We start from the raw sequence: 56,402 nt of genomic DNA on the forward strand, positions 1-56,402 counted from the left end.
CCGATGATACTACCCAACCCGGGTGGAAAAGTAGGACACCGCCGAACACAAATTAAAGCCCTTTGCCCCCCAATTCAATTGGGGGGCAAAGGCATTTGTGGGATAGCTTGAGCTAGAACAACGTCTGCGCCGTACCGTTGTGCGCCTTCTCCATGTCGAGCAGTGCCCGCTTGCGGTCCAAACCGCCGCCGTATCCGGTGAGACTGCCGTTGGATCCGATGACCCGATGGCAGGGCACGATGATGCCGATCGGGTTGTGACCATTGGCCAGACCCACCGCCCGAAAGGCTCCGGGTGTGCCGATCTGCCTTGCGATCTCGCCGTAGGTCCGAGTCTCGCCATAAGGGATCGTGAGCAGGGCAGCCCACACCCGTCGCTGGAACTCGGTGCCGATGAGATCAAGGCTCAGATCGAAATCGGTTCTCTCCCGGGCGAAATAAGCCTCCAGCTGCTCAACGGCATCGGGGAACGCCGTGTCGTCGTGTTCCCAACCGTCGCGGCTCGGCTCATAGGTCTGATCGACCATCCGCAAATGCCGCAACCGCCCGTCCTTGCCGGCCAACGTGAGTAGTCCAACCGGGCTGTCCATTTTCCGAAATTGCAACGCTTCCATCAGTTCTCCTTCGGCGGCCATTCGTTGACCGCGTGATCCAAAGCTGTCCACAAATGCTGGGTGGCATACGACCGCCACGGTCGCCATTGCATGCTGTGTTCGGTGAGCGGACGCGGCTCTGCCGGTATGCCCAACTGCTGTGCCGCGATCCGCACTCCGAGGTCACTGGAGGGAAAAGCGTCAGGGTCGCCAAGGCCGCGCATTGCGATGACCTCGGCGGTCCATGGCCCGATGCCGGGCAGTTCCAGCAGTTGCACACGCGCACGATCCCAGTCGCATCCTGCGTCGAGCACCACATCCCGCTTGGCCAGCGCCGTGATCAGCGTGATCAGCGTCCGCTGGCGGGACTTCGGAAACGCCAGGTGCGCCGGGTCGATCTCAGCGAGATCCTCGACCGAGGGGAACACATGCGTGAGGCCGCCATCTGCGTCGGCGACGGGCTGACCGTAGGCGGTCACGAGACGGGCGGCGTGGGTGCGTGCGGCCTTGACGGACACCTGCTGACCGAGCACGACCCGCAGTGCCAGCTCCTGCTCGTCGACGGTCCGCGGAATTCGCTGCCCCGGCGCCTTGGCGACCAACGCACCGAGGTCCGGATCGGCGCCGAGCGCGTCGACGACCGCCTCCGGATCCGCGTCCAAGTCGAGCAGACGCCGGCATCGTGCTATCGCCGCGGCGAGATCCCGAAAGTCGTCCAGCCTGATCTCGCACTTCACATGGTCGGGTTGTGGTGTGAGACTGACGATTCCGTTGCCATTCGCCAATCTCAGCGTCCGCCGGTAGCTGCCCGCACGCACCTCCTCGACGCCCGGAACCGCGCTCGCCGCCAGGTGGCCGAACAGGCCCTCGTATGCGAACGGCATGCGCACCGGTAGCCGCAGGGACAACGCGCCCGTCGCGCTCTCTCCGCGACCGAACCTCGAACGTGCCCGTTGTCGCAACGCCGTCGGGGTCAGGTCGCATACCGCGCGCACCGTGTCGTTGAACTGACGGATGCTGGAGAAGCCCGCCGCGAATGCGACATCACTGAACGGCAATTCGGTGGTTTCGATCAGCACACGGGCGGTCTGAGCGCGTTGCGCTCGCGCCAGCGCAAGGGGGTTCGCCCCAACCTCTGCCTGCAGCAGCCGTTCCAGCTGACGCGTGGTGTATCCGACGCGGGCAGCCAGGCCGGCGACGCCCTCACGGTCGACTGTGCCATCCGAGATGAGTCGCATCGCCCGCGCGACCACGTCGCCACGCACATTCCACTCCGGCGACCCGGGTGAGGCGTCCGGCCGGCATCGCTTGCAGGCGCGGAAGCCGGCTTTCTGTGCGGCGGCGGCGGTGGGGTAGAACCGCATGTTGCGGGCGTACGGCGGGCGCACCGGACAGCTGGGTCTGCAGTAGATCTTCGTGGTCAGCACGGCGGTGACGAACCAGCCGTCGAACCGCGCGTCCTTGGACTGGACGGCTCGGTAACAGCGATCGAAATCCTCGTGCACAAGTCAACGATTACACGTGCCCTCCGACATCACTGGCGGAAAACCGACATCGTCGTGGGGCGCCGATTTCGAGGTGCTAACGATCTCGTCAAGTGTCGGCATCTCTACTCGCATTGCCGGCGAGAACGTGCTCTGGTGGATGGAGTGATGTCGACTCCCGGGCTGACTGCCCTTCGCCTGGCCGCCGGTGCGGTGGCGTGCTCAACGCTGGCCATCATCGGATTGGGACCGGCTACCGCGGCGCCCACCGCAGATGATCAGGGCTACATCGACTCGACCGCTCGGTGCCCCTCGTCGAGTCAGGCCGTCGTCTTCGGCAGCACCGCAACGTCCCGGGTGGCCATCTGCGAGGCCGACGGCGAGTACGAATATCGCGGAGTGCGATTGAGGGACGGCGCCAAACTGATCGTCCCGGCGGCCAAGTCCACCGACGGGTACACCGCCGAAAACCATGGCATCACCTATTGGGTGACCGAAGACTCGTTGGTCGTCAGCGCGGGCAAAGAGGTGATTCGCGACGAGACGATGGTGGACTTCAACTCTCCGCAGCAGTCCGGCGTGGGCGGATCGCCGGCGCCGGCTGAGACATCAGCGCCGACAACGCCGTTGCCGCCACCGCTGCCCGCGGAGGTGGGCGGTGGCGAGAGTTGACCTGCCGACTATCCCCGTAGTGCGCCGCTGAGGTACTCGGCTCGGCATGCCCGACGGGCCACCTTGCCGCTCGTCGTGCGCGGGATCGCGCCCGCCGGTACGAATCGGACGTCTGCAATCGATAGTCCGTGGATGCGCGTGACGGCTGCGCGGATCGCCTCGGCCGCGGTATCAGGATCGGTGCCGCGGGTGCCTGACGCGCGTTCGGCGACGATGACGACGCCGGAGTCGGTGGCGAATGCCGCGACATACCCCCCGCGCACCATCGGCGACGCGGACTGCGCCGTCGCCTCGACGTCCTGCGGGTAGTGGTGGAGTCCGTCGACGCGGATCGCGTCCGCACGTCTGCCGATGACATACAGCTCGCCATCGAGGTAGACCCCGAGATCGCCTGTGCGCAACCATGTCCCGTCGGCCGGCGCACCGTCGGCGTGGCTTCGCGGCTGCAGGCGTGACCGTAACGTGGCGTCGAACGTCAGCCGCGACGCCTCGGGCTGCCCCCAGTACCGCCGAGCGGTGTTGTCTCCGTGCAACCAGATCTCGCCTACCTGACCGTCGGCCAGTTCGGTGTGGGCTTGAGGGTCGACGATGACTGCCCACTGGCTGCGCGCGATCTGGCCACACGACACCTGTGCCACCGCGTTGTCCGCATCCGCCGCGACCCGCACCGCGACACCTTCGGCCAGCCGGCCCCGGTCGAAGTACGCGGCCGTGGCTGTGGCGGATGGAGCGATGGTCGACACGAAGAGCGTTGCTTCGGCGATTCCGTACGACGGCTTGATTGCCGTGGCCGGCAACCCGAATGGCGCAAACGCATCGTTGAACGCCGTGATCGCGTCGATGCTGACCGGCTCGGAGCCGATGATCATCACCACGTTGGCGAGGTCGACGTCCTCGCCCGTCGCGGGCACGCCGCGCTGCGCCGTGTACGCGTAGGCGAAGTTCGGCGCGGCGGTGACCACTCGTCCCTCCCGGGATCCGTCCGACAACGCCCGGATCCAGCGCTGCGGGCGACGAATGAACGCGGTCGGCGACATCAGCGTTGAGTGGCCGCCGTATACCGCCGGGAACCCGATCATCGACAACCCCATGTCGTGGTACAGCGGTAACCAGCTGACGCCGTGGGTGTTTCGGTCGAGCAGATCGATGGACAGGATCATCTGCAGCAGATTCGTCCCGACCGCGCGGTGCGTGATCTCCACCCCGACCGGCGGCCGTGTGGAGCCCGAGGTGTATTGCAAGTGTGAGACGTCATCGACGTCGAGGTCGACGGGACCGAATGTCTCGGCGGCCGAGTCCGGAATGTCATCGACTGCGATGACCGGCACATCGGGCGCGAAAGCGAAGCCCGCGAGGAAATCGCGCACGGCGCGGGCCGCCGCGGTGGTCGTCAGGATCGCCGCCGGACGGGCGTCTGTCAGTGCCGTTTCGAGACGTTCGGCGTGCCCTTGGAGTTCGGGGGCGAACAACGGCACCGCGATCGTCCCCGCTTTGACTGCGGCGAAGAATGCCGCAACGTAGTCGAGGCCCTGCGGGGCCAGGATCGCCACGCGGTCGCCCCGCGACGCGAGACTCTGGACGCGCGCGCCTATCGCCTGCATCCGACGGCCCAGCTGGTTCCAGGTCAATTCCATGGCGCGTCCGTCGGCCGAGCCGGCGAAATCCAGATAGCGGTAGGCGACGGTGTCGCCGACGCTGGCGATGTTGCGATCGATCAGCGATATCAGGGTCGTACCGGGCGGCAGCACGATGCCGCCGTCGGCGTCGAGACAGTCCTCGATCCTCAACAGACCCTCGGGGGCAATCGAACCGTGCACATCCACGATTATAATTACTGTGACGCCTGGTACCACTTACATCGCGGACGATGTGACGAAAAGCGCCCTCTGATGATCAGACCGGAAGTGCGAGCCGGGTCGGTACGTCGTGGCCACGCAGAGTCACCGAATCGCCGAGCGTCCAGTGCGCGCGTTCTTCCTCGTTGACGGCTGAGACCGCATCAGAGGACGCGAGCAGGTGACCGGGTGAGTCCTTCGCCAGCTCGCAGAGCCGTGCAGCCTCGTTGACCGGCTCACCGATCACGGTGTACTCGAAGCGCTCCTTGGCGCCGACATTTCCGGCGACGGCCTCACCGGCCGCGACGCCGATGCCGGCCTCGCATTCGGGTACCTCTTCGCGGATGCGCCGCGCGATCGCCCGCGCGGCGGCGAGGCCTTCCTCCTCCGGGCTGTCGAGGTGAACCGGTGCGCCGAAGACGGCGAGGGCCGCGTCGCCCTCGAATTTGTTCACGAAACCGTGGTGGCGATCGACTTCCTCCACGATCACCGCAAAGAACCGATTGAGCAGATCGACGACTTCGGTTGCGGGCCTGCCGGTCACCAGCTGTGTCGAGCCGATGATGTCAACAAAGATCACCGCGACGTGCCGTTCTTCGCCGCCCAATTTCGGCCGTTCCTTCTCGGCCGCGGCGGCAACCTCGCGACCCACGTGTCGACCGAAAAGGTCGCGCACGCGTTCCCGCTCCTTGAGGCCTTCGACCATCGAGTTGAAACCGCGTTGCAATTCGCCGAGCTCGGTGCCGTCGAACACCACCAGATTCGTGTCCAGATCCCCCTGCTCCACCCTTTGCAGCGCGGCACGCACGACCCGCACCGGTGTCGCGATCAGCCACGACAACAGCAGCATCAGAACCCAGCCGAAGGTCAATGCCACCACCGCCAGAATGCCCACGGCGACCGCGAACTGGGTGGCGGAGAGATTCTGTAGCGACACCGCGAAGACGGCGAGCAGGAGGATGCCGAGCACGGGCACGCCCGAGCTGAGCAACCAGACGGTCATCGTGCGGCCCATCACGCCGTGTGCCAACCGACGTGGTGGACGACCGGCCTCGAGGGCCTGAGCGGCGACGGGACGCAGTGCGAACTCCGTGATCAGGTAACACCCGGTGGCGACGACGATGCCGCAGAAACTCACCGCCAAGAGGAACCGCGGAATGAACGCGGTGTCATAGATCCCGTACCAGGTGGTCAGCAGGACTGCGCCGACGCCCCACAGGAACAGCAGCATCTTCGCCACCCGCCACGGCGCAAAGAAGACGTTGCGTTGATCGGCCCGGGTCGGCGGGCGCTCTTCGATTGCCCACCGCAGCGAGTTGACGATCCGTGAGGTGATCCAGACAGTGCCGACGATCAGGGCGAAGGCCATGTATCCGGGCGCCACGGCCCACGTCAGCCATGCGGGTGCGTCACTGAAGATGCTGGGGACCGGGATGGCGACCGCGATCATCAGCAGCGCGACGCCGATGCCGAGCATGTTCGTGAGCAAGATGAAGAACGTGAGGATCAGCTGGATACGAATACGGCGGCGGAGCTGACTTTCCGAAGGCTTGCCCAGCAGCCAGGAGCCGAATTCCGGAGTATCCGGCAGTCGGCCGCTCTGGCGTGTCACCTTCTCGAGGACACGGCCCAGCCGCTGCGGAACGCTCTTGTTGGCCGTCATCGTGGCTAAAGCCTAGGTTGCCGTCCGGCCCCCTAAGGTGGTTCGGGTGCGTCTCGTCATCGCCCAGTGCACCGTCGACTACGTCGGGCGCCTGACAGCTCATCTGCCGTCGGCCCGCCGCCTGCTCCTCATCAAGGCCGACGGCTCGGTCAGTGTCCACGCCGACGATCGCGCGTACAAGCCGCTCAACTGGATGAGCCCGCCCTGCTGGCTCACCGAGGAACCCGACGGGCCCACGCCCGTATGGGTGGTCGAGAACAAGGCGGGAGAGCAGCTTCGGATCACCGTCGAGGCCATCGAGCATGACTCCAGCCACGAACTCGGTGTCGATCCGGGATTGGTGAAGGACGGTGTCGAAGCGCATCTGCAGGAGCTGCTCGCCGAACACGTCGAGCTGCTCGGTGCGGGCTATTCACTGGTGCGCCGCGAGTACATGACCGCGATCGGGCCGGTGGACTTGCTGTGTCGAGACGAGAAGGGCGGCTCGGTCGCCGTCGAGATCAAACGGCGGGGCGAGATCGACGGCGTCGAACAGCTCACCCGTTACCTCGAACTCCTCAACCGCGACACCGTGCTGGCGCCCGTCGCGGGAGTTTTCGCCGCCCAGCAGATCAAGCCCCAGGCTCGCACGCTGGCGACCGACCGTGGGATCCGTTGCGTGACTTTGGACTACGACCAGATGCGCGGCATGGACAGCGACGAGTTCCGGCTCTTCTAACCCATGCCCCGGCGCCGTCCATCGCCGCGCAAGCAACGCGCTGTACCGCCGCTACCGCAGAGCAGGCGGATCGAGACAGGGCCGGACGGATATGACTACGAAGTCCGTCCGGTTTCGGCCGCGCGGGCGACGAAGACCTACCGCTGCCCCGGATGCGACCACGAAATACGTCCTGGCACTGCGCATGTACTCGTGTGGCCGGCAGATCGCGGCGAACAGGCGTCAGAAGACCGGCGTCATTGGCATACGCCGTGCTGGACCCACCGAGGTACTCGGGGGCCTACTCGCAAGTGGTCGTGACGAACTCGGTTCCGAAGCCAGCGTCAGTGATCGGCGGCAGGCTCGACGAGCTCGATGAGGACGCCGCCGGCATCCTTGGGATGGATGAAGTTGATCCGTGAATCGGCTGTGCCGCGACGAGGCTCGTCATAGAGCAGGCGCATACCCTCGGCGCGAAGCCGCTCGCTGAGCGCGTCGATGTCGCTGGTGCGATACGCCAGCTGCTGCAGGCCGGGTCCGCGCTTGTCGAGGAACTTCGCGATGGTCGAGGTCTCGTCGAGTGGCGCCATGAGCTGAATCTGCGCGCTGCCGACGGGCGCGCCGCGCACCGAGAGCATTGCCTCGCGCACACCCTGGTCCTCGTTGATCTCTTCGTGCAGGACGATCATGCCGAGGTGGTCGTGGTACCACTTGATGGCGGCGTCGAGGTCGGGGACCGCGATGCCGACATGATCGATAGCCGTCACGAGGGCGCTGGCGAGCGCCGGACGTGCGTCTACTTGTTCAGTGGTCATCACGTAACGGTAACCTTGAGACAGATGTTTGCGGAATGTGTCATGTGCCACATCTACGAATACCCAGTTCCTGGAGGAAATAAATGACGACGTCGGTGATCGTTGCGGGAGCGCGTACGCCAATCGGCAAGCTGATGGGCTCGCTGAAGGATTTCTCGGGTAGTGACCTCGGCGCCGTCGCGATCGCCGGTGCGCTGGAAAAGGCCAACATCCCGGCGTCGGCCGTCGACTACGTCATCATGGGGCAGGTCCTGACCGCCGGTGCTGGGCAAATGCCCGCCAGACAAGCTGCGGTTGCCGCGGGCATCGGCTGGGATGTGCCCTCGCTGACCATCAACAAGATGTGCCTGTCCGGAATCGACGCGATCGCGCTGGCCGATCAATTGATTCGCGCGGGCGAGTTCGAGGTCGTGGTCGCGGGCGGCCAGGAATCGATGACGAAGGCGCCCCACCTGCTCATGGACAGTCGCGCGGGCTACAAGTACGGCGACGTCACCGTTCTCGATCACCTGGCCTACGACGGTCTGCACGACGTCTTCACCGATCAGCCGATGGGTGCGCTGACCGAACAGCGCAACGACGCCGACCAGTTCACCAGGGCCGAGCAGGACGAGTTTGCGGCACGTTCGCACCAAAAGGCCGCTGCGGCATGGAAGGACGGGGTCTTCGCCGACGAGGTCGTGCCGGTGAACATCCCGCAGCGCAAGGGTGACCCGATCGAGTTCACCGAAGACGAGGGCATCCGCGCCAACACCACCGCCGAGTCCCTGGCCGGACTCAAGCCGGCGTTCCGCAAGGACGGCACCATCACGGCTGGGTCGGCGTCGCAGATCTCCGACGGCGCGGCGGCAGTCGTCGTGATGAGCAAGGAGAAGGCCCAGGAGATGGGGCTGACCTGGCTGTGTGAGATCGGCGCTCACGGCGTGGTGGCGGGTCCCGATTCGACCCTGCAGTCGCAGCCGGCCAACGCCATCAAGAAGGCCATTGCCCGCGAGGGCATCTCGGTCGATCAGCTGGACGTCATCGAGATCAACGAGGCGTTCTCGGCGGTGGCGCTCGCGTCAATGAAGGAGTTGGGCGTCGACCCGGAGAAGGTCAATGTGAACGGCGGCGCGATCGCCGTCGGGCATCCGATCGGCATGTCCGGCGCCCGGATCACCCTGCACGCCGCCCTTGAGCTGTCACGACGCCGTGGCGAGCGAAGCGACGGGAAGAAACAGGGTTCCGGGTACGCGGTGGCGGCGCTGTGCGGCGCCGGGGGCCAGGGCGACGCTCTGGTGCTGCGGGCAGGCTGAACGCCTACGACACCGCGGCGAGCCGCGCCTACGACACCGCGTAGTAATATACGTCGGTTTCGGGCACAATGGCGGCCATGACAGGCGCTCTTGATCTTCGATCCGTTGCCGGGTGGTTCCGACTGGTTGCTCTGCTCGAGGCCGTCAGTTGGGTCGGTCTGCTGGCCGGAATGTATTTCAAGTACCTGGCCAGCTCGCCGACCGAGATCGGCGTCAAGGTGTTCGGGATGGCCCACGGACTGATTTTCGTCGCGTTCGTAGCGGCCGCATTGCTCGCCGGAATCGCATTGAAATGGTCGTTCGGGACGTGGTCGCTGGCGCTGATCGCGAGCATCGTGCCATTGGGCAGTGTGATCTTCCTCATATGGGCTGATCGGACCGGCAAAATGGGTGCCTCGATCCCGTCCGCGGCGATCATGCAACCAGGGCAGCCGGTTCCAGAATCGACGTGACAAACTTGTAGCCGTGACTCGTCCACGTCCCGTTGCGGCCTCCATGGCAGGTGCGATCGACCTTTCGGCGCTCAAGAAGCCGGCCGGTGCCGCCGCAGGTGGCGCCGCCGCCGGACCGTCAGGCGGTGTGGAGGTCACCGAGGCCAACCTCGAAGCCGAGGTCCTGGTCCGCTCCAGTCAGGTCCCTGTCGTGGTCTTGCTGTGGTCTCCGCGCAGCGACGCCAGCGTGCAGTTGGGTGACGCGCTGGCCAGTCTCGCCGCCGCCGACGGCGGAAAGTGGTCGCTCGCGACGGTCAACGTCGACGTCGTCCCGCGGGTAGCGCAGATGTTCGGCGTCCAGGCGATTCCGACCGTCGTGGCGTTGGGCGGGGGACAACCGCTCTCGAGCTTCCAGGGCATGCAGCCGCCCGAGCAGTTGCGCGGATGGATCGACTCGCTGCTCAACGCGACCGCGGGAAAACTCAGCGGCGGAGGCGCCGGAGAGGATCCCGAACAGGTCGATCCCGAACTGGCCCAGGCGCGGGCGCATCTGGACGCCGGCGACTTCGACGCCGCGCGCGCTGCGTATCAGGCGATCCTCGACGCGAGGCCGAACGACTCGGAGGCCAAAGGTGCGGTGCGTCAGATCTCGTTCCTGCAGCGGGCATCGGCACATCGTCCCGATGCGGTGGCTGCGGCCGACGCCGCACCCGATGACATCGACGCCGTCTTCGCCGCGGCCGACGTGGAAATTCTGCAGCAGAACATCGCGGCCGCGTTCGACCGGCTGATCGCGTTGTTCAAACGCAAGACCGACGACGACCGCACCACGGTGCGGACGCGGCTGGTCGAGCTGTTCGACCTTTTCGATCCGGCCGATCCCGAGGTGATCGCGGGCCGACGCAAACTGGCCAACGCGTTGTACTGAGTCGGCCGTTCGCGCGAAAGGCTAGGCCGGGGCCACGGGTTCGAACCACAGGGCGGCCAGCGGCGGCAGCACCATGACCGCTGATGCCGGACGGCCGTGCCACGGCTCGTCGGTCGCCTCGACCGCACCGTAGTTGCCGATGCCCGAACCGTTGTAGATGTCGGCGTCGGAGTTGAGCACCTCCCGCCACGTGCCTGCGTGCGGCAGGCCGAGCCGGTACCGGGCGTGTTCGGACCCGGAGAAGTTGAACACGCATGCCAGCATCGAACCGTCGTCCCCGAACCGCATGAAGCTGAGCACGTTGTTGGCCGAGTCGTTGGCGTCTATCCACGAGTAGCCCTCGGGCTTGCTGTCCTGCGACCACAGCGCCCGACTGCCGCGGTAGACGCCGTTCATATCGTGGACGAACCGCTGTACGCCGGTGGAGAAGCTGTTCTCGTCGAGCTGATACCAGTCGACGCCCCGCTCCTCGGACCATTCGGCACGCTGCCCGAACTCCTGGCCCATGAACAGCAATTGCTTTCCGGGGTGGGCCCATTGGTAGGCCAGCAGGCCGCGCAACCCGGCGGCCTTGGTGTGGTCGTCGCCCGGCATGCGGCCCCACAACGTGCCCTTGCCATGGACCACTTCGTCGTGGCTGATGGGCAACACGAAGTTCTCGCTGAACGCGTACAGCATCGAGAACGTGATCTCGTGGTGGTGGTAGCTGCGATGGATGGGGTCGCGTTTGATGAACTCCAGGGTGTCGTTCATCCAGCCCATGTTCCACTTCATCGAGAAACCAAGGCCGCCAAGGTTCGTCGGCCGCGTCACACCCGGCCAGGACGTAGATTCCTCGGCGACGGTGACGATGCCTGGCGCGAGCTTGTGCACCGTGGCGTTCATCTCTTGCAGGAACTGCACCGCTTCGAGGTTCTCGCGGCCGCCGTAGATGTTCGGTGTCCAGCCGTCTGCTGGTCGTGAGTAGTCCAGATAGAGCATCGATGCGACCGCATCCACGCGCAGCCCGTCGATGTGGTACTCCTGCAGCCAGTACAGCGCGTTGGCGACCAAGAAGTTGCGGACCTCAGGGCGGCCGAAGTCGAAAACATAAGTGCCCCAGTCGAGTTGTTCGCCGCGTCGTGGGTCGGAGTGTTCGTATAGGGCGGTGCCGTCGAAGCGGCCCAGCGCCCACGCGTCCTTCGGGAAGTGCGCAGGAACCCAGTCCATGATCACGCCGATACCGGCCTGATGGAGGGTGTCCACCACATGGCGGAACTCGTCGGGGGTTCCCAGTCGCGATGTCGGCGCGTAGTACGACGTCACCTGATAGCCCCACGAGCCGCCGAACGGATGCTCGGCGACCGGCATCAACTCGACATGTGTGAACCCGTTGGAGACTACGTATTCGGTGAGCTCGGTGGCCAATTCGCGGTAGCTCAGCCCCGGCCGCCAGGACATCAGATGCACTTCGAGCGTGCTCATCGGTTCGAAAACCGGATTCTGGCTGGCCCGCTGGGTCATCCAGTCCTGGTCCTTCCAGGTGTATTCGCTCCTCGTGACTTTCGACGCCGTCTGCGGCGGAACCTCGGTGGCGAATGCCATCGGGTCGGCGCGGTCACTGATCGAGCCGTCGGCGCCGTGCACCCTGAACTTGTACAGTCCGCCGATCTCGAATCCGGGCCAGAACAGCTCCCACACACCCGTCGAGCCGAGCACGCGCAGCTGTGCTTCGTTGCCGTCCCAATGGTTGAACTCGCCGATCAGGCTGACGCCCTTGGCATTCGGCGCCCACACCGCGAAGGAGACACCATCGACGACGCCGTCGGGTGTGGTGAAACTGCGGGGATGGGCGCCCAGGATCTCCCAAAGCCGCTCATGGCGACCCTCGGCGAACAGGTGTAGGTCGATTTCGCCGAGGGTCGGCAGGAACCGGTATGCATCGGCGGTGGTGTGCACTTCGTCGCCCGAGCCGTAGCTGACCTCGAGTCGGTAGTCCGACAGGTTGGTCATCGGCAGGGCTACCGCGAACAGGCCGCCCTCGACGTGCTCGAACGGATACCGCTCGCCACCCACGAGGGCCACCACCTCAACGGCATGCGGCCGGTAGGCGCGTAACACCGTGTGATCGCCGTCGTACTCATGTGCGCCCAGAATCGAATGGGGGTCGTGGTGTTCGCCTGCTAACAGGCGGTTCAGATCAGCCGTGTGCGGCCGCAGGTGCGGGCTCGTACGGTGGTTGGTCTGCGTCATTTCGTCACTCCCTACGCAGCAGATTGAGTCGTTGTTCGGCCGGCACCTGGGGCATGTTCAGCACGTGCGACACGGCGTTGGCCGGATCGAGGCGCACGTAATTGGCCTGCCCCCATTGAAATTCGTTGCCGGTGATTTCGTCGCGTACCCAGAAGCGATCGTAGGGTTCCATCCCCAACGCAACCATATCGAGCCAGAGCGTCGCCTCTTCGGGGCCGAACGGGTTGAGCGTCACCACCACCAGCACTTGATCGCCCGTCACTGGATCGAACTTGCTGTAGGCCAACAACGCGTCGTTGTCGACGTGGTGGAACTTGATGGTGCGCAGTTGGTGCAGCGCGGGATGTACGCGGCGGATCTCGTTGAGTCGCGTCAAGAAAGGCTCGAGTGATTCACCGTCTGCCAGGGCGGCTTCGAAATCGCGGGGCCTCAACTCGTACTTCTCGGAGTTGAGGTACTCCTCGCTGCCTTCGCGGACCGGCCGGTGCTCGTACAGCTCGTAGCCCGAGTACACGCCCCAGGTCGAGCTCATCGTTGCGGCCAGTACCGCGCGGATCGCGAACATGCCGGGTCCGCCGTGCTGCAGGCTCTCGTGCAGGATATCCGGCGTGTTCACAAACAGATTGGGGCGCGCGTAGTCGGCGTGCTCCGCGATCTGCTCTCCGAACTCGGTGAGCTCCCACTTCGCCGTGCGCCATGTGAAGTATGTGTACGACTGCGTGTAGCCGAGTTTGGCCAGACCGTAGAGGCGCGCAGGCCGGGTGAAGGCCTCGGCGAGAAACAGCACGTCGGGATCTTCGCTCTTGACCCGGCCGATCAGCCACGCCCAGAAATCGGGTGGTTTGGTGTGCGGGTTGTCCACGCGAAACACCTTGATTCCGTGCGACACCCAGAACCGGACCACCCGCAGTACCTCTTCGTAGATTCCCGCGGGGTCGTTGTCGAAGTTGATCGGGTAAATGTCCTGGTACTTCTTGGGCGGGTTCTCGGCGTAGGCGATGGTGCCGTCGGGCAATACCGTGAACCATTCCGGGTGGTCTTTCGCCCACGGGTGATCGGGTGCGCACTGGAGGGCCAGGTCGAGGGCGACCTCCATGCCGTGATCGCGTGTGGCGGAAACGAACTCGTCGAAGTCTTCGATCGTGCCCAGCTTGGGATGGACCGCGTCATGGCCGCCCTTGTCGCTGCCGATTGCCCACGGCGAGCCCACGTCGCCGGGAGCAGCGGTAACCGAATTGTTGCGGCCCTTGCGATGGACCTTGCCGATCGGGTGAATCGGCGGAAGGTAAACCACGTCGAAGCCCATTGCCGCGATGCGGGGAAGCGCCTTGGTCGCCGTCGCGAACGTTCCGTGAACGGGCTTGCCCTTCTTGTCCCACCCGCCGGTCGATCGCGGGAAGAACTCGTACCAGGAACTGAACCGGGCCAGCGGACGATCCACCCACACGCCGTATGACTCTCCGCGCGTGACCAATTCGCGCAGCGGATACTCGCCGAGCAACTCGGTCACCTGGTCGGCCAGCGCCGCGCCTGCCCTGGTGAACGGGTCACCGGGCTTACGCAACAGCTCCGCCGCCTCGATGATCGGGTCCCGCAGCTTGCGCGGAATGCCCGTGGCAGCCCGTTCGAGCAGCCGCGCCCCCATCAGCAGGTCGTTGGACAGTTCCTCTTCGCCCTGACCCGCGTCCAGCTTCGCGATGACGGCCTTGCGCCACGTCGAGATCGGATCGCTCCACGCCTCCACCCGGAAGGTCCACAGCCCGACGCTGTCGGGGGCGAACTGGCCGTGGAAGACATCCGGCGTGGTGCCCAAAGCCATCGGCAGGTGATGCCGGGTGATGCGCGCGCGCGGATTGACGACCGTCTCGATGGGTACCGGCTCGGCGGCAATGGGGTTCGCACCGGCCGGTCCCTTGACGAGCTGTGGATAGTCCGAACCGTGACAGCGGACGACAAGAGTCGCCGCGACGGCGTCATGGCCTTCTCGCCATACTGTCGCGCGAACCGGCACGATCTCGCCGACGACCGCCTTCGCAGGGAAACGGCCACCGGATACGACGGGGGCGACGTCATCGATCTCGATCCGACCGACCACTTCCTACCACTCCTTCACGCTGCGTTAACCGAGCTCATCAATCGCCTCGTTGCGCCTATACCCACGGTAGTGCGCTGCCCAACCAGGCGGAGGTGAAGCGGTATGGATACCAGCCTGCAGGACGGCGAAACATCAGTAATGTTGAGTCGCGTGATGGCCCGATGAAAGCTCTGAGAAGGTTCACCGTCCGCGCCCATCTGCCTGATCGCATGGAGGCGCTCGAACGGCTTTCGATCAACCTGAGGTGGTCATGGGACAGGCCGACCCAGGACTTGTTCGCGACGATCGATCCAGAGCTCTGGCAGCAGGTCGGATGCGATCCGGTCGCGTTGCTGGGACAGGTCAGTCCCAAGCGGCTAGACGAGCTCGCCGCCGACGAATCGTTTGTCCGTCGGCTCGATGAGCTGGTCGCCGAACTCGACGATTACCTGTCGCGGCCGCTCTGGTACCAGGAGCAACTCGAGCACGGTGCACAGCTGCCCAACGGCATCGCGTACTTCTCGATGGAGTTCGGCGTCGCCGAGGTGCTGCCCAACTACTCCGGTGGTCTGGGCATTCTGGCGGGCGACCACCTGAAATCCGCCTCCGACCTCGGTCTGCCGCTGATCGCGGTCGGACTGCTCTACCGGTCGGGTTACTTCCGGCAGTCGTTGACCGCCGATGGCTGGCAGCACGAAAGTTACCCGTCGCTGGATCCGCAGGGGTTGCCGCTGCGCCTGCTCACCGATACCGATGACAACCCAGTGCTGATCGAACTCGCGATGCCCGAGGGCAACGAGCTGCGTGCCCGCGTCTGGATCGCCCAGGTCGGCCGAATTCCGTTGTTGCTGTTGGATTCTGACATTCCGGAGAACGACCACGATCTGCGCGGCGTGACCGACCGGCTCTACGGCGGTGACCAGGAGCACCGGATAAAGCAAGAGATCCTCGCCGGCATCGGCGGTGTCCGCGCGATCCGGGCTTTCACCGAGGTCGAGGGGCTGGCTTCGCCCGAAGTGTTCCACATGAACGAGGGCCACGCCGGGTTCCTTGGTGTCGAGCGCGTCCGTGAGCTGATCGACGCCGGACTGGATTTCGACACCGCCCTGACCGTGGTGCGCTCGTCGACGGTGTTCACCACGCACACGCCCGTCCCCGCTGGAATCGACCGCTTTCCGGTGGAGATGGTCAAAAGGTACTTCGGCAGCCCAGCCGATGAGCGCTCGCGCGAAGAGCACGGTTCGAGCGGCCCGTCCTCTGAATCTTCGCGGTTGCTGCCCGGAGTCTCGCTGGACCGCATCATCTGGTTCGGGGCCGAGGACGACCCGTCGAAGTTCAACATGGCGCACATGGGTCTGCGACTGGCCCAGCGGGCCAACGGCGTCTCCCTGCTGCACGGCAAAGTCAGCCGCGGCATGTTCAACGAGTTGTGGCCCGGTTTCGACCCGGATGAGGTGCCGATCGGCTCGATCACCAACGGCGTGCACGCCCCGACCTGGGCGGCCCCCGAATGGCTTGAGTTGGGCCGCGAACTCATCGGCAACGATGACCTCGGCATGCTGCGCGAGCCCGAGGTGTGGGGTCGGCTGAACGAGGTCGATCCAGGTCACATGTGGTGGATCCGCTCGCAGCTGCGCGCCAAGCTGGTCGAGGACGTTCGTGCACGGCTGCGGCGGTCCTGGCTGGAGCGCGGCGCGTCGGAGGCCGAACTGCGCTGGATCGCAACGGCTTTCGATCCAAATGTGTTGACCATCGGGTTCGCTCGACGCGTCCCGACTTACAAGCGGTTGACGTTGATGCTGCGCGATCCAGAACGGCTGGAGAAGCTGCTGCTCGACAAGGATCGGCCGCTCCAGCTGATCGTCGCTGGCAAGTCGCATCCGGCCGACGACGGCGGAAAAGCGTTGATACAGCAGGTGGTGAAGTTCGCCGACAGGCCAGAAGTCCGACACCGGATCGCGTTCCTGCCCGACTACGACATGTCGATGGCGCGCCAATTATATTGGGGCTGCGACGTATGGCTGAACAATCCGCTGCGGCCGCTGGAAGCGTGCGGTACCTCGGGCATGAAGAGCGCACTCAACGGCGGACTGAACCTGTCGATTCGCGATGGCTGGTGGGATGAGTGGTATGACGGCGAAAACGGTTGGGAGATACCGACTGCCGACGGCCTGGCCGACGAAGGGCGGCGCGACGATCTCGAGGCGGCGGCTCTGTACGACCTGATGGAGAAGTCCGTCGCCCCCAAGTTCTACGACCGCAACGAAGCGGGCGTCCCCGAGCGGTGGGTGGAGATGGTGCGCCACACGTTGATCGCGCTTGGGCCGAAGGTGCTGGCGTCGCGGATGGTGCGTGACTACACCGAGAAGTACTACGCACCAGCCGCCCAATCGCTGCGCAAGACCGTCGAGGCCGGAGCTGACGGTGAACCGTTCGGTGCGGCAAGGGAATTGGCAGCCTACCGGGAACGTGTCGCAGAGGCGTGGCCGAAGATCCAGATCACCGACGTCGACAGCTACGGGCTGCCGGACACTCCGGTGCTCGGTTCCGAGCTGACGCTGACGGCCACGGTCGATCTGGCGGATCTGACACCAGACGAGGTGTCCGTGCAGGCGGTACTGGGTCGCGTCGACGCCGGGGACACGCTGGTGGGGCCGGTGACCGTGCCTATGCAGCACACCGGCACCGCCGACGGCGGCAACGAGATCTTCACGACGACAACACCGCTGCCGGTCGCGGGGCCAGTGGGTTACACCGTGCGCGTGCTGCCTCACCACCCGCTGTTGGCCGGGGACAACGAGCTCGGACTCGTCACGCTCGCGTGACGACCCGAAGACGAGCGCGAGTCGAGGCATGACGTCGGCCCTCACGGTCGCGATCGACGGCGGGCCGTATGCGTTGGCTGCCGGTGCCGACGGCGCGGTATGGGTGACGCTGGTTCACAGCGGGGCGATCGCACGCGTGTCGTCGCGCGGTGACGTCGAGGTCTTTCCTGTCGCGCCCGCCAGTCGTCCGTCGATCATCACCGCGGGACCAGACGGTGCGTTGTGGTTCACCCGCAACGGCGACGACCGCATCGGGCGCATCAGCACGGCGGGAGAGCTGACCGAGTTCGAGCTGGGTGAGAACAGTGCACCGTACGGGATCACCGTCGGACCCGACCGCGGACTGTGGTTCACGACGATGACGACGGGCGAGGTCCGCCGAATCTCGGTCGACGGCGAGCTGTCTGACCCCCATCCCGTCGGAGGCGCGCCTTCGATGATCGTCACCGGGCCCGACAACGCGCTGTGGTTCACCCTCAACCGACGCAACGCTGTCGGCCGGCTGGCACTGTCGGGTGAGCTGACCGTGCGTGAATTACCCACTGCCGCAGCCGGTCCGGTCGGTATCGCGAAGACGCACGACGACGCGATCTGGTTCACCGAAATCCTCGCAGAGCGGTTGGGCCGGATTCCGATGGACGAGGCGATCCAGGAGATCGACCTGCCCGGTAAACCGCACGCCGTGGTCGCTGATCCGGCCGACGGGGTGTGGGTGAGCCTGTGGGGTTCCAGCCAGCTGGCCCGCGTGAGCGCCGACGGCGAGATCGTCACGATCGAGCTCCCGCCGGGTAGCGAACCGCACGGCCTGGCGATCGATCCCGAAGGCGCGCTATGGGTCGCGCTGGAAAGCGGCTTCGTGGTGCGCATGCCTTTTTAGGGACTGCCGCTTGCACGCGGATCGAACGATCTCGCCGACACCTGCTCGACGCCCGTCGTTGTCGGGTTAGGGTCCGAGGTCAGTGCGTTATCAACTGCGACGCCTGGGAAAGGGCTCGGCTGTGACGGTTGGGGAGGTGCTGCGACGCAGCATCACGGTATCTGCCATCGGTGGATTGCTGAGTGCGTCGCACGGAATCGCCGCTGCCCAGCCCCAGCCCGGGCCGCAGCCCGTTGTGGTCGACACGGTGGCGGCCCCGCCGGAAGGCGTGCCGCCACCCCCACCCGTCGACGAGGGACGCGTCGAGTCGACCCCGCCCGCGGTGACCGAAGCGCCCGACGGATGGACGCTCACACTGTCGGCCAAGGACGAAACCCAAGCGCCCATCCCGCCGCTGACGACGGCGTTGTCGTCGCGTGAGTACGTCGTCGGCGGAACCTTCATGGGCGAATTGAGAGGTCCAGAGGAGGAAGAGCCTCCCGGCGGAACCTTGGAGGTCGGGTACGAGATCGGGTGCGGCATCGACATGAGCACGTCAAACGGTGTTTCGCTGACCGGCACGATGGGCTTGAACCCGTCGATCGGGCTGATAGGCATCGACGTCATCTCTCCGGGGATCGACGGCGTCCTGCCCGGGCTGGGAGGAAACCTCGGCGCCGGTGTCACAGTCGGACTCAAGCCCGGCCTGATCAACATCATCCCGGTGACGAAGAAGGATTACACGGGTGCCGACCCATGGGTGATGGTCAGCAAGTTCCGCGTCAAGATCGACGGTTGCGTCGGTGAGTCGTTCATCCGCTCGTATGCGTTCCTCACCAGGTCGACTGCGCAGTCTGAAGCGGTGCTGGCCTGGTACGGCGTGACGAAGAAGATCTAGTCGAACCGCTTGAAGCAGCGCTCCTGATCGCCGAGCACGCCGACGCGGAATGCATCGATCCGTGAGAAGCCCGACGGCACCGATTCGCCGTTGACATCGCTGGCAGCCAAGCCGTTGGTGAGTATCCCCGACACCGCCTCGTCCACGTCACCGGCGGTCAGAACGATGGTGTTCCCGTCGGGAGTGCTGCTGTCCTTCGAGAGTTTGGCGGTCGCGACACCGGTCAGGCATGCGGTGCGCAACGCGGCCTCGGCGTTGTCCAGCGCCACGCCGCCGTGCTCATGCTGGATCGCCTGCATGTACCGCGACATCAGAACCGAATACGCGGCGTTATCACCCTTCGCGTGGGTGACCTCCTCGTCGACCTCGCCTGGAGAACCCATCTCCGCGAGCGCGGGCAGATCGACGGCGATCGTGTTGGTCGCCGGGCAGAACGACACCGGCGGGCTCGGCCGCGCGTCAGGGCAATCGGCGGGTTCGAGGCTGAGCTCCGGCGGGTTCTTCGGACTGAAGACGGTGTTCATCGCGGCGATGACGTCCTGCACCGACTTTTCGGTGATCGCCAGCTCACCCGTGTGATCTTCGGGGAGTAACACGGGCAGGTCGCCGCGGCGCTGTTCGATCTCCCGCATGTCGATCGATGCGCAGGCGGCGGCGCCGTCGGTGAACCCGAGCTGGAATGCCGATACGCGTTCGAAGGCCGAACCGTGTTCGTCGTAGCCGACCATAGGGTCGTCCTCGCTCAACACGGGATCCCGCGACGCGATGACCGCGGCCAGCACATTGTTCAGACCGTCGCCGGTCGACACTGTGAAACGCGACGAATTGCCCTCGGCCACCCATCGCAGGTAGGCCCCCTCGAAGCAGTCCGCCTGTTGTTCGCTCACCAGGACCGGGGTGTCGTCGTCGACCAAACCGGCCTGGTCTTGAATGGCATGGCCGTATTCGTGTCCGAACACGTCGAGCGCGCTGACGTCGCCGAACTCCTCTGCGAGCGCGGGCAGGAATTCGCCACGGTCCCACCCGATGTTCTTGTCGGGGAAGCAGTAACCGGCATTGATGACGCCGAATGTGCTGTCACCGCAGAACTCAGTGTCGTCGAAACCATCGGCGTCCCAGGAGATCAATTCCCTGACCGGTCGAAACTCACCGCCGAAAGACTCGCTGTACGCGCGTTGCCAGTATTCCTCGATGTCGCTGATCGCCTGTCGGGCCAGTTGATCGACAGCGCCGTCGTCCGTGCCCTCGACGTCGCGCGTGGGCTCTGGAGCACTCGACCGCAAGCCGCTGGGCCCATCGGTGGCAGGCATACCCGCGACGCTGAACGGGTCGTCGAAGACCGAGACGGCGTTGCCCTGCAGCGTCGTGCTGCACGACGTGACGAACAGCGCAGAGGACACCGCGATCACGGCGACCGCCAACTGTCGGGGCATCGACGCCGCCTTTCGAGGGTCGGCCGGCGGCCCGGGCGGCCCGCACGGGGAATTAGCCGACACGATAGTGAAAGGAATCAGCCCGCGCGTAAGCGTTCGAGCGCCTCGCGGACCCTGACCGAGTCGGTGGTCGCCCAGAACGGCGGCAGCGACGCCCGCAGAAACCCGCTGTACCGCGCGGTGGCCATCCGCGAGTCCAGTACCGCGACGACGCCCCGATCGTCGACGCGCCGCAGGAGTCGTCCGGCGCCCTGAGCCAGCAACAGCGCCGCGTGGCTGGCGGCGACGGCCATGAATCCGTTGCCGCCGCGGGAAGCGATCGCGCGCTGGCGTGCCGTCAGCAGCGGATCGTCGGGCCGGGGGAACGGGATGCGGTCGATGAGCACCAGCGACAGTGACGGCCCGGGAACATCGACGCCCTGCCAGAGCGAGAGGGTCCCGAACAGCGACGTCTCCGCGTCCTCGGCGAAGCGTTTCACCAGCGCCGACGTGGTGTCGTCACCTTGACACAGGACGGGGGTGTCGAGACGGTCCCGCATGATCTCAGCGGCGGCCTTTGCGGCGCGCATCGACGAGAACAGGCCGAGTGTGCGGCCGCCCGCGGCGGTGACGAGCCCGGCGATCTCGTCGAGCTGTTCGGCCGATCCGGTGCCGTCGCGCCCCGGCGGTGGGAGATGTGCGGCGACGTAGAGGATGCCCGACTTCTCATGCTGGAACGGCGATCCCACGTCGATGCCGCGCCACCGGACCTTGTCGTCGTCACCGGCCAGCCCCCACGCCGACGCCATGGCATCGAACCTGCCGCCGATGGTCAGCGTGGCGGAGGTGAGGACGGCCGTGGTCTGCTCGAACAGCCGGGTGCGCAACAGACCTGACACCGACAGCGGAGCGACGCGCAGGACCACTCGCGTGTTGCCGCGGTTCTCCTCCCGATCGAGCCACACGACGTCGGTGCGGTCCGGAATGGCCGGCACGAAGGAGTCCAGGATGCGCGACGCGGTGTCTCCCATATCGGTCAGCGCGGTGACCGCCTCGGCGCGCGCGGAGGCGGCTCTCGGGTCGCTCGGACTGGTGTCGATCGCCGACCGAACCCGGTGGGCGATGTCGCGCAGCGCGGTGAGGTAGGTCGCCATTTCGTCGTCGAGCGTGTCGATCCGTCCCGGTGTGGCGTCGTGGATGACCGATGACAGCGTGGCGGTGGCGGCCTCCAGCCGTTGCGCCAGTTCCTGATCGACCAGCCGACTCGAACGTCGATGCGCGACCGCCATCGACGTCGCCGAGAGTTCGCCGGTGGCCACGCCGGTGACGCGGTCGACGAGTTCGTGTGCTTCGTCGACCACGAGCAGGTGGTGTTCGGGAAGCACGGCCGCATCCGATACGGCGTCGATGGCCAGCAGTGCGTGATTGGTGACGACGACATCGGCGTGGCCGGCCTTGTCGCGGGCTTTCTCCGCGAAGCAGTCGGTGCCGAACGGACACCGCGACACCCCGATGCATTCTCGGGCCGACACGCTGACCTGCGACCACGACCGGTCAGGCACCCCGGGTGTCAGCTCGTCGCGATCGCCTGTCTCGGTGTCCGACGACCATGCGACGAGCCGCTGCACATCGCGGCCGAGGGCTGACGCCGCCACCGGCTCGAACAGCTCCTCCTGCGGCTGCTCATCCGGTTCGCTCGTCGATCCGTTGTGAATCTTGTTGAGACACAGGTAATTTCCCCTGCCCTTCAGCAGTGCGAACTCGGGGGTGCGGGGCAGTGCGTCGGTCAACGATTCGGCGAGTCGGGGGAGATCACGGTCGACGAGCTGGCGCTGCAGCGCGATGGTCGCCGTCGATATGACGACCGGTTCCTCGGTCTCGACTGCCCGCGCGATCGCCGGCACCAGGTACGCCAGGGACTTCCCGGTCCCCGTGCCCGCCTGGACGGCGAGGTGTTCACCGCTTTCGAAGGCATGGGCCACCGCCTCGGCCATCTCGATCTGGCCGGGGCGTTCTGCACCGCCGAGTGCGCTGACCGCCGTTGCCAGCAGTTCGGTGACGTCTCCGGTCTCGCCCGTGACTACTCCTAGGGACTCGCGGGGGAGATTATGCGGGTGGGAATGGCGGGTTCGCCACGGGAGAGTTTCAGGCCGTCCCAGGGCAAGCTCAGCAGACCTTCCTCGACACGTTCGCGCGCGGCGGCGAGATCGAATTCGGCCGTCGGTTCGCCGTTACGCATGATGTCGACCATGAGGTCGCGTCCCGACTCGCGTTGTGGTCGCCGACCGAAGGGGTACACGACCTCCTCGAGGATCGTCCCCGTGTCCTTACATGTGCGCATAGCTTGCTTGCGGCCGCCATGAGATTCCTTGTGGCTGCTCCGTTTCTCCACGGGCAGACCGTCTACCTCGACCAGCTTGTAGACCATGCTTGCGGTCGGCGCGCCCGACCCGGTCACCACCGATGTGCCGACGCCGTAGATGTCGACGGGCTCGACGCGCAGTGCGGCGATGGCGTACTCGTCCAGGTCACCGGACACCACAATGCGGGTGTTGCGGGCGCCGAGGCCGTCGAGCTGTGCCCGCACCTGCCGGGCGAGCACCCCGAGATCGCCCGAGTCGATGCGGACCGCGCCGAGGTCCTGGCCCGCCACCTCGACGGCATTCGCCACCCCCTGCGTGATGTCGTAGGTGTCGACGAGCAGCGTGGTGCCCACCCCGAGGGCTTCTACCTGGGCCTTGAACGCCGCCTTCTCCCATTCCGATGTTCTTCGCCCAAGCGGCTCATCACCGAGGCCCACTGGCCCAACGGTGTACAGCAAGGTGAACGCGTGCGCACTGGTGCCCAGTGCCGGCACACCGTAGGTGCGCTGCGCCTCCAGGTTCGACGTGCCGGTGAAACCGGCGATGTAGGCGGCGCGCGCGGCGGCGACAGCGGCAAGTTCGTGGGTTCGCCGCGAACCCATCTCGATCATCGTTCGGCCGTCGGCGGCGCTGACCATGCGGGCTGCGGCCGACGCGATCGCGGTGTCGTGGTTGAGGATCGACAACGCGAGAGTTTCCAGGACGACACACTCGCCGAACGTGCCGTGCACACTCAATACCGGGGAACCCGGGAAGTAGAGCTCACCCTCGCAGTAGCCGTCGATGTCCCCGCGGAACCGGTAGTCGGCGAGGAACGCCAGCGTCTCGCGATCGCAGGAATCCGAAAGCGCCGCCAATGCGGATTCGTCGAACGTGAACTGTGCCAAGGCTTCCACGAATCGTGCCGTTCCGGCGACCACGCCGTAGCGACGCCCTTCGGGCAGCCTGCGGGCGAACACCTCGAACGTCGTCCGGCGGTGTGCGGTCCCGTCGCGCAGGGCGGCGGCGAGCATCGTCAACTCGTACTTGTCGGTGAGTAACGCCGTAGACCCCGGGACCACACCGCAACCGTATCGGCTGGGCGGCCGCTGCCTCGACTCAAATGGTCGGGCACGCGTGTTGCGGCCCCCCGGTGCGATCAGCACGATCCGGCGGACGCATGACCCGACTGTCTCGCTATCCTTATCCACATGGTTACGCCGGCGAAGGCCCGACCGGGAACTCGCGAGGAACGGGACGTCGCCACTCTGGATGCGACGGATAGCCCGTGGGTGACCCTGGTCTGGGACGACCCGGTCAATCTGATGACATACGTGACGTACGTCTTCCAGAAGCTCTTCGGCTACAGCGAGCCGCACGCGACCAAGCTCATGATGCAGGTGCACACCGAGGGTAAGGCCGTGGTGTCGGCGGGCAGCCGGGAGTCGATGGAGGTCGACGTGTCCAAGCTGCACGCCGCGGGCTTGTGGGCGACCCTGCAGCAGGACCGCTGATCCGACTGTGCGCAAATGGAAACGGGTCGATACCGCCGACGGCCCGCGCTTCCGATCGGCCCTGGCCGCTCACGAGGTGTCGCTGCTGCAGAACCTGGCGACGTCGATGGTCGGAATGCTCGACGACCGCGAATCGTCTTCTCCCGCTGATGAACTCGAAGAGATAACCGGAATGCGGACCGGCCACTCGTCGCCTCCGCAGGATGAGACGATGAAGCGGCTGCTACCGGACTTCTTCCGACCGCAAACCGATCATCCGGCCGGCTCCGGCCCTGCCGAGAGCCTCAACAGTGCGCTGCGCAGCCTGCACGAACCGGCGATCATCGAAGCCAAACGTGAAGCAGCACAACGATTGTTGGACACGGTGCCGCAGCACGGTGGCAAGTTCGAACTCAGCGAAGATGACGCTCACGCCTGGGCGGCCGCGGTCAACGACATGCGGCTCGCACTTGGCACCATGCTCGGCGTCGCGCAGGACGGCCCTGCCGAACTGCCGCCTGAACATCCGATGGCGGGACATCTCGACGTGTATCAGTGGCTGACGGTGCTGCAGGAGTATCTGGTGCTCGGGATCATGGGCAGGTCATGACCATGGGTGCGATCACGGATGTCGCCGGAATTCGCGTCGGCCATCACCACAAAATCGATTCCGATGCGAACCTCGGTTCGGGGTGGGCCACTGGAACAACCGTCGTTCTGACACCACCGGGGACCATCGGTGCCGTCGACTGCCGCGGTGGTGCACCCGGCACCCGCGAGACCGATCTGCTCGATCCCATCAACTCGGTGCGTCACGTCGACGCCGTCGTGCTCAGTGGTGGCAGCGCGTTCGGATTGGCTGCGGCGCACGGGGTGATGGAGTGGCTGGAGGGGCAGGATCGCGGGGTGGCGATCGAGAGCGGCGTCGTACCCATCGTTCCGTCCGCAGTGATTTTTGATCTTCCGGTCGGCGGCTGGAAGTGCCGGCCGAACGCCGAGTTCGGTCGCGCCGCCGCCGAGAGCGCGGGTACCGACGTGGCCATCGGCACCGTCGGCGCTGGCGTAGGGGCACGCGTCGGGGTGCTCAAAGGTGGTGTCGGCACCGCATCGGTGACGCTCGAGTCAGGTGCGACGGTAGGAGCGATCGTGGTTGTCAACGCCGCCGGTGACGCCGTGGATCCCGCGACCGGGCTGCCGTGGCTCGCCGACCAGATCGAGGAGTTCGGTCTGGTGTCCCCGCCGGCTGATCAGATCGCGGCATACGCCGACCGCCACACCGAGCTCAGCCCGCTCAACACCACCATCGCCGTGGTCGCGACCGACGCGGTCCTCAGCAAGGCGGGGTGCCGCCGGATGGCCGTCGCCGCCCAGGACGGCCTGGCGCGCACCATCCGGCCGTGTCACACCCCACTCGATGGAGATACGGTGTTTGCGCTGGCCACCGGAGCCATCGAGGTACCGCCCGATCCGGCGACACCCGCGTCGATGTCGCCGGAGGTGCCCCTGATCACCGCGCTCGGGGCGGCCGCAGCGGACTGCCTGGCCCGCGCGGTGCTGGTGGGCGTGCTGGCAGCCGAGTCGGTCGCCGGAATACCGACGTACCGGGACATGTTGCCCGGAGCATTCGAATGAGAGGCTTTTTACCGTGCTGGTGATCCGAGCGGATCTGGTCGATGCCATGGTCGCCCACGCCCGCGCTGACCACCCCGACGAAGCGTGCGGAGTGATCGCGGGGCCGGAGGGGTCCGATCGCCCGGAGCGGTTCATCGCGATGACCAACGCGGAGCGTTCGCCGACCTTCTACCGGTTCGACTCCGGTGAGCAGCTCAAGGTGTGGCGCGCGATGGACGAGGCCGACGAGGCGCCGGTCATCATCTACCACTCGCATACCGCCACCGAGGCGTACCCGAGCCGCACCGACATCTCCTATGCGTCCGAACCGGACGCCCACTACGTCCTGGTGTCGACGCGCGACCCCGACGAGCACGAGCTGCGCAGCTACCGCATCCTCGACGGCGTCGTCACCGAGGAACCCGTCAAGATCGTCGAGCAGTACTAGAACTCTGAAAGGAGTGACCGGCGCATGTCTGTCACCGTGTCGATCCCGACCATCCTGCGCTCCCATACCGGCGGCGAGAAGCGCGTCGCCGCGGACGGCGCAACCCTGAGTGCGGTGATCAGCGATCTCGAGGCGAACTACTCGGGCATCTCCGATCGCCTGATGGACAGTGCCAACCCCGGCAAGCTGAACCGGTTCGTCAACATCTACGTCAACGACGAGGACGTGCGGTTCTCCGGAGGGCTGGACACCGCGATCTCCGACGGCGACTCGGTGACGATCTTGCCCGCCGTCGCAGGTGGCTGAGTGACCCGATACGACTCCCTGATCCAGGCGCTGGGCAACACGCCGCTGGTGGGCCTGCAACGGTTGTCGCCCCGCTGGAGCGACGAGGACGGCGCTCCGCACGTGCGGTTGTGGGCGAAGCTCGAGGACCGCAACCCCACCGGCTCGATCAAGGACCGGCCCGCGCTACGGATGATCGAGGATGCCGAGCGGCGAGGTGAATTACAGCCCGGCGCAACGATTCTCGAGCCGACGAGCGGCAACACCGGCATATCGCTCGCGATGGCCGCGCTGCTCAAGGGCTACCAGATGATCTGCGTGATGCCCGAGAACACGTCGATCGAACGACGGCAGCTGCTGGAACTCTACGGCGCGCGCATCATCTACTCCCCGGCCGAGGGCGGGTCGAACACCGCGGTCGCGCACGCGAAAGAGCTTGCGCTGCAGAATCCTTCGTGGACCATGCTGTATCAATACGGCAACGAGTCCAATGCCCTTGCGCACTACGAGGGCACCGGGCCCGAGCTGTTGGCCGACTTGCCTGAGATCACGCATTTCGTGGCGGGCCTCGGCACCACCGGCACGTTGATGGGGACCGGGCGGTACCTGCGCGAGCACAAACCGGACGTGCAGATCGTGGCGGCCGAACCTCGTTACGGCGAGGGGGTGTACGCCCTGCGCAACATCGACGAGGGCTTCATTCCCGAGTTGTACGACCCGGACGTGCTGACCACCCGCTTCGCCGTCGGCTCCTACGACGCGGTCAAACGCACCCGCGAACTGATCCAAGTGGAGGGCATCTTCGCCGGTATCTCCACTGGCGCGATCCTTCATGCCGCGCTGGGCATGGCGGCCAAGGCGCTCAAAGCGGGGGAACAGGCTGATATCGCGTTCGTCGTCTGCGACGCCGGTTGGAAGTATCTGTCGACCGGCGCGTACGCCGGTAGCCTGGATGACGCGGAGGACGCGTTGGAAGGGCAATTATGGGCATGACAGGTTCGGGATACCCGGGGCTGCCGGGGACGCCTGCGGAGCCGAGAAAGCGGCCCGCCTGGATCGTCGGCGGAGTGACGATCATCAGCTTCGTCGTGCTGCTCTGGGTCATCGAACTCTGGGACAACCTGACCAATCATCGCCTGGACAACAACGGGATTCGGCCGCTGGAGAGCGACGGCCTGTGGGGGATCATCTGGGCGCCGCTGCTGCACTCGGACTGGAATCACCTGATCGCCAACACCGTTCCGGCGCTCATCCTCGGCTTCCTGATGACGCTCGCGGGGTTGTCGCGGTTCATCTTCGCGACGGCCATCGTCTGGATTCTCGGCGGCCTCGGCACGTGGCTGCTCGGCAACATCGGCGCGCACTGCCCGTACGTCGGCGTGCGCTGCGAGACCAACCACATCGGCGCCTCGGGGCTGATCTTCGGTTGGCTGGCCTTCCTGATCGTATTCGGCTTCTTCACGCGCAAGATGTGGGAGATCGTCGTCGGCGTCGTGGTCCTGTTGGTCTACGGCAGCGTGTTGTTCGGGGTCCTACCCGGCACCCCCGGCGTTTCGTGGCAGGGCCACCTGTGCGGTGCGATCGCCGGCGTCGTCGCGGCGTACCTGCTGTCGGGGCCTGAACGCAAGGCGCGTGAACGTCGCAAGGTCACCGCGAAGAACCCGTACAACCTGACGCCGTGAGTTCTGCAACTGCGCCCGTCGGGATCTTCGACTCCGGTGTCGGCGGGCTGACGGTCGCCCGCGCGATCATCGACCAGCTACCGGACGAAGACATCATCTACGTCGGGGACACCGCCAACGGTCCCTACGGTCCGCTCACCATTCCGGAGATCCGCGGGCATGCGCTGGCGATCGGCGACGATCTGGTGTCCCGCGGTGTCAAAGCGCTTGTGATCGCGTGCAATACGGCGTCGTCGGCATGCCTGCGCGACGCCAGGGAGCGCTACGCGCCCGTGCCCGTGGTCGAGGTGATCCTGCCCGCCGTCCGTCGTGCCGTGGCCGCCACCCGCAACGGCCGCATCGGCGTCATCGGCACGGAGGCAACCATCGCGTCGGGGGCCTACCACGATGCGTTCGCGGCGGCGCGCGACACCGAGGTGATCGGGGTGGCGTGTCCCCGCTTCGTCGACTTCGTCGAGCGGGGAGTGACGAGTGGACGCCAGGTGCTCGGCCTCGCGGAGGCGTATCTCGAGCCCCTCCAACGCGCTGAGGTGGACACGCTGGTGCTGGGGTGCACGCACTACCCGATGCTCTCGGGTCTGATCCAACTCGCGATGGGCGACCACGTGACACTGGTGTCCAGCGCCGAGGAGACCGCCAAGGACTTGCTGCGCGTACTCAGCCAATCAGATTTGCTGCATCCGCATCCGGGCGACGCCGGGCCTGCGGTTCGACGTCGTTTCGAGGCGACCGGCGATCCTGAGGCGTTCACCACACTCGCGGGCCGGTTCCTGGGCCCGACAATCGACGGTGTTCGCCCTGTTCAGCACACTGTCATAGTCGAAAAATGAATTCGGTCACGCAAACCAGCGATGTTTTCGTCTTGCGGATGGTGGGCATGGCAAGCTAGTGAGCGTGCGAATCACCGTACTCGGTTGCTCCGGCAGTGTTGTCGGGCCTGATTCGCCAGCGTCCGGCTACCTGGTCACCGCTCCGGACACCCCACCGCTAGTCCTCGATTTCGGCGGCGGCGTGCTCGGTGCGCTGCAGCGGTACGCCGATCCGAACTCCGTATACGTACTCCTCTCGCATCTGCACGCCGACCATTGTCTTGACCTCCCGGGCCTGTTTGTGTGGCGGCGCTATCACCCGTCGCCTGCGCAGGAGCGCGGCGTGATGTACGGGCCGGCCAATACCTGGGCTCGGTTGGGCGCCGCGTCATCGCCCGAGGGCGGGGAGATCGATGACTTCTCCGACATCTTCGATATCCGGCACTGGGTGGACAACCGCGCGGTAGATCTCGGGACGCTCAACGTCGTGCCTCGCCTCGTCTGCCATCCCACTGAGTCATACGGTTTCCGGATCACCGACCCGACGGGTGCCACGTTGGTCTACAGCGGTGACACCGGCTACTGCGATGCGCTGATCGACCTCGCCCGTGGAGCCGACGTGTTTTTGTGCGAGGCGTCGTGGACGCATTCCCCGGAGCGGCCTCCGAGGCTGCACCTGTCGGGAACAGAGGCGGGCCGGGCCGCCGCCAACGCGGGCGTCGGTGAACTGCTGCTGACGCACATCCCGCCCTGGACGTCCCGTGAGGATGTCATCAGCGAGGCCAAGGCCGAGTTCGACGGTCCGGTGCACGCCGTCGTGTGTGGTGAGTCGTTCGAGGTCGCCAAGTCCTGAGGCCGGACTGCCGGCTCAGCCGGCGAGGCGCGTCGGGCCCACCCGATAGGGTTGGCCCGTGTCCAGACGAGAAGATGGTCGGCTTGACGACGAGCTGCGACCGGTCCGCATCACCCGCGGCTTCACCACTCACCCCGCCGGTTCGGTACTCGTGGAGTTCGGCCAGACCCGGGTCATGTGCACGGCGAGCGTCACCGAAGGTGTGCCGCGCTGGCGTAAGGGCTCGGGACAGGGCTGGCTGACCGCCGAGTACGCGATGCTGCCCGCCGCCACCCACGACCGTTCCGACCGTGAGTCGGTCAAGGGCCGCGTCGGGGGCCGCACGCAGGAGATCAGTCGGCTCGTCGGGCGGTCGCTGCGCGCGTGCATCGACCTGGGTGCGCTCGGTGAGAACACCATCGCGATCGACTGCGATGTGCTGCAGGCCGACGGCGGCACCCGCACCGCGGCGATCACCGGGGCGTACGTCGCGCTGGCCGATGCGGTGACGTACCTCGGTGCCGGGGGCAAGCTGTCGGATCCGCGGCCGTTGTCGTGTGCGATCGCGGCGGTCAGTGTCGGGGTGGTCGACGGCCGCGTCCGCGTCGACCTGCCCTACACGGAGGACTCGCGCGCCGAGGTCGACATGAACGTCGTCGCCACCGACACCGGGACGCTCGTGGAGATCCAGGGCACCGGCGAAGGCGCGACGTTCCCGCGTTCGACGCTGGACAAGATGCTGGACGCCGCGATGGCCGCCTGTGAGCAGATCTTCGTGATCCAGCGCGAGGCGCTCGAGTTGCCCTATCCCGGAGAGCTGCCTGCGTCGGCCGAGCCCGCGAAGAAAGCGTTCGGAAGCTGACGAAAGCCAGGGTTCGCGCGACTCCCTAGCGCGCTTACCGGGTTGACTACTTGCACCAGGTACGTGCTCTCGACCCGCTAGTGCCACAGGACCGCGACACCCCCGGCCCGGATGGGGCCGAGGGTGTCTCGATCACCTATTACTTGGAGTTGGCGGCGGCCTTCTGGCGCGTCTCCTGTGCCTTGGCCTCGGCGCGAGCCGTTTCGGCTTCGGCCTCAGCCCGAGCTGCGTCGAGCTGATGTGAGGCCTTCTCGACCTGGGCGCGACCCTCTTCCTGAAGACTGCTCTGGTTCAAGATCAGCCCGATGACCTGCTTGGTGAAGCCGATCGCACCGGAAACGATTCCGCGGACTGCCTCGATGGGACCGCTGTTGTTCTCTGCCATTGTTTCCCCTCCGCTCATTGACGACCGACCGTGTTGTCGGTGTCGTAACGCACTAGCGGTACCCCTTGCGCTAGCTGTTGCAAGCAGACTGTTAGCAGTGTCACAACCAGTGACCGTCTACCGTTGACCGGTGCCCGAAGTGCTTGTTGCGAGCCGTAATCAGAAGAAGCTGGCGGAGCTGCACCGCGTCCTCGACGCCGCGGGGGTTTCGGGTTTGACGCTGCTGTCGCTGGAGGATGTCGACCCGTTCGACGAAGCGCCGGAGACGGGCGCGACGTTCGAGGAGAACGCGTTGGCCAAGGCGCGCGACGCATATCGCGCGACGGGGTTGGCATCGGTGGCCGACGATTCGGGACTCGAGGTGGCGGCGCTGAACGGAATGCCGGGTGTGCTGTCCGCGCGGTGGTCGGGCGTGGCCGGCGATGCCGCCGATAAGGATCGAGCCAATACCGCGCTGTTGTTGGCGCAATTGGGGGATGTGCCGGACGGGCGGCGCGGGGCCGCATTCGTATCGGCGTGTGCATTGGTTTCTCGTGCAGGGGAAACCGTGGTGCGCGGTGAGTGGCCGGGCAGCATTGTGCGGGAACCGCGCGGTGACGGCGGATTCGGCTACGACCCGGTGTTCCTGCCGTCGGGATCGGATCGCACGGCAGCGGAGCTCAGTCCCGCCGAGAAGGATGCGGCGTCGCACCGCGGTCGGGCCTTGGCGCTGTTGGTGCCGGCGCTGCGGGAGTTGGCCGGCTAGGCGCACGCAAATTTTGTATAGCCAGCCTAATCGGTAGCATCCCGGTGATGCGCCGCCTCACTACGCCGGGTTTCGGCGACGTCGGGCGCACTCGTCATCCCGCCGTCGTGGTCGCTGTGCTGGCGACAACCGGGACCTGCATGTCGTTGATGCAGACGTTGGTGATCCCGCTGATTCCCGAGCTGCCGAAGCTGCTCAACACCAAGGCGTCCACTGCGTCGTGGGTGATCACGGCGACGCTGCTCGTCGCGGCCGTGGCGACACCGGTGGTCGGCAGGCTCGGCGACATGTACGGCCCCAAACGCCTGCTGATCGCCTGCGCGATCCTGATGACCGTCGGCTCTCTGATCGCGGCGTCGACGAGCGCGTGGGTGCCGGTGGTCATCGGCCGCGCGCTGCAGGGCTTCGGTGTGCCCATCATCCCGCTCGGAATCAGCGTGTTGCGGACGTGCGTACCCGCCCACCGCGTCGGCACCGCAATGGGATTGATGAGCGCATCGCTCGGCGTGGGTGGGGCACTCGGATTGCCATTGGCGGCGATCATCGCCGATCGCTTCGACTGGCACGCGGTGTTCTGGTTCGCGGCGATGTTGGGCGCGATGTCCGGAGTTCTGTTCGCGGTGCTGGTACCCCGAATTCCGGCGGCGGCGTCGTCCGACCGACTCGATCCGCTCGGCGCGCTCGGCCTTGCGGCCGGTCTGGTGACGCTGTTGCTCGGAATATCCAAGGGCGGCAGTTGGGGCTGGGGAAGCGCCACCACGCTCGCAATGTTCGCCGCATCGATGGTCATCTTCGCGATGTTCGGGTGGTGGCAACTGCGCATCGACTCGCCCATGGTCGACCTGCGGACGACGATCAAGCGGCCGGTGCTGATGACGAATGTCGCTTCGGTGGCGGTCGGTTTCGCGATGTTCGCACTCGCGCTGATCGGCCCACAGGTCCTCGAGTTGCCCGTCGCCACCGGCTACGGGTTGGGGCTCTCGATGGTCGAAGCGGGGCTGTGGTTGGCGCCGGGCGGCCTGGCCATGATGGTGGCCTCGCCGGTCGCGTCCAGGATCGCCGCCGCCCGAGGGCCGAGGTTCACGCTGACGCTCGGCTGCGCGATCATCGCCGGTTCGTACCTGGCGGGGTTGGTGTTGCTCGGCGCTGCATGGCAGCTGTGCCTGTTCAACGTTCTCGTCAGTGTCGGCGTGGGGTTCGCCTACTCGTCGTTGCCCGCACTCATCAACGCCGCGGTGCCGATGTCGGAGACGGCCGCAGCGAATGGCATCAATGCGCTGGCGCGCGCGCTGGGAACGTCGATCTCGAGCGCCGTGGTCGGTGCGGTCTTGACGGGATTAACGATTTCCATTGCGGGTCAGGAGTTTCCGTCGTTGACGGCGTTTCGCATCGGTCTGCTGATCGCAGCGGGTATGGCGATACTCGCGGGCGTCCTCGCGGCGATGATTCCGCTGACCGATGCCGATCAGGATCGCGTGCCGGCAGCAGTGGGCGCATCGACGAGATAGCCGTCGATGAAGTCGTGCAGTGCGGGCGCGAGCGCCTCGACGCCGGAGTCGTTGAGCTTGGCGAGCAGGATGATTCCCTGGTACTGCGCCAGCAGTGCGTGCGCAAGCCGATCCGGGTCGGTGCCCTCGCGTAGTACGCCCGCATCGGCCGCATCGTGGCACGCCCGGGCGAGGTGGCGCTCCATTGCGCCAAGCACCTCGGCGAGGTGCTTTCTCAGGTCGTCGTCGGTGGTCGATAGTTCGGCGGCGAAGTTCCCGAACGGGCAGCCGACCGCCCGCCCGAACTGAGCTTCCAGGGCGCTCTGAATCGTGCCGATCGCGTCGGGGATCGCGTGCAATCGTTGCGCCGGCGTCGCGGCGGGGGTGCCTTTCAAACGTCGCGCGAAGACCTCGGCGTGCAGGTCGATGACTGCTTTGGCGAGTTCGGACTTCGATGGGAAGTAGTGATAGAAGCTGCCTTTTCGCACATCGGCGGCCTGGCACAGTTCGTCGACCCCGACAGCTTGGTAGCTGCGTTCGAGAAACAGCCGTGCGGCTGTCGTGACGATGCGCCCACGGGCGTCCGAGGTTCGGGGCATGGGCCGATTCTACATAGTTGACCGGTCGGTCAACTCGGGTCTACGTTGTCTCCATGACTGAGGTCTTCCGAACGCCGGACGAACGCTTTGAGAATCTGCCGGGCTACGACTTCGCGCCCAACTACGTCGATGTCGACGGCCTGCGCATGCACTACGTCGACGAGGGTCCGCGCGGCGGCAGGCCGATTGTCTGCTTTCACGGGGAGCCGAGCTGGGCGTACCTCTATCGCAAGATGGTCGGTCCTCTCGTGGAGGCCGGCCACCGGGTCGTCGTGCCGGACTACGCGGGGTTCGGACGTTCGGACAAGCCGACCGACCGGGAGTGGTACACCTACGACCGGCATACCGAGCTGGCGTCGCGCGTGCTCGCGGGTCTGGATCTGAGCGACGCCATCGTGGTGGTGCAGGACTGGGGTGGCGCGATCGGACTGCGGTGGGCCGTGGAGAACGCCGATCGTGTTGGTGCGCTGGCGATCTTCAACACCGGTTTGTTCACGGGGCGGGTATCCAAGGGGTTCATGGCGTGGCGCGACTTTGCCGAGAAGAACCCGGACCTGCCGGTCGGCTTCGTGATCCAGGGCGCGACGGCCACGGAGCTTCCCGAGGATGTCGTCGCTGCTTACGATGCACCGTTCCCGACAGTTGAGTCGAAGGCCGGCGCGGCGCAGTTCCCGCTATTGGTGCCGCTTACCGAAGATGCGCCTGGAGCACTGGTGATGAGTGCGGTCGCCGACGAGCTGTCGCGGTGGCAGAAGCCGGCGTTGGTCGCGTTCTCCGATCAGGATCCGATCTTCCCGTATCCGAAAGCGGGGCAAGCATTTTGCGATCTGATTCCCGGCGCTACCGAGCAGGTGAGGATCGACGGCGCGTCGCACTTCCTGCAGGAGGATCGTGGTGAGCGACTGGCCGAAGAGGTGCTCAAGCACCTGACGTGACGGCTAGAGGCCGTGCTTCTGCTTGATCTCTCTGGTTTGAATCTGCTCGACGATGATGCCGACCAGGGGGATGGTGCCCGCCAGCAGAATGCCGATGGTCTTGGCGATCGGCCAGCGCACCTTCACCGCAAGGTTGGCGGTGAAGAGCAGGTATACGAAGTACACCCAGCCGTGCACGACCGCGATCCAGTTCAGGCCCTCCACGCCGAAGCCGTACTTCATCACCATCTCGTAGCAGAGCGCGATCAGCCAGATGCCGGTGATCCAGGCCGTGACGCGGTAGCCCATCAGCGCCTTGCGGATGCTTTCAACGGGGGTGCCGGTGGTCTCCGTCATGTCGTCGGTCGTTCCTTGTCTTCCTTGGCGAGTTCGGCGAGGTACGCGTTGTACTCGCTCAACACGGGGTCGTCGTCGTCGGCGGGTTGGGTCGCGGCGGTAGGTCGTTGGGGCAGCAGGCCCGCGGGTATCTCGGTGATCTCATCGTGCCGCGTCGGCTCCGGCGGCGCTTCCTCGTAGCGCACGAATTTGTAGTACGCGTAGACGACGAAGCCGGCGAACATCGGCCACTGCAGGGCGTAACCGAGGTTGACGAAGGTGCCTGATGCGGACTCGAAGCGGGTCCACTGCCACCAGGCCAGGGCCAGGCAACCGGTGGCGCCAAGCACCGCCAACGCGATGAGCGCCGGCCTCCTACGCCGCGTAGTGGACACCTTCCAACGGTACCGCGCGGGTCTTCGGGCCGATGAACTCGTCCAACCGAGCGGTATCGGCCTTTCGGTAGATCGACACGATGTACTTGGTCGACCGCGTCCAGTGAATGCCGAGCTTGTCGAGTGCGGCGGTGAACAGGCCGATGATGTCTTCGGAGCGGTTCGAGAAGTGGTAGCGGACGCTGCGGACCCCGCGGTCGTTGGCGACGACGCGGCAGCCATCGCTATGGATGAGTCCGAGGACGAACTCTTCAGTGGCTTGGTCGACGAGCGCCTGCTGCCAGGGTTCGAGGGCGATGCGCCGATTGTGTTTGACTCCCGGACCGTGCTGAGGAAGTAGGCACGGCCAGTAGTTGGAGAAGAGGGAGACGTCTACGCACCCGACGCGTTTCACGATCCCCGCCCGTTGGCCCGGCATCAGCAACTCGATCGCCTGACAGCAGCGTTCGATGATCGCTGGGTATTTCTGATCGAGTGTGATCCGTGGACGCCACACGCGAGTCGCCCTCGAGATCGAGCCGTCACCCAGATACATGGCGAGCACATAGCAGTAAGCGGCAACCGGAAGCGCGGAGAAGTCATGGAACATGCCGCAAGGCGGCCCGTCGGCCAGCCTCCGCCAAACCTGCGGTCTACGTCGCCAATCCCGCACGGTCGTGCGCGGAATGCCGAGTTGACGCGCAATTGCACAGTCGTTCACACCTGCAGCAATGAGGCGTTGCGCAGCGTTGAATTCCTCGGCAGATCGCATGACCTGCCCCTTTCGTCGGACCTGCCATCAAGCTAGGCCCGACGTCTGACAAGTCCGCCGAGGCGGGTTGGATACGATCGGCACATCGCGGGCGTGATGTAACTGGCAGGCATGCGGGCTTTAGGTGCCCGTGCTCGAGAGAGCGTGTGGGTTCGAGTCCCACCGCCCGCACTCTTTCTCAGATCTCCGGTTTCCGATGCACCCACGGCTTCGCCTGCTCGAGCTGACTCGCGACACGGATCAGGACATCTTCGCGCCCATACGCCGCGACCAGCTGCACGCCGACCGGCAGCCCCTCGTCCGTCCACTCGAGCGGGAGGCTGATCGCCGGCTGGCCGCTCGTGTTGAACGGGGGAGTGAACGGTACGAACTCGCCCGCGCGCCGCATCGGTGCCATCGGGTTGTCGGGATCGTTGACGATCGTGCCGAGCTTCAGCGGCAGTTCGGCGAGCGTCGGCGTGAGCAGCAGATCCCAGCCCTCGTGCCACCACGACTGCATCGCGCGGCGGAACTGGGAGACACCAGCGAGCGCGAGCGCGTAATCGATTGCGCCGAAGTGTTTCGCGAAATCGGCCTGGGCCAGATTCATCGGCTCCAACTCGTGGTCTGCGAGCGGACGGCCGAGCTGTCCTTCGAACCGCAGCCGCGACATGCCCATGTTCGTGCTCCACATCGCGCCGAACTTCGAGCCGAGCGTCTCGTCCTCCAATGCCTTCGGCCACGCCGGCTCGACATGGTGACCCAGCGATTCGAGCAGCCGACCGACGGCCTGCGTCGCGGCGGTGACTTCGACATCGACCCTCCCGCCCTGCGCGTGGTGATCGAGGATGCCGATCCGCAGCCGACCCGGATCTGTGCCAACCTCCTCGACGTACGGGCGCGCGGGCGCCGGCGCGATCACGGTGTCGCCGACACCCGGGCCGCGGGTCGCGTCGAGCAGGGCGGCGGTGTCGCGCACGGTGCGGCTGACGCAGTGTTCGACTGCAAGTCCGCTCTCGTCACGGACCGGTCCGAGCGTGATGCGACCCTGGCTCGGCTTGAGCCCGACCAGTCCGCAGCACGCCGCGGGAATGCGAATCGACCCGCCGCCATCGCTGGCATGCGCGAACGGCACCATTCCCGACGCAACCGCCGCGGCGGCACCGCCGCTCGATCCGCCGGGCGTACGCGTCGTGTCCCACGGGTTGTGCGTCGCGCCCCACGCCACCGGCTCGGTGGTCGGCACGCTGCCCAGCTCCGGACTGTTCGTGCGGCCCGCGATGACCAAGCCCGCCGCGCGGTAGCGACTGACGAGCGTCGTGTCCGCGTCGGCGATGACGTGTGCCTCTTTCAACGCGACGTTGCCGTTGCTGATCCGTTGTCCGGCGTAGTCGGCGAACAGGTCCTTGATGAGGAACGGCACGCCCCGGAACGGACCGTCGGGGAGATCGCCGGCGGCGACCTCTCGGGCGTGATCGAACCAGCGGATCACGACCGCGTTGAGCTCGGGGTCGATGCGTTCGATGCGCTTGATCGCCGCTTCCAACAGCTCGCTCGGCGACACCTCTCCGGATGCGACGAGCGCCGCCTGATCGGTCGCATCCATCCAACGGGTCTGGTCGGCAAGCGAAGTCATGACTGCCTGTCTAGCACCAACAAGAATCGGCTGCGGGAATAACGTGACATGTCACGTGTTGTCGTGAAGTGAGAGACGATGGCAACTCCGCCACCTCGACACCAGGGAGATCAACATGGCTCAGCTCGCAGGCAAGACGGCGCTCGTTACGGGCGGGAGCTCAGGCATCGGCCTCGCCACGGCGAAGAGGTTCGCCGCCGAGGGCGCGCACGTTTTCATCACCGGCCGCAGTCAGCGCACCCTCGACGAGGCGGTAGCGGCGATCGGCGATGAGGCAACCGGAATCCGCAGCGACGTATCGAATCTCGATGACCTGGACAGCGTCGTCGACGCCATCTCTTCGCGCGGGCGTGGTCTGGATGTGGTGTTCGCCAACGCCGGCGGCGGAGGGCTCGCGGCGCTGGCCGACGTGACGGTCGAGCAGTTCACCAACACCTTCAACATCAATGTCGGCGGCATCGTGTTCACGGTGCAGAAGGTGCTGCCCCTGCTCAACACAGGCGCGTCGATCGTGTTGACCGGATCGACCGCGGCCTCCGGCGGGAATCCCGGCATGAGCGTCTACGCCGCGTCCAAGGCGGCCATCCGATCATTGGGACGTACCTGGGCGGCGGAGCTCGCCGACAAGGGTTTGCGGGTGAACACCGTCATACCGGGCCCCGTGGAGACGCCGGGACTGACTGGGCTGGCTCCGAGCGGCCAGGAGCAGGCACTGCTGGACGCGGAGGCATCGCGAGTGCCGATGGGCCGCGTAGGTCGGCCTGAAGAGATCGCGGCCGCGGTGTTGTTCCTTGCCTCTGACGAGAGCAGCTTCATGACCGGAACCGAGGTGTTCGTCGACGGTGGTGAGAGGCAGGTCTAACGCCGCGCGCGGACGTCGATGTCGGGGCGGGGCAGCGTCCCGTGGCGCAGGATGGATTCGTAGACCGCCGACAGGACGTCGGCGAGCGCCTTCTCCTGGCCGCGCTTCAGATCGGAGAAGAACACCTGCTTGACCCAGGCGGCGTGCTTGGGTGCCGCGGCCCGAAAGGCGCGCCAGCCGCTGTCGGTGAGCACCACGTCGGTAGCTCGGCCGTCGGTTTCTGAGGGGACCCGCTCGACGTGACCGCGCATACTCGTCCGCTGCAGATAGTGCGACAGCCTGCTGCGTTCCCAGCCGATGGTGATCGCCAGGCTGGTGAGCTGTGCGCGACCGCGGGGCGCGTTGGTCAGTGCATTCATCACCGTGTAGTCGCCGAGCGACATCCCGCACTCGGCCTGCAAATGCCGGTTCATCTCGTATTCCAGCCGATGGTAGACCCGCATGTAGCTCAGCCAGGTTCGTTGTTGCGACGGGTTGAGCCCGCCGTCGTCGGTCACTGCTCAGAAGCCTCCGATAGGTGATATTTCACGTATCGTAGCCCCGAAGTTCGCTCAGGCGTGCGTCGCGAAGTACTTCTGGCCGCCTGCCGGGATCCGCCCGAATCCCGCCTTCAGTACCGGTGCCAGCACCTTGACCGGCAGCGCGAACGCGGGCTTGGGTTCAACCGCCAGTGTCCAGGTGAACAACGTCTCGCTTCCGGCGGGCTCGACGAGGTAGTGCTCGGCGAAGCGCTTGAACAGGGGCACGGCGCACTCGTAGACGTAGAACGACTTGCTGTGCCCGTCCTCCCATTGGAAGAAGCGCTCGCGCATCACCGACCCGCCGGGCGCGGTGACGTCGCGCGTGGTGCCGACTCCGAAAGGCCGTGGCGAAGTCCACGTGACGTCTTTGATCATCGGCCCCCAGGCGGCCAGTGACTCGTCGGAAACCAGTGACTCCCAGACCTTTTCAGGTGAGGCGGCAAACCGCTTCTGGTAGCGGAAGATGTGCGGTGCCGAGGTCAGGAAATCGGCGTCGGCGGGTTCGAGCGCGTGCCAGCGGGTCATGAATGACCATCCTCGCACTCAGCGAGCTAACCCGTCTTTCGTACCGGGTATCCGTTCTGCTCCGCCAGCGACCGCAGCTGCTTGAGCGCGAAGCGGCGGGCGCGGCCCGCCTCGGGGATCAGGATGCCGGCCCACACTCCCTCGGCGCCCGGCGTCGAACATGCTTCCCGAGCGCATCGCCACCGGAGGGGGCAGGCGCGGCACAGCGCCTTGGCGCCCTCGTCGGCGGTCGTCGTCCATCTATCCGGATCTTGCGTACAGGGCGCCATTGCCGAGTCATCGAGGATGGCTGGTGCCTGGGGCGCATCGACAGCGCGAAGCTGCGCGACCGCGCTCGATCGTGTCTGGACGTGCACTGCTCCGGCCTCCCCGTCTTCATCGGTCACGTAAACAATACGTTTGTATGGTAGACACAATACGTTCGTATTGTCTAATCTGGGCCTGTGAGCACGGAGACCACCTCTCGATGACTGCGGTGACAGAACGCGACCACGTCGGTGGCGACGAACTCAAGAAACTCGAGCGGATCCGCCAGGCGGCATTGAAGAGTTTCGCGACGAAGGGAGCTGCGGGGACGTCGCTGCGTTCGGTCGCCGCGGACGCCGGTGTCTCCCTCGGATTGGTGCAGCATCACTTCGAAACGAAGGCCGGTCTCATCAAGGCCGTCGACGACTATGTGATGGGCGTTGTGATCGCCGTAGTCGCCCAACCGGTGACTGCGCCGCACGCCAAGGACTCGATCGCCGACATGGGCAGCCGGGTCACCACACTTCTGCTCGAGCATCCCGACGTCGTGGACTACTTCGGTCGCGCGCTCATCGACGGCAGCCAGCTGGGCATCACGATCTGGGACACGCTCTCCGCCTTCGGTATGGCGCGCTGGACCGCGCGGAAGGAGAGCGGCGAAGCTCGCGACGACATCGACGTCACCTGGGCGGCGTTGAACTCGCTCGTCCTGGCGCTCGGCACCCTCATCGTGCGAGGGCACATCGAACGGCAGATTCCGGACGCGTTCAAATCGCCCGAGCAGGTCGACAGGTGGCAGAAATCGGTGAACGCCCTGCTGCGCGAGGGTCTTTTTCCGCATCCTCGCGACGACGAGTGAGCGTACTCAAACCTATTCGTCCGCAACCCTTTTGCGATAGCCGCTCGGCGTTTCTCCGCTGAACTGCGCGAAGGCACGCGTGAATGAGCTGAGGCTGTCGAAACCGACGGCCGACGCGGTCTCCTGAACTGACTGCCCCGGAGCGGCCAGCAGTGCCATCGCGCGCAACATCCGCGCGTGCAAGAGATATGTGCGCCATGACAAGCCGAGGGTGTCCTGGAACAGTCGCCGCAACGTACGTTCGGACACCGACACCGCGCGGCTCACCTCCTCAGCGCTCACCGAAGCAAGGTGCGCCTTCGTGTATGACATCGCCGCGGCGACAATCGGGTGCTCGGACGTCGGCAGGCTCAGTGGGGCCTCATGGTCGAGGGCCTCGGCGACCAGATCGGCCAGGGTGCGGAAGAACGCGTCTGATTGGGCGTCGCCGTCGGCACGGTCGATCTGCCACCGCAGCGCGTAGATCATCATCTCCCGGATCAACGGCGACACCGCGAGAATGCGTGCGCGATCGCCGGGGGCGGCCACCAGCGCGGGATCGAACATCACCGCAACGGTCTTCACATCTGGGTTCATGACGGCCTGATGCTCGAGGCCCGCGGGTATCCACGCCGCCTGCTGAGGGGGAAGAAGGTAATGCGCCGAATCGGTCTCGACCTCGACGACGCCGTGCAGCGCGTACTCGATCTGGTGCACCTCGTGGCTGTGCCATCCCGTGATCAGCCCGTCGCCCTCGTACAGGTAGCTGCCGCCGAGTGCCCGACCGCCCCGGCGGAGTTCAATGACGCGTCGGGCGGGGCGGTGGGAAAGATCCTGCGCGGGGCGGCGGGAAGGATCCTGCCGGGGTTTGGCCGCTGCGGACAAAACTCTGTCCGAAGTCGCAGAGCCGGTCATGGCAATAGACGGTACTAGTTGGTTATGCAGACCGACGACCTGATCCTGGTGAGCATCGACGACCACGTGGTGGAACCGCCGGACATGTTCCTCAACCACGTCCCCGCCAAGTACAAGGACGAGGCACCCATCGTCGTCACCGACGAGAAGGGCGTCGATCAGTGGATGTACCAGGGCAGGCCGCAGGGTGTCAGCGGGCTCAACGCGGTGGTGTCCTGGCCGGCCGAGGAGTGGGGACGCGACCCCGCCGGCTTCGCCGAGATGCGACCAGGGGTCTACGACGTCCACGAGCGCGTCCGGGACATGAACCGCAACGGCATCCTGGCGTCGATGAACTTCCCGACCTTCACCGGTTTCTCGGCGCGGCACCTCAACATGCACCGCGAAGAAGTCACGCTGGTGATGGTGTCGGCGTACAACGACTGGCACATCGACGAGTGGGCGGGCAGCTACCCGGACCGCTTCATCCCGATCGCCGTACTGCCGACGTGGAACCCGCAGGCGATGTGCGCTGAGATCCGCCGAGTGGCCGCGAAGGGCTGCCGGGCGGTCACCATGCCGGAACTGCCGCACCTGGAAGGACTTCCGAGCTACCACGACGACGACTACTGGGGCCCGGTGTTCGCCACGCTGTCCGAAGAGAACGTGGTGATGTGCCTGCACATCGGCACCGGTTTCGGCGCGATCAGCATGGCGCCGAACGCGCCGATCGACAACTTGATCATCCTGGCCACCCAGGTGTCGGCGATGTGTGCCCAGGATCTGCTGTGGGGCCCCGCTATGCGCGGCTACCCGGATCTCAAGTTCGCGTTCTCCGAAGGCGGAATCGGTTGGATTCCTTTCTATCTCGATCGCAGTGACCGGCACTACACCAACCAGAAGTGGCTGCGGCGCGACTTCGGCGACAAGCTGCCGAGTGACGTGTTCCGCGAGCACTCACTCGCGTGTTACGTCACCGACAAGACGTCGCTGAAGCTGCGCCATGAGATCGGCATCGACAACATTGCGTGGGAGTGCGATTATCCGCATTCCGACTGCTTCTGGCCCGATGCGCCGGAGCAGGTGCTCGCCGAGCTGAACGCCGCGGGCGCTGACGACTCGGACATCAACAAGATCACGTGGCAGAACGCGTGCAACTTCTTCGGCTGGGATCCGTTCGCACTCACCCCGAGGGAGCAGGCGAGCGTCGGGGCGTTGCGCGCCAAGGCAACCGACGTCGATGTGTCGATCCGGCCCCGCAAGGAGTGGGCGCGGCTCTACGCCGAGAAACAACTCGCCAAAGCGTGATTCACACTCGCGGGGCGTGCACTTTCTGGCGCAACGGCTGAGCCGCGGTCTCCCGCGTGGTCATGATCGTGGCGAGGGTGATGATCGCCGCGGCGATGACGTAGAACGCGGGTGCGAGTTCATTTCCGGTTTCGGCAACCAACCAGGTCGCCACGTACGGTGCCGTGCCGCCGAAGATCGCGACGGACACGTTGTACCCGATGGAGTAGCCGCTGGAGCGCACCCGCGTGGCGAACAGTTCGGCACCGGCCGCCAGCGATGCCGACACGAAGACCGATTCAATCGCGGCCAGGGCAGCGTGCGCGGCGATGGCCGCGGCCAGTGATCCGGTGTTGAGCAACATGAACAACGGATAGGCGAACACCGCAAATCCGACCGCCCCCGCGATGAGCAAGGGTTTTCGGCCGATCCGGTCCGACAGCGCGCCCAATGGAGGGATGAGAATGATCGCGACAGTGCTCGCGATGATGATCGAGACGAAAGCATTGGTCTTCGTGAATTCGAGCGTCTTGGTGAAATATGTTGGCAGGTAGGTGAAGACGATGTAGAAACCGACGTTGTGGATCACCACCAGGCCGGCGATCTGCAGGATCGGACGCCAGGACGTGGTGAACGCCTCCTTCAGCGGTGAGGACGACACCTCTCCCTCGTCGCGCAGAGTTTCGAATTCCGGTGTGTCGCCGAGCCGCATCCGGATGTAGAGGCCGACCACTCCGAGTACGCCGGCGATGAGGAAGGGTATCCGCCAACCGTAGGAGTTCATCGCGCTCTCCGAGAGCAGCGTTTCGAGTCCGGTCACCGTCAGCGAACCCAGCAGGAAGCCAACGACGACCGACCAGACCAGGAACGACACGACGAATCCGCGGTGCTTGTCGGGGGCGAATTCAGCCAGATAGCATGCGCCGCTGCCGTATTCGCCACCTGCTGAGAATCCCTGCACGCAGCGCAGGAGGAGCAGCAAGAGTGGCGCGGCTACGCCGATGGACTCGTAACTCGGTACCAGGCCGATGAGAAGAGTCGAGCCCGACATCAGCAGGATGACAAGCGCGAGCACCCGTTGCCTGCCGATCCGGTCACCGAGTGGCCCGAAGAAGAACCCGCCGAGCGGTCGCATGAAGAATGCGGCGGCGAAGACGGCGAAGGTGCTCAGCAGCGCGGCCGTCTCGTCGCCGGAGGGGAAGAACTGGTCGGCGATGTAGGTCGCGAGGGTGCTGTAGATCGCAAAGTCGTACCACTCGACGGTGTTTCCGATCGCTGCGCCGCGCACCGCCTTCCGGACTTCTGCGGGGTCGGCTTCGCGCTGCCGCTTCGGCGCCTCATCGATGGTCATGACCCTCCTCGTTGTCGAAGTCGCCGTGACGACGGTCGGTGATGAACATGTGGCCCGGTGCGTGGAAGATCGCGAGCGAGGGCCGGGCCTCGATGGCGACCGCCTGCGGAGTCACGCCGCAGGCCCAGAAGACCGGCACCTCGTCCGCGCCCACCCGGACCGCGTCACCGAAGTCCGGTGTCGCGAGGTCGCTGATTCCGATCTCGGCCGGGTCGCCGATGTGCACCGGCGCGCCGTGCATGGCGGGAAAGCGGGCGGAGATCTCGACGGCACGCGGGACGGTATCGGCAGGAAACGGCCGCATGGACACCACCAGCGGCCCGTCGAAACGACCGGCAGGAGTGCACCGTCGGTCGGTGACGTACATAGGGACGTTGACGCCCTGCACCTGGTGCGCAATCGGTAACCCGGCCGCGGCCAGGGCCCATTCGAAGGTGAACGAGCACCCCAGGAGGAACGACACCAGGTCGGTGCGCCATTTACCGGCGATGTCGGTGGGTTCGTCGACGAGGTGACCGTCATGGAACACCCGGTACCGCGGCAGGTCGGTACGCAGATCGGCGTCGGCGGCGATACCGAAGGGGTGTGGTGATCCGGTGTCGGTCACCTCGAGCAGTGGGCACGGTTTCGGATTGCGCACACAAAAGCGCAGGAAGTCGAGCGCCTCGTCGGCGGGCAGGATGACCAGGTTGGCCTGTGCGAATCCCGGCGCAAGGCCGCTCGTCGGGCCGGTGTGCTCGCCGGCTCGGATGGCGGCTCGGTCAGCGGCTGCGGTGTCCGCGGCCCGCAAGGTCATGCTCGTGCATTCCCGTTTGCGACGAGGACCTAACCTGCGGGCTCCTCTCGCACCGGTACCGAGATGTCGGTCGGGATGGTCCGCCCCCGAAGCACCTCAGAGCCGCGGACGACCCAGTGCTGACGTTCGTCGTCGCTCGCTTGCGCGAGTGCGGCACCAGAGCAGAGCACCCGATCGTCGAAGTCCTTGGCGAGATCGGCGAGTCGCGCGGCCTCGTTCACGGCGTCGCCGACGACGGTGTATTCGTAACGGTTCTCGGCACCGATGTTGCCGGCGAACACCGGCCCGGCCGATATGCCGATGCCGAAATCAACCGGGAGTCTGCGTAGTTCGGCACCCAGAGAGCGGGCGGTCGCGAGTGCGGCGGAAGCGGGATCGTCGGTGCGCAACGGTGCACCGAAGACGGCGAGCACTGCGTCGCCCTGAAACTTGTTGACCAGTCCATGGTTCTCATCGACATGAGCGACGACCATCCGAAAGAACTCGTTGAGCACCGACGCGACCTCATGTGGCTCGTGAGTCGCCGCGAGCTGCGTCGAGCCGACAAGATCAATGAACAGTATGGCGGCATTGCGTTCGTCACCCGACAGCGATTCGTTGGCGTCGATCGCGCGGCGGACGACCTCTTCGCCGACGTGCCTGCCGAACAGATCGCGTAATTGTTCGCGTTCGCGTAATCCGGCGACCATCCGGTTGAATCCACTTTGCAATCGCCCTATTTCGGACCATTCGTAGACGTCGAGGGACTTGTCGAGCTTGCCCCGCTCAACCTCGGCCATGGCGTCGACGACCTGACGGAGTGGATCTGAGATCGAGATCGACACCAGGATCATGGCCCGAAGTCCGAGCACGACCGCGACGAGCGCGAGCACGAGGAGGGCCAGTTCGACGGGTGTGTTTTTCGAGATGATCCATCCGTTGGACCTCATCACCAACAGGCTCGCGATCGCGATGCCCGGTAGCGCGGTCGTGACCGCCCACATGATCAACAACCTGGCACGCACACCGGGTGCGGTGGTGGGCGTGATCTCGCTGAAATCCCTTGTGACACCGGCGAGCAGCGGGCGCAGCGTGCGGAGGGTGAACAGAAACCCGGTGCAGACAGTCGCGATCGTGCCGAAGATGATGGCAGACGCGACCACCACCTGTAGTTCCGCTGGGGCACCGAGGTTGAGCGGAATCATCACCGCAGCCCCGACGATCCATGGTGCTGCCGTGATCGCCGATTGGCGGCGCAGCATCTTCAACGCCAGCCGGCGTTCGTCGTCGGTGGGTTCGCGGATGCCGAGCCATTTCAGCGACGGTGCGACGATACGTACGGCCCCGATCGCCACAATTGCCGTACCGATCACGATCACCGCCGCCGCGGCGACGGTGATCACGGGTGTGGCCCGAGCATGGCCGGTCAATGAGATGACCAGGGCGGTGACCTCGGCGGTCGTCAGGAGATAGGCGGACGTCAACCCCGCTGCATACCGGATCAGCAGCCTGCGGGGCTTCACATGGCCGAAGGTATCAGTCGCTCGCGGGCAGCGGCTTGGCTTCTTTCAGTGACAAAGCCGTGTCGCCGACCGACAGGGTGCCCGCCCCCGCCTTGGTCACGAGGACCTCGGCGCCGGACTCGTCGACGTAGCGCTTACCCATCGCATTGCCCTCGGAGAATGCCGGATCGATTGCGGCGTCGGCGGACTTCTCGCTATCCAGCGGCACCATCGGCACCCCGCCCGCGCGCAGATCGTCGAGGCTGTCCGCGCTGCGCACGACGATCACCTGGGTGTCGCAGACTTGGCTCTGCAGTCGCGTGCCGTTCTTGATCATGTTCGGCTCCTTGCTAATTCGAGGCTGTCAGTTCTTGGACCAGTTCGCGGCGCAACACCTTGCCGGTCGCATTGGTCGGCAGTTCGTCGCGGAAGACAACGCGGTCGGGTGTACGCGATCCGCGCAGTTGCGATCGAACGTGCTCGCGCAACTCGTCGGGGTCGGGGTTCGCGCCTGCCGCCGGGACCACCACCGCGACGATGATCTGCCCCCACTGCGGATCCTCGGGCCCCACCACCGCGCAGTCATGCACCAAGGGGTGTTCCACAAGGACGTCTTCGATCTCGGCCGGCGCGATGTTCTCTCCGCCGCGGATGATCGTGTCGTCCGACCGTCCGCCGATGAAGAGGTAGCCGGCGTCGTCGAGCATGGCGACGTCCTTGGTGGGGAACCAGCCGTCGGCGTCGAGCACGGAACCGATCTCGGCGTAACGGCCCGACACCTGGTCGCCCCGGACGAACAGCTCACCGGTTTCGCCGGGCCCGACGACCTGGCCGGCTTCGTCGCGGATCTGTACCTCGATGCCGGGGACCGGCTGACCGACCGAGCCGAGTCGACGGGTGACCGTCACATCGGTCGAAGCCATGGCGTCTCGGTGATCGTCGGGAGTGAGCACCGCGATCGTCGAACTGGTCTCGGTGAGTCCGTAAGCGTTGACGAAACCGACATCGGGTAACAACCCAAGTGCTTTGCGCACCAACGGAAGTGCGACCTTCGAGCCGCCGTAAGCGAGGTTGCGCAGGCTGGGCAGCGCGACCGGCTCCGCTTCGAGGGCCGAGATGATGCGGTCGAGCATCGTCGGCACAACGGTCGCAGACGTGACCCCCTCGTCCCGCACGAGGCGCACCCACTCGGACGGGTCGAACTGCGGCAGGTACACCATCTTTCGGCCGGCATAGAGGTTCGAGAGCGCCGCGCTGACCCCCGCGATGTGGTACGGCGGTACACAGATCAACGCCGCATCATCGGGTGCGGCCCCGTCGAACTCAACCGTTCCGGTGATGTAGCTGGTCAAATTGTTGTGCGTGAGTTCAACCGCTTTGGGCCGCGACGTGGTGCCCGAGGTGAACAGCACGACGCCGACGTCTTCCGGGTCGGGAAACTCGGCGGCCGGCTCCGCAGTGCGGGCGGCGGCGATGAATTCCTCGGATCCGATGACCTGCTTACCGGCGCCTGCGACGACATCGAGGTACTCCGCGTCGGCGACGACCAGCGGCTGCGGCAGACGGTCGATCAGCTCGCGCAGGCCGTCGGCGCTCAGGCGATAGTTCAGCGGTGTGAACGTCGCCCCCGCCCGCGCAGAGGAGAACAGCAGCAGCGGGAGCATGGCACCGCCAAGGCCGACGTAGGCGACGTGCGATGTGCCGGCCGCCGCGATGACGCCCGCCCCACCGTCGGCGAGCTCGCTCAGTTCAGCTGTCGTAAGCCGCATCTCACCCGACACCAGCGCGGTGCGGTCCGGGTTGGTTGAGGCTGCCATCTCCAGCAGCAACGAGATGCTCATGATTTGTCGACGAAGATATCAAGGATGGGGTCGTCCCCACCGCCATAGCCGGACAAGTCGGTCAGGCCGGCCGATGCCAGCGCGTCGACATCGATGAAGCACTGTCCGGTGACATCGGCAGCCGGGCGGGAGAGGATCGCGACTGCCGCGTCGGCCATGATCCGCGGGTCACGCGACCTGGCCAGCATCTCCTGGAAGCCGGGCGAGTTGGCGACCGCGGCGGTGGCGATGTACGTCTCGGGCCACAGGCAGCTGAAGCCGATGCCCGTGTCGGCGTACTCCGCCGCCCAGCCCAGCGACAACAGCGTCATGCCGTACTTCGACAGCGTGTACGACGGGTGCGCGCCCAGCCAGTGCGGGTTCATGTTCAGTGGCGGAGCCAAGGTGATGACGTGCGCGTTCGGAGACTTGCGCAGGTGGGGCAGCGCGGCCTTGGTGAGCAGGAAGGTGCCCCGGACGTTGATGTCCATCATCAGGTCGAACTTCTTGGCGGCCAGGTCTTCGGTCGGTTCGGTCGCGATGGCGCTGGCGTTGTTGATGACGATGTCGACACCGCCGAAGTGTTCGACCGCCGCATCCACAGCGCGCTGCACGTCCTCTTCCTTACGGACGTCACCGACGACCGCAATGCCCTTTCCGCCCGCGGCCTCGACGTCGGCCACGGCGGTGTGGACGGTGCCTGGCAGCCTGGGATGGGGTTCGGACGTCTTCGCGAGAAGGACGCAGTTGGCGCCCAGCTTCGCTGCGCCCAGCGCGATCGCCAACCCGATGCCGCGGGAACCGCCTGACACCACGAGCGTGCGGTCGGTGAACGGTGACGGGCTCGTCATGGGCCTCCTCTGGATGCGCAGTCCCAGGATTCTACCTGGATTCTAATGGAACGGTAGTGACGTTCTCATTCTAGGCAAGTGCCATAATCGCTGTTTACTGGGCCTTCGGTCGCATTGAAGGGGGACTCGTGGGTCCCTCTCACTGCACGTTTCCAGTGTGCGGTATTGGCATTCTCATTTTTTGCAAGTACGTTATCGAGTGATGACTCCGCCATCTGACCTGCCTGTACAGACCCCCTCCGGCATCCCGCTCGAGCCCATCTACGGACCGGCCGACGTGAGTGGTGAGCCCCCCGCGCCTGGCACCTATCCGTTCACGCGCGGCAACTTCGCCAGCGGGTACCGCGGCAAGCTGTGGACGTTCCGGCAGTATTCGGGCTTCGGCACGGCCGAAGAATCCAACCGCCGCTATCGCTACCTGCTGGATCAGGGTGGCACCGGACTGTCGGTGGCGTTGGACCTGCCCACGCAGTGCGGCTACGACTCCGACGACGAGGAGTACGGCGAGGAGGTGGGCCGCGTCGGTGTCGCCGTGGACACCCTGGCCGATGCCGAGATCCTGTTCGACGGCATCCCGCTGGACAAGATCAGCACCAGCTTCACGATCAACGGCACCGCGGCGATCCTGCTGGCCTTCTACGTGGCGGCCGCGGAAAAGAAAGGGGTGCCGCGCGAGAAGCTCACCGGCACCATTCAGAATGACATCCTCAAGGAATACGCGTCGCGCGGCACCTGGATCTGGCCGCCGGAACCGTCGCTGCGGTTGATCGCCGACACGATCGAGTTCTGTGCCGCCGAGGTCCCGCGCTTCAATGCGATCTCGGTCGCAGGGGCTCACTTCCGCGACGCCGGCGCCAACGCTGTGCAGGAGATGGCGTTCACCCTCGCCGACGGCGTTACCTATTGCGACACCGTCGTCGAGCGCGGCCGGATGACCATCGACAAATTCGCCCCGCAGATCTCCTTCTTCTTCTACACCCACGGCGATTTCTTCGAGGAGATCGCGAAGTACCGGGCCGGCCGCCGCCGCTGGGCCACGATCGTGCGGGAGCGCTACGGCGCCAGCAGCGACAAGGCGTCGATGTTCCGGTTCGGCTGCGTGGCCGGCGGTGCGTCCCTGTATGCGCCGCAGGCCCAGAACAACCTCGTCCGGGTGGCCTATGAGGCGATGGCCGCGGTGCTCGGCGGGGTGCAGTCGATGTTCACCGCTGCCTGGGACGAGCCGTTCGCGTTGCCGAGCGAGGAATCCGCGACGCTGGCGTTGCGGACCCAGCAGATCCTGGCGTACGAGACCGGCGTCGCGAAGGTGGCCGACCCCCTGGGCGGGTCCTATTTCGTGGAGGCGCTGACCGATGCCACCGAGGAGAAGATCATCGAGATCATGCACGATCTCGAAGCGCACGGCGGCATGGTGCGCGCCATCGAGGACGGCTACCTACAGGGTCTGATCGCCGACGAGGCCTACAAGATTCACCAGGAGGTCGAGTCCGGGGAGCGGCCGGTGGTCGGGGTCAACAAGTTCGTCGTCGACGAGCCGCCGCCGGAGATCGCCACCTACGAACTCGATGCTGAGGGCCGCGACAAGCAGCTCAAGCGGCTGGCGAAGGTCAAGGCCGACCGGGACGACGTCGCCGTGAAGGAAGCGTTGGCCGCCTTGGCGCGCGGCGCGGAGGGCGACGACAACCTGATGCACAGGCTGATCGACTGCGCAGGAGTCTATTGCACAGTGGGGGAGATGGTGTCGACGCTGAAATCGGTGTGGGGCGAGTTCCAGCAGCCGGTGGTGTTCTAGTGTCTGATTCCTCTCCCACCCAAGCCCACCCGGCATCCGCTCCCGCACAGGGCAATCCGGCGCGCGTGCTGGTCGCCAAACCCGGCCTGGACGGCCACGACCGCGGCGCCAAGATCGTGGCGCGCACACTGCGCGATGCCGGCTTCGAGGTCATCTACACCGGGATCCGTCAGCGCATCGAGGACATCGTGTCCATCGCACTTCAGGAAGACGTTGCCCTGGTGGGCCTTTCGATCCTCTCCGGTGCGCACGTAGCACTGACTACTCGCACCGTTGACGCACTCCGTGCAGCCGACGCCGGGGACATCGCCGTGGTGGTGGGGGGCACGATCCCCGAATCCGACGTGCAAAAACTGCTCGACGCCGGCGCCGCCGCGGTGTTCCCCACCGGCACATCGCTGGACACGCTGGTGCGCGACGTCCGGGCGCTGACGGAGAAGGCGGGACGGCTATGAGGCTCGGGCGGGCGAAGCGGGGTGGGCAATGAGACTCGGCGTGATGATCGGGGCTGAGCGCGGGGACATGGCCCGCAAGGTCAAAAAGCTCCTCGAGGACATCGAGTGGGCGGAGTCCGCAGGCATGGACACCGCGTGGATGCCCCAGGTGCCCAACGACTTCGACTGTCTGACCATGGTCGCCCTGATGGGCTCGCGCACGTCCCGCATCGAACTGGGCACCGCCGTCGTACCGTTGCAGGCACAACATCCGATCGCCCTGGCGCGCCAGGCGCTTTCGGTACACGCGGGCACCGGTGGACGGCTGGCGCTCGGCGTCGGGCCGTCGCACCACTGGATCGTGCGCGACATGCTCGGCATCCCCTATGAGAAGCCGGCCGCGTATACCCGCGATTATCTCGAGGTGCTCAACGCCGCGATCGCGGGTCCCGGCGACGTGGACGTCGAGAACGACAACTTCACCGTGCACAACCCGACCGTGCTCGCCGCCGAGCCGCCGATGCCGGTGCTGGTGTCCGCGCTTGGACCGGTGATGCTGCAGATCGCGGGGGAGCACGCGGATGGCACGGTGTTGTGGATGGCCGACGAGAAGGCCATCGGCGAGCACATCGCGCCGAAGATCAACAAGGCCGCCGCGGAGGCAGGAAGGCCCGCACCGCGAATCGTCGCCGGGATTCCGGTGTGCTTGTGCGCCAACTCGGAGATCGACGCCGCCAAGGACCGCGCGAATCGGATTCTGGCCGAGGCGGAGACCTCGCCGAACTATCAGCGGCTTCTGGATCGTGGCGACGCACGCGACGTGGGCGACCTGACCGCCGCCGGTGACAGTGAACAGATTCTGCGTCGATTCAAAATGTTCGCGGATGCCGGGGTGACCGATCTGTCGGTTCGCCTGCTGCCCATCGGTGAGAACCGCGATGAGCTGATCGCCTCGAAGTACCGGACGCGTGAGGTGATCGCGGAACTCGCCAAGGCCGTGCGATGACAGGAGGCCCACCGCTGGCGGGCATCCGCATCCTGGAGGTCGGCGTCATGCTCGCCGGCCCGTACGCGACGATGCTGCTGGCTGATCTCGGCGCCGAGGTGATCAAGATCGAGCCGCCCGGCGGGGAGATCTCCCGCCAGGTCAGTGACAGCTATTTTGCAAGCCTCAACCGCAACAAGCAGAGTGTGTGCCTGGATCTGCAGTCAGACGAAGGACGCGCCCGTCTGGGTGACCTCGTCGCGAATTCGCATGCGCTGCTGGTCAATATGAAGCCGTCGGCGATCAAGCGGCTGGGCCTCACCTACGACGCGCTGCGACCGTTCAACGACCGAATCGTCTGTGTCGCGTTGACGGGGTTCGGGCTGAACGGCGGCGACGACCCAGCCTTCGACTATGTTATCCAGGCGGCGACAGGCGTGGCCGCGATGACGGGCCATCCCGACGATCCGCCGACCCTGCCGGGTTACTCGTCGGTCGACAACTCCACTGGGCTCGCCGCGGCCCTCGGCCTGCTTGCGCAGATCGTCTCGGGGCGCGGTGGACAGGTGGACGTCTCGCTGCGCGACGTGATGCTGTCCCAGTTGAACTATCGCGCCTCGGCGTACCTCAACGACGGCGCCGAGCCACAACGCTATCCGTATGGGGCGCACTCGTATTACGTTCCAGCGCAGCTATTCGAAACTGCCGACGGATACCTGGCGCTGTTCATCACGCATGACGCTTTCTGGAAGTCGTTCGCCACCGAGGCGGGAATCGAGGGCTTCACCACGATGGCCGAGCGGGCGGCGCACCGCCAGGAGGTGCTCGCCGTCGTCGCCGCCCAGCTCGCAACCGACAGCGCTCTTGGGTGGGAGGCCAGGCTGCGTCCGCTGGGCATACCGGCCGCCGCGGTGCGCACGCTGCCCGAGGCGCTGGAGGCGACCCCCGAAGTCGTGGTCACCGCAGGGGATTTCAAGTTGGTGCGCAGCCCGATCCACATCGACGGGTACCACCCCGAATACCGGCCACCCCCGCGCCTCGACGAGCACGCCGAGGCGCCGACGGCTCAGTCGTCGTAGGTGAAACAGACCGAATCCGTGTCCGGAATGGCTTGGCAGGTAAGTATGTATCCGTCTTCGACTTCATCTTCCTCGAGCGCGTCGTTGACACGCATCGTGGCCTTACCCTCGACCAATTTGCCCATGCAGGTGCCGCAGTTGCCTGCTTCGCAGGAGAATGGCGGAGAGAGCCCGGCGCGCCGCGCGCTCTCAAGGAGAGTCTCATTGGCGACCCGTCGAACCGACGCCGTTTTTCGGTCGAGCACGATCGTCACTTGCCCGTCGTCGGGTGAGCCCGGGACCGGTTCTGCCGTCATCAAGCCTCTCCTGGCACATCGGTTCTGAGAATTAGAGAATACCATTCTCTTTTAGTGATACGCTATTCTCGATTCTTGATTCACATCGTGCCGTAGCGGCGAGTGAGGACAGGCTGTGGGTGAGGCGATCGCGCTCGCTTTCGAGGAGCGTGAATACACGCTGCCCGAACTCGATGCCCTGGCCTGCGGTATGGCCACGACTCTCGAGCATCGCGGAGTACGGGCGGGTGACCGGGTCGCGGTCATGTCGTCCAACCGACCCGAGTTCGTCGTCGCACTCCGGGCCGTCTGGCTGCTGGGCGCTGCGGCCGTTCTACTCAGCCCGGCCTGGAAGCGCACCGAGGTCGAACACGCGCTCACGTTGACCAATCCCGCGCACGCCGTGGGAGACCACCCGGTGCTTGCCGAGTGCATGCCGATGCTGTCGTTGGACGAGGCGATCACGCCCGCGTCGCGACGCTTCGGTACGCCCGCACCGGAGAGCGATGCGCTGTTCGTTTTCAGCTCAGGCACCACCGGGATGCCCAAGGCGGTGCGCCATACTCGTGCTTCGTTTGCGGTCGCGGTGCAGCACTGGCGCGATGCGCTGGGCTTGTCGTCGGCGGATCGCATGCAGATCATGACGCCGCCGTCGCACATCCTGGGGCTCCTCAACATCGTGATGGCGCTCGAGACGGGCACCTGGATTCGGCTGCACCGGCGGTTCGATATCGACAGCATGTTGCGGCACATCGAGTCCGATCGGATCACCATCGAAATGGCCGTGGCGCCAATCGCTCTGGCGCTGGCCGCGCATCCCGATCTCGAGAAGTACGACTTGTCGTCACTACGGTACGTGATGTGGTGCGCCACACCGGTCACCGAAAGCATCGCCGAGGCGGTCAGCCGCCGTACCGGCGTGAGCTGGGTGACCGCCTACGGCGCGAGCGAACTGCCGGTCATCTCGTGCAACGACATCACCGGCGCGCGTCTGGATACCGTGGGCCGAGCGGTGCCGGGTGTGGACCTGCGAGTGGTGGCACTGGATTCCGGTCAGGCGGTGGCGCCGGGTGAACTCGGTGAAATCCAGGTGCGATCGGGCTCCGCGATGGCCGGGTACCTGCCGGATTCGGCTACCGCCGGGGCGTTTTCGGACGGCTGGTACCGGACCGGCGATGTCGGCCATCTCGATGCCGAAGGTTGGCTGCGAATCACCGATCGGTCCAAGGAAATGATCAAGGTTCGTGGCTTTCAGGTCGCGCCCGCCGAGATCGAGGCGGTACTGCATGGCCATGCTGCGGTGGAGGATTGCGCCGTGTTTGGGGTCCCCGACCCGGCCAATGGAGAGGCGATCGTCGCCGCGGTCAAGACGGCGGGTTCTGTCGACGCCGATGAGCTGGTCGCGCTGGTCGCCGAGCGACTCGCGTCGTACAAGCGGCCCAGTCAGGTCGTCTTCGTGGACGAGATTCCCCGGTTGCCATCAGGAAAGGTGTTGCGTCGAGTGTTGAAGGAGCGTCTGTGGACGTCCGTCTGACTAGTGAACAGCAACAGCTGCGGGACGCCGCAGCCAAGCTTGCCGATGATCTGGGGCCGGGCTCGGTCGCAGATCTCGACGACCGGGCACGGATCGCGCGCCTGGAGAAGGCGGTGGACGCCACCGGATTTCGTACCCTGCGCTCGGACGGCGCATCCGGTGTCGAGGTGGCCATCGTCGCCGAGGAGTTCGCACGCGGACTCGTTGACGTCCCCTTCCTGGGACCGGTGCTCGCCGACGACCTGAAGGCGCATGGTGTGCAGGTGCCGACGAGGTCCGACGAACAGGAATCCGTCGATCTGACGAGAAGCCTTGCCGGAGTGGTCGAATCACCCGCCGAGCTCGGCGAGCTGTCGGAAGAGGACGCCGGGCGGTGGCGCGCACTGGCGCTCACCGTCACCTGCGCCGACCTCGTGGGCGCAGCGCGTGGCGCGCACGCGCTGGCGTGCGAATACGCGAAGGTCCGCGAGCAGTATGGCGCGACGATCGGCTCTTACCAGGCCGTCGGCCACCTGCTGGCCGAAAGCCTGG

The 56,402-nt window shown here is 65.8% G+C and carries 58 protein-coding genes and 1 tRNA gene (1 of these 59 running past the window's edge); 32 read left to right on the plus strand and 27 right to left on the minus strand.

What is annotated here, in order from left to right; translation table 11 throughout:
- Positions 1-112 precede the first annotated feature (112 nt).
- Entirely contained in the window at positions 113-613 is a 501-nt protein-coding gene (locus M1248_RS00005) for a methylated-DNA--[protein]-cysteine S-methyltransferase (RefSeq protein ID WP_163730045.1), read from the minus strand.
- Positions 613-2,097 (minus strand): DNA-3-methyladenine glycosylase 2 family protein, encoded by a 1,485-nt coding sequence (locus M1248_RS00010; protein ID WP_317147174.1) that lies wholly within the window; start codon positions 2,095-2,097, stop codon positions 613-615. Before M1248_RS00010 ends, M1248_RS00005 begins: the two co-directional genes overlap by 1 nt.
- A gap of 147 nt (positions 2,098-2,244) precedes the next feature.
- On the opposite strand from M1248_RS00010, the gene M1248_RS00015 reads away from it, so the two are divergent.
- Complete coding sequence (locus M1248_RS00015) at positions 2,245-2,748, plus strand: hypothetical protein (protein ID WP_317147175.1); 504 nt, start codon at positions 2,245-2,247, stop codon at positions 2,746-2,748.
- Positions 2,749-2,756: 8 nt separating this feature from the next.
- On the opposite strand, the gene M1248_RS00020 is transcribed toward M1248_RS00015, so the two are convergent.
- Entirely contained in the window at positions 2,757-4,565 is a 1,809-nt protein-coding gene (locus tag M1248_RS00020) for a fatty acyl-AMP ligase (protein ID WP_317147176.1), read from the minus strand.
- A 76-nt stretch (positions 4,566-4,641) separates the two neighbouring features.
- Positions 4,642-6,246: an adenylate/guanylate cyclase domain-containing protein gene (locus M1248_RS00025; protein WP_163730042.1), complete on the minus strand. Its 1,605-nt coding sequence runs from the start codon at positions 6,244-6,246 to the stop codon at positions 4,642-4,644.
- A 46-nt stretch (positions 6,247-6,292) separates the two neighbouring features.
- On the opposite strand from M1248_RS00025, the gene nucS reads away from it, so the two are divergent.
- Both nucS and M1248_RS00035 read left to right on the plus strand, forming a co-directional pair.
- Positions 6,293-6,964 carry an endonuclease NucS gene (gene nucS / locus M1248_RS00030; protein WP_083125558.1) on the plus strand — a complete coding sequence of 224 codons (672 nt, stop codon included), beginning with the start codon at positions 6,293-6,295 and terminating at the stop codon, positions 6,962-6,964.
- Positions 6,965-6,967: 3 nt separating this feature from the next.
- On the plus strand, positions 6,968-7,264 hold the full coding sequence (locus M1248_RS00035) for a hypothetical protein (protein ID WP_163730041.1): 297 nt from the start codon (positions 6,968-6,970) through the stop codon (positions 7,262-7,264).
- A 23-nt stretch (positions 7,265-7,287) separates the two neighbouring features.
- Here the strand turns inward: M1248_RS00035 and mce are convergent, their stop codons facing one another.
- A complete protein-coding gene (gene mce, locus M1248_RS00040; RefSeq protein WP_410506595.1) occupies positions 7,288-7,761 on the minus strand; it encodes a methylmalonyl-CoA epimerase in 474 nt (157 codons plus the stop codon).
- Between the two features lie 80 nt (positions 7,762-7,841).
- Here mce and M1248_RS00045 point away from each other — a divergent pair, with 80 nt between their 5' ends.
- The 3 genes from M1248_RS00045 (at position 7,842) to M1248_RS00055 (ending at position 10,412) form a co-directional block, all read left to right on the plus strand.
- Complete coding sequence (locus M1248_RS00045; protein ID WP_163730039.1) at positions 7,842-9,053, plus strand: acetyl-CoA C-acetyltransferase; 1,212 nt, start codon at positions 7,842-7,844, stop codon at positions 9,051-9,053.
- Between the two features lie 68 nt (positions 9,054-9,121).
- Positions 9,122-9,505 (plus strand): DUF3817 domain-containing protein, encoded by a 384-nt coding sequence (locus M1248_RS00050; RefSeq protein ID WP_317147178.1) that lies wholly within the window; start codon positions 9,122-9,124, stop codon positions 9,503-9,505.
- A gap of 13 nt (positions 9,506-9,518) precedes the next feature.
- The gene (locus M1248_RS00055; protein WP_317147179.1) at positions 9,519-10,412 is read left to right on the plus strand and encodes a co-chaperone YbbN; all 894 of its coding nucleotides are present in this window, start codon (positions 9,519-9,521) and stop codon (positions 10,410-10,412) included.
- Positions 10,413-10,433: 21 nt separating this feature from the next.
- Here the strand turns inward: M1248_RS00055 and glgB are convergent, their stop codons facing one another.
- Both glgB and M1248_RS00065 read right to left on the minus strand, forming a co-directional pair.
- Complete coding sequence (glgB, locus tag M1248_RS00060) at positions 10,434-12,644, minus strand: 1,4-alpha-glucan branching protein GlgB (RefSeq protein WP_317147180.1); 2,211 nt, start codon at positions 12,642-12,644, stop codon at positions 10,434-10,436.
- A gap of 4 nt (positions 12,645-12,648) precedes the next feature.
- The gene (locus M1248_RS00065; RefSeq protein WP_317147181.1) at positions 12,649-14,739 is read right to left on the minus strand and encodes an alpha-1,4-glucan--maltose-1-phosphate maltosyltransferase; all 2,091 of its coding nucleotides are present in this window, start codon (positions 14,737-14,739) and stop codon (positions 12,649-12,651) included.
- 161 nt (positions 14,740-14,900) lie between these two features.
- Here M1248_RS00065 and M1248_RS00070 point away from each other — a divergent pair, with 161 nt between their 5' ends.
- The 3 genes from M1248_RS00070 to M1248_RS00080 all read left to right on the plus strand — a co-directional run bounded on the left by M1248_RS00070 (position 14,901) and on the right by M1248_RS00080 (position 19,297).
- Positions 14,901-17,543, plus strand: a complete 2,643-nt coding sequence (locus M1248_RS00070) for a glycosyltransferase family 1 protein (RefSeq protein WP_317147182.1) — start codon at positions 14,901-14,903, stop codon at positions 17,541-17,543.
- A gap of 28 nt (positions 17,544-17,571) precedes the next feature.
- Entirely contained in the window at positions 17,572-18,420 is an 849-nt protein-coding gene (locus M1248_RS00075) for a virginiamycin B lyase (protein ID WP_317147183.1), read from the plus strand.
- A gap of 121 nt (positions 18,421-18,541) precedes the next feature.
- Positions 18,542-19,297 (plus strand): MspA family porin, encoded by a 756-nt coding sequence (locus M1248_RS00080; RefSeq protein ID WP_317147184.1) that lies wholly within the window; start codon positions 18,542-18,544, stop codon positions 19,295-19,297.
- On the opposite strand, the gene M1248_RS00085 is transcribed toward M1248_RS00080, so the two are convergent.
- From M1248_RS00085 to M1248_RS00095, 3 genes are all read right to left on the minus strand, one after another.
- Positions 19,294-20,730, minus strand: coding sequence for a neutral zinc metallopeptidase (locus M1248_RS00085; protein WP_317147185.1), 1,437 nt, complete (start codon positions 20,728-20,730; stop codon positions 19,294-19,296). The genes M1248_RS00080 and M1248_RS00085 overlap by 4 nt on opposite strands.
- A gap of 77 nt (positions 20,731-20,807) precedes the next feature.
- Entirely contained in the window at positions 20,808-22,760 is a 1,953-nt protein-coding gene (locus M1248_RS00090; protein ID WP_317147448.1) for an ATP-dependent DNA helicase, read from the minus strand.
- A 35-nt stretch (positions 22,761-22,795) separates the two neighbouring features.
- On the minus strand, positions 22,796-24,085 hold the full coding sequence (locus tag M1248_RS00095) for a nicotinate phosphoribosyltransferase (protein ID WP_410506606.1): 1,290 nt from the start codon (positions 24,083-24,085) through the stop codon (positions 22,796-22,798).
- Between the two features lie 177 nt (positions 24,086-24,262).
- Between M1248_RS00095 and clpS the strand changes: the two genes are divergently transcribed.
- The 10 genes from clpS to rph are packed head-to-tail and all read left to right on the plus strand — an operon-like array spanning position 24,263 to position 31,073.
- The gene (gene clpS / locus M1248_RS00100) at positions 24,263-24,565 is read left to right on the plus strand and encodes an ATP-dependent Clp protease adapter ClpS (RefSeq protein ID WP_083125570.1); all 303 of its coding nucleotides are present in this window, start codon (positions 24,263-24,265) and stop codon (positions 24,563-24,565) included.
- 7 nt (positions 24,566-24,572) lie between these two features.
- Positions 24,573-25,154 (plus strand): DUF2017 domain-containing protein, encoded by a 582-nt coding sequence (locus tag M1248_RS00105; protein WP_317147187.1) that lies wholly within the window; start codon positions 24,573-24,575, stop codon positions 25,152-25,154.
- 2 nt (positions 25,155-25,156) lie between these two features.
- The gene (locus M1248_RS00110) at positions 25,157-26,176 is read left to right on the plus strand and encodes a P1 family peptidase (protein WP_317147188.1); all 1,020 of its coding nucleotides are present in this window, start codon (positions 25,157-25,159) and stop codon (positions 26,174-26,176) included.
- A gap of 13 nt (positions 26,177-26,189) precedes the next feature.
- Complete coding sequence (locus M1248_RS00115; protein ID WP_163730028.1) at positions 26,190-26,603, plus strand: Mov34/MPN/PAD-1 family protein; 414 nt, start codon at positions 26,190-26,192, stop codon at positions 26,601-26,603.
- A gap of 24 nt (positions 26,604-26,627) precedes the next feature.
- A complete protein-coding gene (locus M1248_RS00120) occupies positions 26,628-26,909 on the plus strand; it encodes a MoaD/ThiS family protein (protein ID WP_317147189.1) in 282 nt (93 codons plus the stop codon).
- Positions 26,910-27,881, plus strand: a complete 972-nt coding sequence (locus M1248_RS00125) for a cysteine synthase (RefSeq protein WP_317147190.1) — start codon at positions 26,910-26,912, stop codon at positions 27,879-27,881.
- Positions 27,872-28,570, plus strand: coding sequence for a rhomboid family intramembrane serine protease (locus M1248_RS00130; RefSeq protein ID WP_317147191.1), 699 nt, complete (start codon positions 27,872-27,874; stop codon positions 28,568-28,570). Before M1248_RS00125 ends, M1248_RS00130 begins: the two co-directional genes overlap by 10 nt.
- Positions 28,567-29,400 carry a glutamate racemase gene (murI, locus tag M1248_RS00135; protein ID WP_317147192.1) on the plus strand — a complete coding sequence of 278 codons (834 nt, stop codon included), beginning with the start codon at positions 28,567-28,569 and terminating at the stop codon, positions 29,398-29,400. Before M1248_RS00130 ends, murI begins: the two co-directional genes overlap by 4 nt.
- A gap of 58 nt (positions 29,401-29,458) precedes the next feature.
- Complete coding sequence (locus M1248_RS00140; RefSeq protein ID WP_317147193.1) at positions 29,459-30,232, plus strand: cyclic nucleotide-degrading phosphodiesterase; 774 nt, start codon at positions 29,459-29,461, stop codon at positions 30,230-30,232.
- A gap of 58 nt (positions 30,233-30,290) precedes the next feature.
- Positions 30,291-31,073 (plus strand): ribonuclease PH, encoded by a 783-nt coding sequence (gene rph, locus M1248_RS00145; protein ID WP_317147194.1) that lies wholly within the window; start codon positions 30,291-30,293, stop codon positions 31,071-31,073.
- Positions 31,074-31,212: 139 nt separating this feature from the next.
- On the opposite strand, the gene M1248_RS00150 is transcribed toward rph, so the two are convergent.
- A complete protein-coding gene (locus M1248_RS00150) occupies positions 31,213-31,458 on the minus strand; it encodes a CsbD family protein (protein ID WP_163730023.1) in 246 nt (81 codons plus the stop codon).
- Positions 31,459-31,588: 130 nt separating this feature from the next.
- Between M1248_RS00150 and rdgB the strand changes: the two genes are divergently transcribed.
- Positions 31,589-32,203, plus strand: coding sequence for an RdgB/HAM1 family non-canonical purine NTP pyrophosphatase (gene rdgB / locus M1248_RS00155; protein ID WP_317147195.1), 615 nt, complete (start codon positions 31,589-31,591; stop codon positions 32,201-32,203).
- Positions 32,204-32,250: 47 nt separating this feature from the next.
- Entirely contained in the window at positions 32,251-33,711 is a 1,461-nt protein-coding gene (locus M1248_RS00160; RefSeq protein WP_317147196.1) for an MFS transporter, read from the plus strand.
- On the opposite strand, the gene M1248_RS00165 is transcribed toward M1248_RS00160, so the two are convergent.
- Positions 33,669-34,289, minus strand: a complete 621-nt coding sequence (locus tag M1248_RS00165; protein WP_317147197.1) for a TetR/AcrR family transcriptional regulator — start codon at positions 34,287-34,289, stop codon at positions 33,669-33,671. The two genes, M1248_RS00160 and M1248_RS00165, sit on opposite strands and share 43 nt — an antisense overlap.
- A 53-nt stretch (positions 34,290-34,342) precedes the next feature.
- On the opposite strand from M1248_RS00165, the gene M1248_RS00170 reads away from it, so the two are divergent.
- Positions 34,343-35,224: a haloalkane dehalogenase gene (locus M1248_RS00170; RefSeq protein WP_317147198.1), complete on the plus strand. Its 882-nt coding sequence runs from the start codon at positions 34,343-34,345 to the stop codon at positions 35,222-35,224.
- 3 nt (positions 35,225-35,227) lie between these two features.
- Here the strand turns inward: M1248_RS00170 and M1248_RS00175 are convergent, their stop codons facing one another.
- Genes M1248_RS00175 through M1248_RS00185 form a run of 3 tightly spaced genes read right to left on the minus strand, consistent with a single transcriptional unit; the run spans position 35,228 to position 36,685 of the window.
- Positions 35,228-35,560: a DUF3817 domain-containing protein gene (locus M1248_RS00175; protein WP_083125583.1), complete on the minus strand. Its 333-nt coding sequence runs from the start codon at positions 35,558-35,560 to the stop codon at positions 35,228-35,230.
- Positions 35,557-35,934: a hypothetical protein gene (locus M1248_RS00180; RefSeq protein ID WP_317147199.1), complete on the minus strand. Its 378-nt coding sequence runs from the start codon at positions 35,932-35,934 to the stop codon at positions 35,557-35,559. The genes M1248_RS00175 and M1248_RS00180 overlap by 4 nt, the downstream gene beginning before the upstream one ends.
- Positions 35,915-36,685: a helix-turn-helix domain-containing protein gene (locus M1248_RS00185; RefSeq protein WP_317147200.1), complete on the minus strand. Its 771-nt coding sequence runs from the start codon at positions 36,683-36,685 to the stop codon at positions 35,915-35,917. Before M1248_RS00185 ends, M1248_RS00180 begins: the two co-directional genes overlap by 20 nt.
- A gap of 87 nt (positions 36,686-36,772) precedes the next feature.
- Between M1248_RS00185 and M1248_RS00190 the strand changes: the two genes are divergently transcribed.
- Positions 36,773-36,856: transfer RNA gene (locus M1248_RS00190), tRNA-Leu, on the plus strand.
- Positions 36,857-36,863: 7 nt separating this feature from the next.
- Here M1248_RS00190 and M1248_RS00195 read toward each other — a convergent pair.
- Complete coding sequence (locus tag M1248_RS00195) at positions 36,864-38,300, minus strand: amidase (RefSeq protein ID WP_317147201.1); 1,437 nt, start codon at positions 38,298-38,300, stop codon at positions 36,864-36,866.
- Positions 38,301-38,415: 115 nt separating this feature from the next.
- On the opposite strand from M1248_RS00195, the gene M1248_RS00200 reads away from it, so the two are divergent.
- Positions 38,416-39,162, plus strand: a complete 747-nt coding sequence (locus tag M1248_RS00200; protein WP_317147202.1) for an SDR family oxidoreductase — start codon at positions 38,416-38,418, stop codon at positions 39,160-39,162.
- Here M1248_RS00200 and M1248_RS00205 read toward each other — a convergent pair.
- From M1248_RS00205 to M1248_RS00215, 3 genes are read right to left on the minus strand one after another with little or no spacing between them, the layout of a single operon-like run.
- Positions 39,159-39,659 (minus strand): MarR family winged helix-turn-helix transcriptional regulator, encoded by a 501-nt coding sequence (locus M1248_RS00205; RefSeq protein ID WP_317147203.1) that lies wholly within the window; start codon positions 39,657-39,659, stop codon positions 39,159-39,161. The genes M1248_RS00200 and M1248_RS00205 overlap by 4 nt on opposite strands.
- Positions 39,660-39,713: 54 nt before the next feature.
- Positions 39,714-40,208 carry an SRPBCC family protein gene (locus tag M1248_RS00210; RefSeq protein WP_163730014.1) on the minus strand — a complete coding sequence of 165 codons (495 nt, stop codon included), beginning with the start codon at positions 40,206-40,208 and terminating at the stop codon, positions 39,714-39,716.
- A gap of 26 nt (positions 40,209-40,234) precedes the next feature.
- Complete coding sequence (locus tag M1248_RS00215; protein WP_163737457.1) at positions 40,235-40,477, minus strand: WhiB family transcriptional regulator; 243 nt, start codon at positions 40,475-40,477, stop codon at positions 40,235-40,237.
- A 197-nt stretch (positions 40,478-40,674) separates the two neighbouring features.
- On the opposite strand from M1248_RS00215, the gene M1248_RS00220 reads away from it, so the two are divergent.
- On the plus strand, positions 40,675-41,313 hold the full coding sequence (locus tag M1248_RS00220; RefSeq protein ID WP_163730013.1) for a TetR/AcrR family transcriptional regulator: 639 nt from the start codon (positions 40,675-40,677) through the stop codon (positions 41,311-41,313).
- Positions 41,314-41,325: 12 nt separating this feature from the next.
- Here M1248_RS00220 and M1248_RS00225 read toward each other — a convergent pair whose 3' ends face one another.
- Positions 41,326-42,207 (minus strand): helix-turn-helix transcriptional regulator, encoded by an 882-nt coding sequence (locus tag M1248_RS00225; RefSeq protein ID WP_317147204.1) that lies wholly within the window; start codon positions 42,205-42,207, stop codon positions 41,326-41,328.
- Between the two features lie 24 nt (positions 42,208-42,231).
- Here M1248_RS00225 and M1248_RS00230 point away from each other — a divergent pair, with 24 nt between their 5' ends.
- Entirely contained in the window at positions 42,232-43,494 is a 1,263-nt protein-coding gene (locus M1248_RS00230) for an amidohydrolase family protein (RefSeq protein WP_317147205.1), read from the plus strand.
- Between the two features lies 1 nt (position 43,495).
- Here the strand turns inward: M1248_RS00230 and M1248_RS00235 are convergent, their stop codons facing one another.
- Genes M1248_RS00235 through M1248_RS00260 form a run of 6 tightly spaced genes read right to left on the minus strand, consistent with a single transcriptional unit; the run spans position 43,496 to position 49,772 of the window.
- A complete protein-coding gene (locus M1248_RS00235) occupies positions 43,496-44,824 on the minus strand; it encodes an MFS transporter (RefSeq protein WP_317147206.1) in 1,329 nt (442 codons plus the stop codon).
- A complete protein-coding gene (locus M1248_RS00240; protein ID WP_317147207.1) occupies positions 44,811-45,620 on the minus strand; it encodes a putative hydro-lyase in 810 nt (269 codons plus the stop codon). Before M1248_RS00240 ends, M1248_RS00235 begins: the two co-directional genes overlap by 14 nt.
- Positions 45,621-45,649: 29 nt before the next feature.
- The gene (locus tag M1248_RS00245) at positions 45,650-47,122 is read right to left on the minus strand and encodes an adenylate/guanylate cyclase domain-containing protein (protein ID WP_317147208.1); all 1,473 of its coding nucleotides are present in this window, start codon (positions 47,120-47,122) and stop codon (positions 45,650-45,652) included.
- Positions 47,123-47,135: 13 nt separating this feature from the next.
- Positions 47,136-47,438 (minus strand): hypothetical protein, encoded by a 303-nt coding sequence (locus M1248_RS00250; RefSeq protein ID WP_163730007.1) that lies wholly within the window; start codon positions 47,436-47,438, stop codon positions 47,136-47,138.
- 13 nt (positions 47,439-47,451) lie between these two features.
- Positions 47,452-48,942: a class I adenylate-forming enzyme family protein gene (locus M1248_RS00255; protein ID WP_163730006.1), complete on the minus strand. Its 1,491-nt coding sequence runs from the start codon at positions 48,940-48,942 to the stop codon at positions 47,452-47,454.
- Complete coding sequence (locus M1248_RS00260) at positions 48,939-49,772, minus strand: SDR family oxidoreductase (RefSeq protein WP_163730005.1); 834 nt, start codon at positions 49,770-49,772, stop codon at positions 48,939-48,941. The genes M1248_RS00255 and M1248_RS00260 overlap by 4 nt, the downstream gene beginning before the upstream one ends.
- A gap of 202 nt (positions 49,773-49,974) precedes the next feature.
- On the opposite strand from M1248_RS00260, the gene M1248_RS00265 reads away from it, so the two are divergent.
- The 4 genes from M1248_RS00265 to M1248_RS00280 all read left to right on the plus strand — a co-directional run bounded on the left by M1248_RS00265 (position 49,975) and on the right by M1248_RS00280 (position 54,062).
- Complete coding sequence (locus tag M1248_RS00265) at positions 49,975-51,564, plus strand: methylmalonyl-CoA mutase family protein (RefSeq protein ID WP_163730004.1); 1,590 nt, start codon at positions 49,975-49,977, stop codon at positions 51,562-51,564.
- A gap of 65 nt (positions 51,565-51,629) precedes the next feature.
- Positions 51,630-52,019 carry a cobalamin B12-binding domain-containing protein gene (locus M1248_RS00270; protein ID WP_163737454.1) on the plus strand — a complete coding sequence of 130 codons (390 nt, stop codon included), beginning with the start codon at positions 51,630-51,632 and terminating at the stop codon, positions 52,017-52,019.
- Positions 52,020-52,047: 28 nt separating this feature from the next.
- On the plus strand, positions 52,048-53,004 hold the full coding sequence (locus M1248_RS00275) for an LLM class F420-dependent oxidoreductase (protein ID WP_163730003.1): 957 nt from the start codon (positions 52,048-52,050) through the stop codon (positions 53,002-53,004).
- Positions 53,001-54,062 (plus strand): CaiB/BaiF CoA transferase family protein, encoded by a 1,062-nt coding sequence (locus M1248_RS00280; RefSeq protein ID WP_163730002.1) that lies wholly within the window; start codon positions 53,001-53,003, stop codon positions 54,060-54,062. The genes M1248_RS00275 and M1248_RS00280 overlap by 4 nt, the downstream gene beginning before the upstream one ends.
- On the opposite strand, the gene M1248_RS00285 is transcribed toward M1248_RS00280, so the two are convergent.
- Positions 54,050-54,358 carry a 2Fe-2S iron-sulfur cluster-binding protein gene (locus M1248_RS00285; RefSeq protein WP_163730001.1) on the minus strand — a complete coding sequence of 103 codons (309 nt, stop codon included), beginning with the start codon at positions 54,356-54,358 and terminating at the stop codon, positions 54,050-54,052. The genes M1248_RS00280 and M1248_RS00285 overlap by 13 nt on opposite strands.
- 115 nt (positions 54,359-54,473) lie before the next feature.
- On the opposite strand from M1248_RS00285, the gene M1248_RS00290 reads away from it, so the two are divergent.
- Complete coding sequence (locus M1248_RS00290) at positions 54,474-55,871, plus strand: class I adenylate-forming enzyme family protein (RefSeq protein ID WP_317147209.1); 1,398 nt, start codon at positions 54,474-54,476, stop codon at positions 55,869-55,871.
- A protein-coding gene (locus tag M1248_RS00295; RefSeq protein WP_163729999.1) for an acyl-CoA dehydrogenase family protein crosses the window boundary here: on the plus strand, positions 55,856-56,402 show its 5' portion. 266 nt of this gene lie beyond the right edge of the window; the window shows 547 of its 813 coding nt (coding positions 1-547); its start codon is at positions 55,856-55,858; its stop codon lies beyond the right edge, outside the window. The genes M1248_RS00290 and M1248_RS00295 overlap by 16 nt, the downstream gene beginning before the upstream one ends.

Source organism: Mycobacterium sp. 29Ha (genome assembly GCF_032883055.1).
Lineage (GTDB): Bacteria > Actinomycetota > Actinomycetes > Mycobacteriales > Mycobacteriaceae > Mycobacterium > Mycobacterium gallinarum.

Bases quoted from the DNA above. Each gene is read 5' to 3' on its own strand.
- M1248_RS00005 (WP_163730045.1), bottom strand. From the start codon at position 613: ATGGAAGCGTTGCAATTTCGGAAAATGGACAGCCCGGTTGGACTACTC.
- M1248_RS00015 (WP_317147175.1), top strand. From the start codon at position 2,245: ATGTCGACTCCCGGGCTGACTGCCCTTCGCCTGGCCGCCGGTGCGGTG.
- M1248_RS00025 (WP_163730042.1), bottom strand. From the start codon at position 6,246: ATGACGGCCAACAAGAGCGTTCCGCAGCGGCTGGGCCGTGTCCTCGAG.
- M1248_RS00035 (WP_163730041.1), top strand. From the start codon at position 6,968: ATGCCCCGGCGCCGTCCATCGCCGCGCAAGCAACGCGCTGTACCGCCG.
- M1248_RS00045 (WP_163730039.1), top strand. From the start codon at position 7,842: ATGACGACGTCGGTGATCGTTGCGGGAGCGCGTACGCCAATCGGCAAG.
- M1248_RS00050 (WP_317147178.1), top strand. From the start codon at position 9,122: ATGGCGGCCATGACAGGCGCTCTTGATCTTCGATCCGTTGCCGGGTGG.
- glgB (WP_317147180.1), bottom strand. From the start codon at position 12,644: ATGACGCAGACCAACCACCGTACGAGCCCGCACCTGCGGCCGCACACG.
- M1248_RS00070 (WP_317147182.1), top strand. From the start codon at position 14,901: ATGAAAGCTCTGAGAAGGTTCACCGTCCGCGCCCATCTGCCTGATCGC.
- M1248_RS00075 (WP_317147183.1), top strand. From the start codon at position 17,572: ATGACGTCGGCCCTCACGGTCGCGATCGACGGCGGGCCGTATGCGTTG.
- M1248_RS00085 (WP_317147185.1), bottom strand. From the start codon at position 20,730: ATGCCCCGACAGTTGGCGGTCGCCGTGATCGCGGTGTCCTCTGCGCTG.
- M1248_RS00095 (WP_410506606.1), bottom strand. From the start codon at position 24,085: ATGCTCGCCGCCGCCCTGCGCGACGGGACCGCACACCGCCGGACGACG.
- clpS (WP_083125570.1), top strand. From the start codon at position 24,263: ATGGTTACGCCGGCGAAGGCCCGACCGGGAACTCGCGAGGAACGGGAC.
- M1248_RS00110 (WP_317147188.1), top strand. From the start codon at position 25,157: ATGGGTGCGATCACGGATGTCGCCGGAATTCGCGTCGGCCATCACCAC.
- M1248_RS00120 (WP_317147189.1), top strand. From the start codon at position 26,628: ATGTCTGTCACCGTGTCGATCCCGACCATCCTGCGCTCCCATACCGGC.
- M1248_RS00130 (WP_317147191.1), top strand. From the start codon at position 27,872: ATGGGCATGACAGGTTCGGGATACCCGGGGCTGCCGGGGACGCCTGCG.
- M1248_RS00150 (WP_163730023.1), bottom strand. From the start codon at position 31,458: ATGGCAGAGAACAACAGCGGTCCCATCGAGGCAGTCCGCGGAATCGTT.
- M1248_RS00160 (WP_317147196.1), top strand. From the start codon at position 32,251: ATGCGCCGCCTCACTACGCCGGGTTTCGGCGACGTCGGGCGCACTCGT.
- M1248_RS00165 (WP_317147197.1), bottom strand. From the start codon at position 34,289: ATGCCCCGAACCTCGGACGCCCGTGGGCGCATCGTCACGACAGCCGCA.
- M1248_RS00170 (WP_317147198.1), top strand. From the start codon at position 34,343: ATGACTGAGGTCTTCCGAACGCCGGACGAACGCTTTGAGAATCTGCCG.
- M1248_RS00175 (WP_083125583.1), bottom strand. From the start codon at position 35,560: ATGACGGAGACCACCGGCACCCCCGTTGAAAGCATCCGCAAGGCGCTG.
- M1248_RS00185 (WP_317147200.1), bottom strand. From the start codon at position 36,685: ATGCGATCTGCCGAGGAATTCAACGCTGCGCAACGCCTCATTGCTGCA.
- M1248_RS00195 (WP_317147201.1), bottom strand. From the start codon at position 38,300: ATGACTTCGCTTGCCGACCAGACCCGTTGGATGGATGCGACCGATCAG.
- M1248_RS00200 (WP_317147202.1), top strand. From the start codon at position 38,416: ATGGCTCAGCTCGCAGGCAAGACGGCGCTCGTTACGGGCGGGAGCTCA.
- M1248_RS00210 (WP_163730014.1), bottom strand. From the start codon at position 40,208: ATGACCCGCTGGCACGCGCTCGAACCCGCCGACGCCGATTTCCTGACC.
- M1248_RS00215 (WP_163737457.1), bottom strand. From the start codon at position 40,477: ATGGCGCCCTGTACGCAAGATCCGGATAGATGGACGACGACCGCCGAC.
- M1248_RS00220 (WP_163730013.1), top strand. From the start codon at position 40,675: ATGACTGCGGTGACAGAACGCGACCACGTCGGTGGCGACGAACTCAAG.
- M1248_RS00225 (WP_317147204.1), bottom strand. From the start codon at position 42,207: ATGACCGGCTCTGCGACTTCGGACAGAGTTTTGTCCGCAGCGGCCAAA.
- M1248_RS00230 (WP_317147205.1), top strand. From the start codon at position 42,232: ATGCAGACCGACGACCTGATCCTGGTGAGCATCGACGACCACGTGGTG.
- M1248_RS00235 (WP_317147206.1), bottom strand. From the start codon at position 44,824: ATGACCATCGATGAGGCGCCGAAGCGGCAGCGCGAAGCCGACCCCGCA.
- M1248_RS00240 (WP_317147207.1), bottom strand. From the start codon at position 45,620: ATGACCTTGCGGGCCGCGGACACCGCAGCCGCTGACCGAGCCGCCATC.
- M1248_RS00250 (WP_163730007.1), bottom strand. From the start codon at position 47,438: ATGATCAAGAACGGCACGCGACTGCAGAGCCAAGTCTGCGACACCCAG.
- M1248_RS00255 (WP_163730006.1), bottom strand. From the start codon at position 48,942: ATGAGCATCTCGTTGCTGCTGGAGATGGCAGCCTCAACCAACCCGGAC.
- M1248_RS00260 (WP_163730005.1), bottom strand. From the start codon at position 49,772: ATGACGAGCCCGTCACCGTTCACCGACCGCACGCTCGTGGTGTCAGGC.
- M1248_RS00265 (WP_163730004.1), top strand. From the start codon at position 49,975: ATGACTCCGCCATCTGACCTGCCTGTACAGACCCCCTCCGGCATCCCG.
- M1248_RS00275 (WP_163730003.1), top strand. From the start codon at position 52,048: ATGAGACTCGGCGTGATGATCGGGGCTGAGCGCGGGGACATGGCCCGC.
- M1248_RS00280 (WP_163730002.1), top strand. From the start codon at position 53,001: ATGACAGGAGGCCCACCGCTGGCGGGCATCCGCATCCTGGAGGTCGGC.
- M1248_RS00285 (WP_163730001.1), bottom strand. From the start codon at position 54,358: ATGACGGCAGAACCGGTCCCGGGCTCACCCGACGACGGGCAAGTGACG.